50 protein-coding genes and 4 pseudogenes (1 of these 54 only partly in view) are annotated in these 57,039 nt (G+C 69.5%); 25 read left to right on the top strand and 29 right to left on the bottom strand.

Annotated features, from left to right (window positions below; all coding sequences use genetic code 11):
* The 4 genes from ACIHCM_RS33315 to ACIHCM_RS33300 form a co-directional block, all read left to right on the top strand.
* On the top strand, positions 1-807 hold the 3' portion of the coding sequence (locus tag ACIHCM_RS33315) for a Y4yA family PLP-dependent enzyme (protein ID WP_399904341.1). The gene continues 696 nt to the left of window position 1, outside the view; 807 of the gene's 1,503 nt are visible here — the last part of the coding sequence; its start codon lies off the left edge, out of view; it ends in the stop codon at positions 805-807.
* Positions 804-2,141 carry a pyridoxal-phosphate dependent enzyme gene (locus ACIHCM_RS33310; RefSeq protein ID WP_399904338.1) on the top strand — a complete coding sequence of 446 codons (1,338 nt, stop codon included), beginning with the start codon at positions 804-806 and terminating at the stop codon, positions 2,139-2,141. The genes ACIHCM_RS33315 and ACIHCM_RS33310 overlap by 4 nt, the downstream gene beginning before the upstream one ends.
* 4 nt (positions 2,142-2,145) lie before the next feature.
* Positions 2,146-3,363, top strand: coding sequence for an aminotransferase class V-fold PLP-dependent enzyme (locus ACIHCM_RS33305; RefSeq protein ID WP_399904335.1), 1,218 nt, complete (start codon positions 2,146-2,148; stop codon positions 3,361-3,363).
* Between the two features lie 90 nt (positions 3,364-3,453).
* Positions 3,454-4,221 (top strand): class I SAM-dependent methyltransferase, encoded by a 768-nt coding sequence (locus ACIHCM_RS33300; RefSeq protein ID WP_399904332.1) that lies wholly within the window; start codon positions 3,454-3,456, stop codon positions 4,219-4,221.
* A gap of 12 nt (positions 4,222-4,233) precedes the next feature.
* Here ACIHCM_RS33300 and ACIHCM_RS33295 read toward each other — a convergent pair whose 3' ends face one another.
* The 3 genes from ACIHCM_RS33295 to ACIHCM_RS33285 all read right to left on the bottom strand — a co-directional run bounded on the left by ACIHCM_RS33295 (position 4,234) and on the right by ACIHCM_RS33285 (position 6,372).
* Positions 4,234-4,791: a GNAT family N-acetyltransferase gene (locus tag ACIHCM_RS33295; RefSeq protein ID WP_399904329.1), complete on the bottom strand. Its 558-nt coding sequence runs from the start codon at positions 4,789-4,791 to the stop codon at positions 4,234-4,236.
* A gap of 265 nt (positions 4,792-5,056) precedes the next feature.
* Positions 5,057-5,719 carry a choice-of-anchor M domain-containing protein gene (locus tag ACIHCM_RS33290; RefSeq protein WP_399904326.1) on the bottom strand — a complete coding sequence of 221 codons (663 nt, stop codon included), beginning with the start codon at positions 5,717-5,719 and terminating at the stop codon, positions 5,057-5,059.
* Entirely contained in the window at positions 5,716-6,372 is a 657-nt protein-coding gene (locus tag ACIHCM_RS33285) for a choice-of-anchor M domain-containing protein (protein ID WP_399904323.1), read from the bottom strand. The genes ACIHCM_RS33290 and ACIHCM_RS33285 overlap by 4 nt, the downstream gene beginning before the upstream one ends.
* A gap of 589 nt (positions 6,373-6,961) precedes the next feature.
* Here ACIHCM_RS33285 and ACIHCM_RS33280 point away from each other — a divergent pair.
* Positions 6,962-7,273 carry a hypothetical protein gene (locus tag ACIHCM_RS33280; protein WP_399904320.1) on the top strand — a complete coding sequence of 104 codons (312 nt, stop codon included), beginning with the start codon at positions 6,962-6,964 and terminating at the stop codon, positions 7,271-7,273.
* A gap of 97 nt (positions 7,274-7,370) precedes the next feature.
* On the opposite strand, the gene rpsR is transcribed toward ACIHCM_RS33280, so the two are convergent.
* The 4 genes from rpsR to rpmG are packed head-to-tail and all read right to left on the bottom strand — an operon-like array spanning position 7,371 to position 9,264.
* Complete coding sequence (rpsR, locus tag ACIHCM_RS33275) at positions 7,371-7,607, bottom strand: 30S ribosomal protein S18 (protein ID WP_397932774.1); 237 nt, start codon at positions 7,605-7,607, stop codon at positions 7,371-7,373.
* A gap of 34 nt (positions 7,608-7,641) precedes the next feature.
* Positions 7,642-8,769, bottom strand: a complete 1,128-nt coding sequence (locus tag ACIHCM_RS33270) for a CobW family GTP-binding protein (RefSeq protein ID WP_399904431.1) — start codon at positions 8,767-8,769, stop codon at positions 7,642-7,644.
* A 29-nt stretch (positions 8,770-8,798) separates the two neighbouring features.
* Positions 8,799-9,053 (bottom strand): type B 50S ribosomal protein L31, encoded by a 255-nt coding sequence (locus tag ACIHCM_RS33265; RefSeq protein WP_161327488.1) that lies wholly within the window; start codon positions 9,051-9,053, stop codon positions 8,799-8,801.
* A 46-nt stretch (positions 9,054-9,099) separates the two neighbouring features.
* Entirely contained in the window at positions 9,100-9,264 is a 165-nt protein-coding gene (gene rpmG, locus ACIHCM_RS33260) for a 50S ribosomal protein L33 (RefSeq protein WP_399904316.1), read from the bottom strand.
* A gap of 67 nt (positions 9,265-9,331) precedes the next feature.
* Here rpmG and rpmB point away from each other — a divergent pair, with 67 nt between their 5' ends.
* Both rpmB and rpsN read left to right on the top strand, forming a co-directional pair.
* Complete coding sequence (gene rpmB, locus ACIHCM_RS33255; RefSeq protein ID WP_073731825.1) at positions 9,332-9,568, top strand: 50S ribosomal protein L28; 237 nt, start codon at positions 9,332-9,334, stop codon at positions 9,566-9,568.
* The gene (gene rpsN, locus ACIHCM_RS33250; RefSeq protein WP_399904312.1) at positions 9,568-9,873 is read left to right on the top strand and encodes a 30S ribosomal protein S14; all 306 of its coding nucleotides are present in this window, start codon (positions 9,568-9,570) and stop codon (positions 9,871-9,873) included. Before rpmB ends, rpsN begins: the two co-directional genes overlap by 1 nt.
* A gap of 66 nt (positions 9,874-9,939) precedes the next feature.
* On the opposite strand, the gene ACIHCM_RS33245 is transcribed toward rpsN, so the two are convergent.
* The 8 genes and pseudogenes from ACIHCM_RS33245 to ACIHCM_RS33210 form a co-directional block, all read right to left on the bottom strand.
* Positions 9,940-10,791 carry a class I SAM-dependent methyltransferase gene (locus tag ACIHCM_RS33245; RefSeq protein ID WP_399904310.1) on the bottom strand — a complete coding sequence of 284 codons (852 nt, stop codon included), beginning with the start codon at positions 10,789-10,791 and terminating at the stop codon, positions 9,940-9,942.
* A 75-nt stretch (positions 10,792-10,866) separates the two neighbouring features.
* Positions 10,867-12,054 (bottom strand): GTP-binding protein, encoded by a 1,188-nt coding sequence (locus ACIHCM_RS33240; protein WP_399904307.1) that lies wholly within the window; start codon positions 12,052-12,054, stop codon positions 10,867-10,869.
* A 7-nt stretch (positions 12,055-12,061) separates the two neighbouring features.
* Positions 12,062-12,232 (bottom strand): 50S ribosomal protein L32, encoded by a 171-nt coding sequence (rpmF, locus tag ACIHCM_RS33235; protein WP_007387878.1) that lies wholly within the window; start codon positions 12,230-12,232, stop codon positions 12,062-12,064.
* A gap of 115 nt (positions 12,233-12,347) precedes the next feature.
* A pseudogene (locus ACIHCM_RS33230) lies at positions 12,348-12,458 on the bottom strand (IS5/IS1182 family transposase); the annotation flags it as partial.
* 242 nt (positions 12,459-12,700) lie between these two features.
* Positions 12,701-13,588, bottom strand: coding sequence for an IS3 family transposase (locus ACIHCM_RS33225; protein WP_399904304.1), 888 nt, complete (start codon positions 13,586-13,588; stop codon positions 12,701-12,703).
* Positions 13,585-13,848, bottom strand: coding sequence for a transposase (locus tag ACIHCM_RS33220; RefSeq protein ID WP_399904301.1), 264 nt, complete (start codon positions 13,846-13,848; stop codon positions 13,585-13,587). Before ACIHCM_RS33220 ends, ACIHCM_RS33225 begins: the two co-directional genes overlap by 4 nt.
* 7 nt (positions 13,849-13,855) lie before the next feature.
* Positions 13,856-14,749 (bottom strand): IS3 family transposase, encoded by an 894-nt coding sequence (locus tag ACIHCM_RS33215; protein ID WP_399904298.1) that lies wholly within the window; start codon positions 14,747-14,749, stop codon positions 13,856-13,858.
* Positions 14,746-15,051, bottom strand: a complete 306-nt coding sequence (locus tag ACIHCM_RS33210) for a transposase (protein ID WP_399904296.1) — start codon at positions 15,049-15,051, stop codon at positions 14,746-14,748. Before ACIHCM_RS33210 ends, ACIHCM_RS33215 begins: the two co-directional genes overlap by 4 nt.
* 116 nt (positions 15,052-15,167) lie before the next feature.
* Here ACIHCM_RS33210 and ACIHCM_RS33205 point away from each other — a divergent pair.
* Positions 15,168-15,792, top strand: a pseudogene (locus ACIHCM_RS33205) (NAD(P)H-binding protein); the annotation flags it as partial.
* Positions 15,793-15,862: 70 nt separating this feature from the next.
* Here ACIHCM_RS33205 and ACIHCM_RS33200 read toward each other — a convergent pair.
* From ACIHCM_RS33200 to ACIHCM_RS33170, 7 genes are read right to left on the bottom strand one after another with little or no spacing between them, the layout of a single operon-like run.
* A complete protein-coding gene (locus ACIHCM_RS33200; protein ID WP_399904293.1) occupies positions 15,863-16,423 on the bottom strand; it encodes a YceI family protein in 561 nt (186 codons plus the stop codon).
* Between the two features lie 43 nt (positions 16,424-16,466).
* Positions 16,467-18,290, bottom strand: coding sequence for an acyl-CoA dehydrogenase (locus ACIHCM_RS33195; protein ID WP_399904290.1), 1,824 nt, complete (start codon positions 18,288-18,290; stop codon positions 16,467-16,469).
* A gap of 15 nt (positions 18,291-18,305) precedes the next feature.
* Positions 18,306-18,608, bottom strand: a complete 303-nt coding sequence (locus ACIHCM_RS33190; RefSeq protein ID WP_399904287.1) for a hypothetical protein — start codon at positions 18,606-18,608, stop codon at positions 18,306-18,308.
* A gap of 32 nt (positions 18,609-18,640) precedes the next feature.
* Positions 18,641-20,614, bottom strand: a complete 1,974-nt coding sequence (locus ACIHCM_RS33185) for an acyl-CoA synthetase (RefSeq protein WP_399904283.1) — start codon at positions 20,612-20,614, stop codon at positions 18,641-18,643.
* Positions 20,611-24,069, bottom strand: coding sequence for an indolepyruvate ferredoxin oxidoreductase family protein (locus ACIHCM_RS33180; RefSeq protein WP_399904280.1), 3,459 nt, complete (start codon positions 24,067-24,069; stop codon positions 20,611-20,613). The genes ACIHCM_RS33185 and ACIHCM_RS33180 overlap by 4 nt, the downstream gene beginning before the upstream one ends.
* Before the next feature lie 34 nt (positions 24,070-24,103).
* Entirely contained in the window at positions 24,104-25,828 is a 1,725-nt protein-coding gene (locus ACIHCM_RS33175; RefSeq protein WP_399904277.1) for an FAD-dependent monooxygenase, read from the bottom strand.
* The gene (locus ACIHCM_RS33170; protein WP_399904274.1) at positions 25,825-26,340 is read right to left on the bottom strand and encodes a VOC family protein; all 516 of its coding nucleotides are present in this window, start codon (positions 26,338-26,340) and stop codon (positions 25,825-25,827) included. The genes ACIHCM_RS33175 and ACIHCM_RS33170 overlap by 4 nt, the downstream gene beginning before the upstream one ends.
* A gap of 242 nt (positions 26,341-26,582) precedes the next feature.
* Here ACIHCM_RS33170 and hpaB point away from each other — a divergent pair, with 242 nt between their 5' ends.
* From hpaB to ACIHCM_RS33135, 7 genes are all read left to right on the top strand, one after another.
* A complete protein-coding gene (gene hpaB, locus ACIHCM_RS33165) occupies positions 26,583-28,082 on the top strand; it encodes a 4-hydroxyphenylacetate 3-monooxygenase, oxygenase component (protein ID WP_399904271.1) in 1,500 nt (499 codons plus the stop codon).
* Between the two features lie 4 nt (positions 28,083-28,086).
* The gene (locus tag ACIHCM_RS33160; protein ID WP_399904268.1) at positions 28,087-28,632 is read left to right on the top strand and encodes a flavin reductase family protein; all 546 of its coding nucleotides are present in this window, start codon (positions 28,087-28,089) and stop codon (positions 28,630-28,632) included.
* Between the two features lie 19 nt (positions 28,633-28,651).
* Positions 28,652-29,611: a 3-carboxyethylcatechol 2,3-dioxygenase gene (locus tag ACIHCM_RS33155; protein WP_399904265.1), complete on the top strand. Its 960-nt coding sequence runs from the start codon at positions 28,652-28,654 to the stop codon at positions 29,609-29,611.
* A gap of 42 nt (positions 29,612-29,653) precedes the next feature.
* Complete coding sequence (locus ACIHCM_RS33150) at positions 29,654-30,295, top strand: cysteine hydrolase family protein (protein ID WP_399904261.1); 642 nt, start codon at positions 29,654-29,656, stop codon at positions 30,293-30,295.
* The gene (locus tag ACIHCM_RS33145; protein ID WP_399904258.1) at positions 30,292-31,176 is read left to right on the top strand and encodes an alpha/beta fold hydrolase; all 885 of its coding nucleotides are present in this window, start codon (positions 30,292-30,294) and stop codon (positions 31,174-31,176) included. The genes ACIHCM_RS33150 and ACIHCM_RS33145 overlap by 4 nt, the downstream gene beginning before the upstream one ends.
* Before the next feature lie 129 nt (positions 31,177-31,305).
* Positions 31,306-31,596, top strand: coding sequence for an SDR family NAD(P)-dependent oxidoreductase (locus ACIHCM_RS33140; RefSeq protein WP_399904255.1), 291 nt, complete (start codon positions 31,306-31,308; stop codon positions 31,594-31,596).
* Positions 31,545-32,087, top strand: a complete 543-nt coding sequence (locus ACIHCM_RS33135; protein ID WP_399904252.1) for an SDR family NAD(P)-dependent oxidoreductase — start codon at positions 31,545-31,547, stop codon at positions 32,085-32,087. Before ACIHCM_RS33140 ends, ACIHCM_RS33135 begins: the two co-directional genes overlap by 52 nt.
* Positions 32,088-32,268: 181 nt before the next feature.
* On the opposite strand, the gene ACIHCM_RS33130 is transcribed toward ACIHCM_RS33135, so the two are convergent.
* Positions 32,269-34,449, bottom strand: coding sequence for an MMPL family transporter (locus tag ACIHCM_RS33130; protein ID WP_399904249.1), 2,181 nt, complete (start codon positions 34,447-34,449; stop codon positions 32,269-32,271).
* Positions 34,450-34,525: 76 nt separating this feature from the next.
* Positions 34,526-35,386 carry a fumarylacetoacetate hydrolase family protein gene (locus tag ACIHCM_RS33125; protein WP_399904246.1) on the bottom strand — a complete coding sequence of 287 codons (861 nt, stop codon included), beginning with the start codon at positions 35,384-35,386 and terminating at the stop codon, positions 34,526-34,528.
* Between the two features lie 169 nt (positions 35,387-35,555).
* Here ACIHCM_RS33125 and ACIHCM_RS33120 point away from each other — a divergent pair, with 169 nt between their 5' ends.
* Complete coding sequence (locus ACIHCM_RS33120; RefSeq protein WP_399904243.1) at positions 35,556-36,146, top strand: TetR/AcrR family transcriptional regulator; 591 nt, start codon at positions 35,556-35,558, stop codon at positions 36,144-36,146.
* A gap of 560 nt (positions 36,147-36,706) precedes the next feature.
* Here ACIHCM_RS33120 and ACIHCM_RS33115 read toward each other — a convergent pair.
* Positions 36,707-38,082: pseudogene (locus ACIHCM_RS33115) on the bottom strand (IS1380 family transposase).
* Between the two features lie 390 nt (positions 38,083-38,472).
* Here ACIHCM_RS33115 and ACIHCM_RS33110 point away from each other — a divergent pair.
* Together ACIHCM_RS33110 and ACIHCM_RS33105 are read left to right on the top strand one after the other, a co-directional pair.
* Positions 38,473-38,799, top strand: a complete 327-nt coding sequence (locus tag ACIHCM_RS33110; RefSeq protein WP_399904240.1) for a hypothetical protein — start codon at positions 38,473-38,475, stop codon at positions 38,797-38,799.
* Between the two features lie 756 nt (positions 38,800-39,555).
* Positions 39,556-40,443: a helix-turn-helix domain-containing protein gene (locus tag ACIHCM_RS33105; RefSeq protein ID WP_399904237.1), complete on the top strand. Its 888-nt coding sequence runs from the start codon at positions 39,556-39,558 to the stop codon at positions 40,441-40,443.
* A 370-nt stretch (positions 40,444-40,813) separates the two neighbouring features.
* Here the strand turns inward: ACIHCM_RS33105 and ACIHCM_RS33100 are convergent, their stop codons facing one another.
* Both ACIHCM_RS33100 and ACIHCM_RS33095 read right to left on the bottom strand, forming a co-directional pair.
* Entirely contained in the window at positions 40,814-41,443 is a 630-nt protein-coding gene (locus tag ACIHCM_RS33100) for a TetR/AcrR family transcriptional regulator (RefSeq protein WP_399904234.1), read from the bottom strand.
* 767 nt (positions 41,444-42,210) lie between these two features.
* Positions 42,211-42,981, bottom strand: a complete 771-nt coding sequence (locus tag ACIHCM_RS33095; protein WP_399904231.1) for a transposase domain-containing protein — start codon at positions 42,979-42,981, stop codon at positions 42,211-42,213.
* A 118-nt stretch (positions 42,982-43,099) separates the two neighbouring features.
* On the opposite strand from ACIHCM_RS33095, the gene ACIHCM_RS33090 reads away from it, so the two are divergent.
* On the top strand, positions 43,100-43,738 hold the full coding sequence (locus ACIHCM_RS33090; protein WP_399904228.1) for an isochorismatase family protein: 639 nt from the start codon (positions 43,100-43,102) through the stop codon (positions 43,736-43,738).
* Positions 43,739-44,532: 794 nt separating this feature from the next.
* On the opposite strand, the gene ACIHCM_RS33085 is transcribed toward ACIHCM_RS33090, so the two are convergent.
* Positions 44,533-47,310 carry an AAA family ATPase gene (locus ACIHCM_RS33085; RefSeq protein WP_399904225.1) on the bottom strand — a complete coding sequence of 926 codons (2,778 nt, stop codon included), beginning with the start codon at positions 47,308-47,310 and terminating at the stop codon, positions 44,533-44,535.
* Between the two features lie 445 nt (positions 47,311-47,755).
* On the opposite strand from ACIHCM_RS33085, the pseudogene ACIHCM_RS33080 reads away from it, so the two are divergent.
* Positions 47,756-48,588: pseudogene (locus tag ACIHCM_RS33080) on the top strand (IS5 family transposase).
* Positions 48,589-49,685: 1,097 nt separating this feature from the next.
* Here ACIHCM_RS33080 and ACIHCM_RS33075 read toward each other — a convergent pair.
* A complete protein-coding gene (locus ACIHCM_RS33075; RefSeq protein WP_399904222.1) occupies positions 49,686-51,056 on the bottom strand; it encodes a homogentisate 1,2-dioxygenase in 1,371 nt (456 codons plus the stop codon).
* A 440-nt stretch (positions 51,057-51,496) separates the two neighbouring features.
* Here ACIHCM_RS33075 and ACIHCM_RS33070 point away from each other — a divergent pair, with 440 nt between their 5' ends.
* The 5 genes from ACIHCM_RS33070 to ACIHCM_RS33050 all read left to right on the top strand — a co-directional run bounded on the left by ACIHCM_RS33070 (position 51,497) and on the right by ACIHCM_RS33050 (position 56,702).
* The gene (locus ACIHCM_RS33070; protein ID WP_399904219.1) at positions 51,497-52,441 is read left to right on the top strand and encodes a D-2-hydroxyacid dehydrogenase family protein; all 945 of its coding nucleotides are present in this window, start codon (positions 51,497-51,499) and stop codon (positions 52,439-52,441) included.
* 105 nt (positions 52,442-52,546) lie between these two features.
* Positions 52,547-53,038 (top strand): nuclear transport factor 2 family protein, encoded by a 492-nt coding sequence (locus tag ACIHCM_RS33065; protein WP_399904216.1) that lies wholly within the window; start codon positions 52,547-52,549, stop codon positions 53,036-53,038.
* Positions 53,039-53,150: 112 nt separating this feature from the next.
* Positions 53,151-53,453, top strand: a complete 303-nt coding sequence (locus tag ACIHCM_RS33060; protein WP_399904214.1) for an antibiotic biosynthesis monooxygenase family protein — start codon at positions 53,151-53,153, stop codon at positions 53,451-53,453.
* 150 nt (positions 53,454-53,603) lie between these two features.
* Positions 53,604-55,652, top strand: a complete 2,049-nt coding sequence (locus tag ACIHCM_RS33055) for a CocE/NonD family hydrolase (RefSeq protein ID WP_399904211.1) — start codon at positions 53,604-53,606, stop codon at positions 55,650-55,652.
* 102 nt (positions 55,653-55,754) lie between these two features.
* Complete coding sequence (locus tag ACIHCM_RS33050) at positions 55,755-56,702, top strand: alpha/beta fold hydrolase (RefSeq protein WP_399904207.1); 948 nt, start codon at positions 55,755-55,757, stop codon at positions 56,700-56,702.
* Positions 56,703-57,039 lie beyond the last annotated feature (337 nt).

The following is a 57,039-nucleotide window of genomic DNA, read 5'->3' as shown; positions in this document are numbered from 1 at the left end:
GTCATGGACGAGTGCCGCTCCAGGGGACTCACGCCGCGGGCGGTCGACATCGGAGGCGGGTTCGGGGTCTGCTACGTCGCGGACGCCGGCGAGTGGGAGCGGTGGACCACCGCGCTGAGTGAGGCGGTGCTCGGCGCGCGACCGCCTTTGACCTGGCGAGGCCACGGGTACGGACTGCGCAACGAGGGCGGGACGGTTCGCGGGACGGCGGCCCTGTATCCGGCCCACCGGCCCGTCGCGGGTCCCGACTACCTCGAAACCCTCCTGACCCGGCCCGCTCCCGTCCTCGGTCGTTCCCCCGCCACCCTGCTGCTCGAGCACTTGGACGACCTCCACATCGAGCCGGGGCGTGCCCTCGTCGACCAGTGCGGGCTCTCCCTGGCGAAGGTCGTGGACGTCCGCCCCACCGGCGACGACCCCCGCCGCCACCTCGTACGCCTGGCCATGAACGCCGGCGACATGAGCTTGGAAGAGCACGGAGTACTCGTCGACCCCGTCCTGTTGCCCCGCCGCGGCGACGGCGACCGGGCCGGCGGAGAGGCCGTCGGGGTGTATCTGGTCGGCAACCTCTGCCTGGAGGCCGATCTGATCACCCGTCGCTTGGTGTACCTTCCGCGCCTGCCGCGCACCGGCGACCTGCTGGCCTTCGTGAACACGGCCGGATACGCCATGGACTTTCACGCCCACCGCGCCCAGCGCCAGCCCACCGCAAGGACGGTGGCGGTCACCGCTGAGGACGGTGCCTGGCGCTGGTGCCCCGACGAGGACTACTGGCCGCTCAGCGAACCGCAGGGAGTGCCGTCTTGAGATACGACAACATCACCGACGTCATCGGTAACACCCCCCTTGTCCGTATCGACCCGGCCGTGCACGGGCTGCGCCACACGGATCTCTACGCCAAGCTGGAGATGCTCAATCCCTTCGGCTCGGTCAAGGACAGACCCGCCTGGAACATGGCCCGGCCCTTCCTGGAGGACGCGGCCGGCGGAGACGGCACGGTCGTGGAACTCTCCAGCGGCAACACCGCCAAGGCCCTTGCGCTCCTCGCCGGCATCCACGGGCTGAAGTTCAAGAGCGTCACCAACCGGATGCGCGTTCCCGAGATCAAGGAGCTGCTCCTGCTCCTCGGGGCGGAGATCGAGGAACTGCCGGGACAGAGCGAGTGTCTGGACCCGACCGACACCGACGACCCGCTGACCCGTTTCCACCAGGCGCTCATCGAGCCCGGGGGCACTTATCTCCACACCGACCAGTACTTCAATCCGAGAAATGTGGAGGCGCATGCGTCCGGGACCGGGCCGGAGATCGTCAAGGACCTGGACGGACGAGCCCCCGACTGGTTCGTCGCCTGCGTGGGCACAGCGGGTTCCTCGACCGGTGTCGCCAGGGTGCTGCGCGAGCACGACCCGCGGGTGCGCGTCCTCGGACTGGTCGCCGGCAAGGGTGATTTCATCCCCGGCATCCGCACCCTGGACGAGGTCCATCAGGTCGGCCTTTTCGACCCGGCCACGTACGACTCCCTCACGCCGGTCACCTCTCAGGAGGCCGTCGACGGCATGGTGACCCTCATTCGCCGCTGCGGACTGCTGTCGGGCCCGACCGGGGGCGCCGCGTACCAGGGTGCGATCCGGGAACTGGCTGCCGCCGACGCGTCGTTGGCGGGCACCGGAACCAGGCAGACCGCCGTCTTCATCGTCTGCGACCGTGCCGAGAGTTACCTCAGCTATGTCCGCGCACGCCGACCGGAACTGCTGGGCGTGGCCCGCCGCGGGCACTCCGTCACCACACTCACCGACAGTGAGGTGCACGCTCATGCCCGGACGGTAGGCGTCGACGAGGCCCGGCGCTGGATGGCCGAGGGTGACCCCCGACCGCTCGTAGTGGACCTGCGCGGCCCTCACGCCTACGCCTCTTCGCACATCGAGGGCTCGGTCAACATGGTCGACGAGCTCTTCGACGAACTGGTGCGCACCGGTCTGCCGTTCAGCAAGCGGACGCCCGTGCTGCTGGCCTGTCCCGTGGGGGAGAAGTCACTGCGCTACGCCGCGCTGCTGACCCGCATGGGCCACCCGGACGTCCGCAGCCTGGCGGGCGGCGTCGTCGCCTGGCGGGACGCGGACGCGCCGCTGGTCAGGGAGTGAACCCGTGAGTGCAGGAGACCACGAGCGCAACGATGCCTGGCAGCGGGCGGTACGCGCGCAGTTCCCGATCATCGCCGCCCACCCGGAACTGGCCTACCTGGACAGTGCGGCGACCTCGCAGAAGCCCCAGGCCGTCCTCGACGCGGTTCACACCTATCTCACCTCGTCCAACGCCAACGCCGGCCGGGGAACCTATCCCTGGGCCAACCGGACCACCGAGGCGGTGGAGCGGGCCCGACGCCGGGTCGCGCAGTTCCTGGGCGACCCGGCACCCGGCCACTCCACCGTCCACCTCACCAGCGGAACCACCGAGGGCCTGCGCAGCGTGGCCCGCGACTGGCTCACCGGGTACCTCACCGACGGCGACGAGATCCTCGTCCCGTACGCCGACCACCGGGCCAACCTCGCCCCATGGCTGGAGGCCCAGGATCTCCTCGCCGCGCGCGGCGTCCACGTGCGGGTGCGTCCCCTGCCGTACCAGGAGGCGTCCGGCGATTACGACCATCGCGCACTTTCCTCGGTCGTCGGTCCGCGCACCCGCTTCGTGGCCGCCACGCACGTCCACCACGTGTACGGCGGTGACATGAACGTCCATCGCCTGCGCGCCGCGGTCGGCCCCGACGTGCCGATCTGCCTGGACGCCGCCCAGAGCGTCGGCCACCTCCCGCTCCGGCTCGACGACCCGGCGCTAGACGTCGACTTCGTCGTCTTCTCCGGCCACAAGGCATTCGCGCTGCCCGGCACCGGGGCGGTGTGGGCGCGCAACACCCGGGGCCCGGCCCTGCGGGTCGGCGGCTGGCAGGGCACTCCCAACACCGTGGGCGCCGTCTCCCTGACGGCCGCCCTCGACTGGCTCGACACCCTCGGTGTGGACCGCGTCAACGCCCATGTCTCCGCTCTGACCACTCGTCTGACAGACCAACTGCGCCACCTGCCCGCCTACGACGTCCTCGGGTGCCCCGCCAGCCTTGCGTCCAGCACCGAACTGCCCACCGCGCAACGCCGCCACGGCATCGTCACCTTCCGGCACCGCGACATCCGGTCGGACGACCTGGGCTTCATCCTCTACAGCCACGGCTTCATGGTCCGCGCCGACAGCCTCTGCCAGGCGGGAGTGGACGACACCGGCGGCAAGGACGGTTCCGTCCGGGTGAGCCTCCACGTCTACAACACGGAGAACGAGATAGACCGTTTGCTGGCCGTACTCGCTTCCTTGGAGTGACGCCACCTCGTATGACAAGTGATAACCGTTTCCAGATGTAGATTGCGGGCAACGGCAATCGGTCGGAACGGGAAGAGGTGGCACGGTCGGATGGGCCTGAGCATGGCAGCTGCCAGGACGTGGGTGGAGCGCTGGGAACACCAGCAGCAGCGGTACGCGGTGGACCGCGAGGAGCGCTTCACAGTGATCTCCGACGTCGTCGAACACCTCTGTGCCGACCGTCCCCGACCTCTTCTGCTCGACCTCGGGTGCGGCCCGGGCTCCCTGTCGGCCCGCCTCGCCGGCCGTCTGCCGAACGCGGAGATCGTGGCGGTCGACATGGACCCCGTGCTGCTGGAACTGGGACGCACTCACCACGCGGACGCGGCACGCTACGTGGAGGCCGTGATCGGAGAGAAGAACTGGACCCATGCCCTCCGCCTGGACCGTGGTCTGGACGTCGCCGTCTCCACGACCGCCCTGCACTACCTCCCGGCCCCGGCCCTCCTGAGCACCTACCGCGCCCTCGCCGGGCTCCTGCGCCCCGGCGGAGCCTTGATCAACGGCGATCACTTCCCCCCGGAGGCAGGGCCCTGCTCGCACCTGACCGCCCACGTGGGGCACCGCCGCGCGCAGCGAACTGGAGGCCATTGCCACGAGGACTGGGAGTCCTGGTGGATGGCGGCGGCAGCCGATCCCGACCTGGCGGACCTCTTCGCCCAGAGGAAAGAGCGCACTCGCCGGTCCGCTGACGATGAGGCCAACCACCACCTCCCCATCCATCGCCACACCGAACTGCTGCGGGAGGCGGGTTTCCATCACGTCGCCCCGGTGTGGCAGGTGGGCGACAGCTCCGTACTCGTCGCGCTGAAGGACTGACGGCACCCGGATCTACAGGGCAAGGCTCATAAGGACCTCGTCACGGTCGTCGCCGGGCGCCAACCGCAGCGCTCCCGGCCACCGGCCGACTTCGCACCACCCGGACGCGCGATAGAAGTCCTCCAGCGCCAGGCCGGCCCGCACCGACAGCTTGAGTCGTTCCAAGCCCATCTCCTCCCGGGCGACCTGCGCGACACGGCGCATCAGCGCCGACCCTACGCCCCGGCGCCGGAGGTGGAGTTGCGTCTGTACGTGGTTGACTACGCCGCAGTGTGCCTCCAGTGGGTGTCCCTCCCGTCGGACCAGCAGCCATCCCGCGAGCCTCTCGTCCAGGGTGGCTACCAGCAGTCTGCTGTGCTCGGGTGCCAGGCGTTCCGCGATGCGGTCCACGGCGCCCGCGACATCCGCCGGTGCGATCGGCGGCAGGGGAGAGTCCGCAGGGATGACCGCTCCACCCCCGTTGACGACCGAGGCCCAGCAGACGGCGAGGCTCTGTCTGATATCGCTGGTGAGTTGGGACGGCTCGACGAACTGGGTGACCGAGGGCACGGAGACTTCGGATGACGTCACGTCCGGCAGCATGACACCCCTGGTGAAGACTCGTCAGCGGTTCGTCGCGAGGCTGAGCACGCTCACGGAACGGCTGTCCGCAGCGCTGGGGGAGTAGGGCGACGATGCGCCGCCCACTGCTCTACGGCGGGCACGGGTCCGGGGCCGCCGCGGGGCTGTCCGTGAGGACTGGACATGCAGCCCGGCAGCGCCCGGAAAGGGCGCTGCCGGGCCGTACGGCGGGGCGGGACGGCGCCGCGGGACCCGACGCGGCGCCGCCCGGGGATCAGTTGGTGACTTGGAAGGTGTAGGTCTTGGAGCCGGTGCTCACGGTCTGGCCGGTCGAGGCCAGGACGCCGCTGACGCTGAAGGTGACCTTGTAGGTCCCCGCCGCGTCGAAGCCCCAGTTGGCGTGGGTGTGGGCGCCCGTATTCACCGAGAGGGCGTCGGGGAGCCCGTTCCCGCTGTCGAAGAGGACGGTGGGGGTGCCGGCCGCTGCGGTGTAGACGCTGAAGCCGGCCGGGCCGGTGACACCGGTGAGCGTGAAGGTCACCTTGTTGTTGGTGAAGGTTCCGCTCGGGATGCCCTCGGTGCTCCAGCCGGCGTACAGCAGGCCGCTGACGTTGCTCTGTGGAAGGACCCAGGCAGTGCCCCCGGTGCCGAGGAACTGCCAGGGCGCCGTGGTCGGCACATTGGTGATCTTGGCGCCCTTGGGCACGCTCAGGGTGACCTCCGCGGGGGCGCGGTCCACGGCGGTGCCGTTGGTCTCGTCCCGCAGGTCGAGGGTGAGGGCGCCGGAGGCGTAGTCCACGTCCAGAACGTCGACGTGGCCCTTGGTGAGGGTGACGGGCGCGGCCTCGGCGGGCCCGGCGACCGTCAGCAGGAAGGCGGCGGCCCCCGCGAGGACGCCGACGGCCCGGCGGCGGAGGGAGGGAGGCACCGTGCTCACTTCTTCACCTCGAAGGTGTAGGTCGCGACGTCGGAGACGACCGGCGTTCCGTCGGCGGCGAGGTGGGCGGCGGCCTTGACCTTCACCTTGTACGTGCCGGGCTTGGTGAACGCCCAGTTGGCGTGCGTGTGCTCGCCCGCCTGCAGACCCACGGTGTCGGGCAGGCCGTCGCCGCTGTTCACGAGGATCGACTCCGGCTGGCCGAAGACGCCGTCGGTGTACACGGCGAGCTTGCCCGGGCCCTGCACCGAGAGGAAGGACACGTCGACCTCGTCGTCCTGCAGGACGCCGGACTCCAGTTCCTCGGCGCCGAAGCCGGCGAACAGCAGGTCGGGGTTCTGTACCTGCGGCAGAATCCACACGGGGCGCCCTGCGGTGCCGAGGAAGGCGTACTCGTCGCCGTCGGGGATGGTGGTCTTCGCGGCGGGCAGGACGCGCAGCAACGTGTCCTCGGGCGCGTACTCGACCTCCTCCTCGCCGGTTTCGGCGTGGACGGCTATCTCCAGTTCGCCCTCCTCGTAGGCAAGGCCCACGACGTCCACGTGACCGGTCTCCAGCGTCACGAGGCAGGCCGCCTGGGCGGGGCCGCCGGATATCAGGATGCCCGTCACGGCGGCGGCCCCCGCAAGCATGCGGAGAGAAGTGTTGCGCACAGCAACTCCCTTCAGGGGTGCCCGAGCGGGCACCATTTCTGCGAACGATAATCATGTTCATGTAAATCTGGCAAGCATCTGCCGCTCAATGGCGGTGCTGACGGCCCCGGTTGTCGACGCGTCCCTCTGGCGTGGAGCTGGTGGGGGCGGGGTGGGATGGCCGCGCTGTCGGTGGATGGGATCTGCGGCAGGACGGGTCGATGTGGTGGGTGGAAGCCCCCGCCTGCGTGGGAAGGATCACCCCGCCACCCGGGCGCAACTCGCCTGGACACAATCCGGGCACATGGGGCGGGCGGAGGTGTCGGCCCTGCCCGCGCTCGCGATTGCGAGAACATCGCGACGGCGAGGTGGACGGCGGTCGCGTCTGTCTGGCGGAGCGGCTCGGAAAGCCCCCTGTTATTCGCGGCAACTGCGAATTAGAATTTACTGGGTATTAATTTTTCGCAGTGAAAATCGTTATCGAATTCGACGGCTGTCGCTGGTTATTTTTGCTCCCGCGTGTCCTCTGTGGCAGCCTGGCAGTGGAAGTGGAAGATGAGACGTAATTGCTCGCCGCCGTCCTTTGGGGTGGTGGCCTGATCCGCTGGAGATGATTGGCGTGGCAACATCAGTGCAGCACCAGCCGCACCCCGGACACGATCACACGCACGGCGAGGGCTGCGGGCACGTGGCGGTCCCCCACGACGGTCATGTCGACTATGTGCACGACGGTCATCTGCACCGGGAGCACGACGGTCACGCGGACGAGTGCGAGGTCGGCGGGCATCAGGAGCACGCCGGTCACGACCATCAGCACGGTGCGGGCTGTGGGCACGTGGCGGTCCCGCACGGTGACCACATGGACTACGTCCACGACGGCCACCGACACGCGGCGCACAGCGGCCACTGGGACGACCACTGATCTTTCGGCGCATCTGAATCCGGGCGACGACGGAAATGCACCCCCGAGTCGGGGGTGCATTTCCGCTTTCTGTGCTCTCCTGAATCTGCTTACCTGCTCACCGGCTTGAATAAGGAAGCAGCGCCATTTCCCGGGCGTTCTTGATCGCCGTCGCGATCTGCCGCTGCTGCTGGGCGGTGACGCGGGTGACGCGGCGGCTGCGGATCTTGCCGCGGTCGGAGATGAACTTTCGCAGCAGATCGGTGTCCTTGTAGTCGATGTATGTGATGCCAGCCGCGTCGAGCGGGTTGCGACGGGGCTTCACGGGCTTGCGGGGGCCTTGGCGAGAGGGCATGTGGGCTCCTTCTGTGCGGGGTGGACGGGTCGCGTCACGCGACGGGGTCGAGGAGGGCGTCGAATGCTGCGGGGAGGTGCTTCCACGCCTCGGGTCCCGCTGCGTACTCGGCATCGGTGAGCAGGCAGGACTCGAGGACGCGCTCGAGTCCGTCGTGGTCGAGCCCGAGTGAGGTGAAGACGAGGTGCTGGACGCGGTCACCGTGCTCGGGGTGCCAGTCGAGAGCTGCCGCTGCCCGGCGGACGGGCGGCTCCATCTCCCAGGCGGCGTCGGGTAGAGAGGCGAGCCACGGTCCGGCGCTCTCGACACACAGGGCCCCGCCGGCGGCGTCCAAGGCCAGCAGGGTGTCGGGGCGGTCGGCGAGCCAGAACCGTCCGCGGCTGCGGGCGGCGGCGCAGCAGAGATCCTCCAGCGCCTGGAAGAGGCGCTCGGGGTGGAACGGCCGGTGGCGCCGCCACACGAAGGTGGTCACGCCCGCTTCCTCTGCCTCCTGAGGAAGGAGGGCGCAAGCCGGGTGCTGGGCTGCCGCGGCCGCCTCGGCGTCGAAACGTGCGAAGGCCAGCTCCGCGAGTTCCGGGGAGTCCGCATGGACCTGGTGCGCGGTGGGGTGGAGCTGGGTGAGGAGGGCACGATCCTCGTCGTCGGCTTCCGGGCTCTCCACGATGGCGAGAACCGGGGCGTACTCCAGTTGTCTGGCCCAGGTGTCACCGACGGTGCGCTGGTCGCCGGCGGCGGCCGCGAGACCCACCTCGGCCAGGTCGTCGCCGTTGCCGAGGCAGGGGAGAACGAGCGGCGGGTCCACCGCCGTGATCACGCTGGTGAGCCGGATCGCGTCGCCGCCGTGGTGGACGACGACCTCGGCCATCCCCCTGGGCTCGACGGAGTCCCACAACTCGACGACGGCCAGGCGGGTCAGACCGGCGTCGGCGAGCCGTTCCAGTTCGGGAACCAGATCCTCGCGCAGCGCGCAGCACGCGCAGTCGTTCGCCAACGGGGCCTCACCGCGGGACACCTCACCGGAGGCGTCGCGCACGTGCCGCAGAACGGTGCCGTGCTCCGCGGCCATGGACAGGTCGTGGTGCAGGGCGACGCTGCCGGGGACGGAGCGCAGAAGGTGGTCCACGACCTGTCGGCGTGCCTCCGAGTGCAGCCCGCCGACCATGACGACGGGCAGTCGGGCCTCGTCCCGCGTCACTTGGCTCCGCGTCGTCCGAAGCGGCGCTCGAAGCGCTCGACCCGCCCGGCGGTGTCCAGTACGCGGGCGGTGCCCGTGTAGAAGGGGTGGCTGACGTTCGAGATCTCGACGTCGACGACCGGGTAGGTGTTGCCGTCCTCCCAGTCGATCGTCTTCTCACTGGTCATGGTGGATCGGGTGAGGAACGCGTAGTTCGCGGCGCGGTCGCGGAAGACGACGGGGCCGTAGGAGGGGTGGATTCCGGGCTTCATGGGGGCTTCCTCGGGTCTGGTGTCGCAGTGGTGGAGGAGCGGCGGGTCAGCGTTCCTCGCGGAAGTCGACGTGCTGCCGGGCGATGGGGTCGTACTTGCGCAGGACCATGCGGTCGGGGTCGTTGCGGCGGTTCTTGCGGGTGACGTACGTGTAGCCGGTTCCGGCGGTGGAGCGGAGTTTGATGACCGGGCGTACCTCGTTGCGTGCCATGGGGGTTACTATATGGGAATGGTTTCCATTACCAAAAAGTAGCCGTCCGACGAGAGGAAGCAGCACCTTGTCCGCCCACTGCCAACTGACCGGCGCCAAGCCCGGCTTCGGCAACACCATCTCCCACTCGCACCGGCGCACCTCGCGCCGTTTCGACCCGAACATCCAGCGCAAGCGCTACTGGCTGCCCAGCGAGGGGCGGCACGTCCGGCTGACGCTGAGCGCGAAGGCGGTCAAGACCGTCGACAGCATCGGCATCGAGGCCGCCGTGGCCCGCATCCGCGCCCGAGGGGGGAAGGTCTGATGGCCAAGAAGAGCAAGATCGCCCAGAACGAGAAGCGCAAGGCGATCGTCGAGCGCTACGCGGCCCGACGTACGGAGCTGAAGGAGATCATCCGCCGGCCGTCCTCGACCGACGCCGAACGCGAGGCGGCCGTGGCCGAGCTCCGGCGCCAGCCCCGTAACGCCAGTGCGACCCGGGTGCGCAACCGGGACAGCGTGGACGGCCGGCCTCGCGGACACCTGCGGAAGTTCGGCCTGTCACGGGTCAACCTGCGCCAGCAGGCGCACGCCGGCTTCCTGCCGGGGGTCACCAAGTCCTCCTGGTGATGCCGGCGCCCACGATGCGGGCGTAATGCCGGCTGTGACTCGGCGGGGTCACAGCCGGCATCGGCGTCACGGAAGGCGCGGCGGCTCCGAGGGCAGGCGCATGAGGCTGAGCCGGTAACCCTCGGCCTGAGGGAGCTTCTGTGCCGCCAGCGCCGACACCATCTGCTGGTAGGGGAGTGGCAGCTGCGCCAGCAGAGGTGCGGGCAGGCTGGTGAGCGTGTGGGAAGCCGCCGTCTCGGTGCCGGGACGCCAGTGAGCCAGTTGTGCCCCTGCGTCGGGGCAGTACCAGCGCATGCGGGCCTCGACCCGGCTGAGCGCGTCGTGCTGCTCCTGGGTGTCGAAGAAGCCCGGACCCGCGGTGTCGAGGGCGAGCAGGGAGCCGGGGAAGCGGTCGGCGAGCAGATCGACGACCTGGTGGACGGCAGCCTCGTCCAAGTAGGGGAGTACGGCCTCGGCGAGGAACAGGTAGGGCCCGTCCGTACCCGACGTCACCTCGGCGGCCCACGCCTCGTTGGTCACGGAGGACGCGATCATGGTCCGCCGAGCGGTGTCCGAGAAGAACCTGCGACGCAGGGCGATCACGTCGGGCAGGTCGAGTTCGAACCACCTGGCGCTGCCGTTGTCGACGCGTTCGTATCGCGTGTTGAGCCCGGTGCCGATCTCGACCACGGTGCCCCGGGGGTGCGCGGACAGGAAATCCATCACCCACCGGTCGAACAGAAGCGTGCGCAGGAGCGCGCCGGTGAGGCTCGGGAGACCGTCGAAGCGTGCGAAGTCGTAGTCGATGGACGCGACGATCTCCTCGGCGCGCGGGTCCCGTAGCAGGGCCTGCTCCTTGCGGGTCTCCACGGCCCGGGCGTACAGCGGGATGAGGAGCGTCTCCTGCACCGTCCCCAGGAGCGGCTTTTTCCGGTCCATGAGCAGCCTCCCTGACACAGTTGGTGTACCGGGCCGGACGGTGCCGTGGCTGCGACCACCGTCCGGCCCGGAGTCTCAGTGCCCCGTCACGGTGGTGAGGGGGTCGTGCTCGTGCTCGCAGCTTTCGTCGAAACCGTAGGTGTCCCAGGCGGGGAAGGGATCGTCGGCGGCCGGTGCCTCACCCTCCCGCACGAGACAGCCGGCCAGGGCCGCGTGGAGGGGCTCCGCGTCCAACTGGGTTCCGATGAAGACGAGTTCCTGGGCGTGAGGGCTGTCGGTGTCCCGTGCGGAGGAGGGCTCGAAGCGCGCGACCGAGCCGGCCTGGGACCACAGTCCCGTCACGTGGGGGCGGCTCGCGAGGGTGAAGAAGCCCTTGGAACGGAGAACCTGTCCGTGGGCGCCGCTGTCCAGCGCCTCCGTCACGAAAGTCCACAGTCGTCCGGGGTGGAACGGCTTCGCGGAGCGGAAGACGGTGGAGGAGATGCCGTACTCCTCCGTCTCGGGGACGTGGTCGCCGTTGAGTTCCCTGACCCAGCCCGGTGCCTGCTGGGCCCGTTCCAGGTCGAAGCGGCTGGTGCCCAGGACTTCGCCGACCGGTACGCGGCCCCGCACGGCCGGCACGACGTGGGCGGCGGGGTTGAGGCGGGTCAGGGTGGCCCGGAGCCGGTGTGCGGATTCGGCGTCGACGAGGTCGAGCTTGTTGAGGACGATGACGTCGGCGAACTCGATCTGGTCCATCAGCAGGTCGCTGACGGTGCGTTCGTCGTTCTCGTACTGGTCCAGGCCCCGTTCGGTCAGTTCGTCGCCGCCGGCCAGTTCGGGCAGGAAACCCGCGGCGTCCACGACCGTGACCATCGTGTCGAGGCGGGCCAGGTCGCCGAGGGTGGCGCCGTCGTCGCGGGTGAAGGCGAAGGTGGCGGCCACCGGCATGGGCTCGGAGATGCCGGAGGACTCGATGAGGAGGTAGTCGAAGCGCCCCTCGCGCGCCAACCGGTCGACCTCTTCCAGAAGGTCGTCGCGCAGGGTGCAGCAGATGCACCCGTTGGTCATCTCGACCAGGCGTTCCTCGGTGCGCGACAGCGCTGCCTCGCCGCCGCGCACGAGGGCGGCGTCGATGTTGACCTCGCTCATGTCGTTGACGATGACGGCGACGCGCAGGCCCTCGCGGTTGGTGAGGACGTGGTTGAGCAGGGTGGTCTTTCCGGCACCGAGGAAGCCCGACAGGACGGTGACGGGAAGGCGCGGCGAGGGGGCGTGGACCATGCCGGGGTCAGCCTTCCGGCCGGAGCAGACCGCGCTCGTACGCCTTCGCCAGCCGCTGCGGAACGAGGTACGGCACGCCGTCCACCGTGACCGTCACCAGCTGAGGCGTCGTGGCCTTCCACTGCGCGCGGCGGTGACGGGTGTTGCTGCGCGACATCTTGCGTTTGGGCACGGCCATGAGGACCTCCGGGTGCGATCGGTGTGCGCGCCAGACGATACATGAAAATGGATGTCATTACGAACGACGGCATCGAACTGTCCCTTCGGGGTCACCGGCTCGGTCCTCTGTCGGTCAGCACTTTCCATGACTTAAGGGTGGCGACGGCCTTCTCGACGAGGGCTCGCAACTTTGTGTGGGACCGGTTCACCGCCCGCCGGCCTGCGGAGAGGGTCTCCCATCGCCCCCAGCTTGAGCAGGGACCTTCAACGCAAAGGTGGGACGAGTGCCGCGCCCGGCCGGTGTGCGCGAGACCGTCGTCGCCGCGTTCCTGCCCAGTCCCGCCTACCCGCCACCCCCGGCCGACGTCGGCACGTTGCGGACCACTGCGAGTCCTGCGCCGAAGGCGGGCAGGTGCCTTGACCGCCTGCGAGTCGCGCGCCCGCAGCCGGGACATGAAGTTTCCCCGTGATCCCGGACACGTGATTGTTATGCCGCGAGGGTGTGCTGATGCCGCTGCCGGGTCTCGGCCGGGGTGAGGTAGCCGAAGACCTTGTGTTTGCGAAGGCGGCGGCGGTTGTAGAAGGTCTCGATGAAGGAGAAGACGTCGGTTCGGGCGGTGGCCCGGTCGGGCCAGGCGCGGGTGCCGATCTCCTCCTTGAGCAGGGCCCAGAAGCTCTCCGCGGCTGCGTTGTCGAAGCATGATCCGGTGCGCCCGCAGCTCTGCCGCAGCCCCAACTCCCGTATCCGGCGCCGGTACTGGGCAGACGTGTATTCGCTTCCGCGATCGCTGTGGATTATGCAGCCGGGCTCCAGTCCGCCCCGGCCGTGGGCCATGTCGAGCGCGTCGACGACGAGCTCGGCACGGTGGTGGTCGGCCATGGCGTAGCCGACGACCTCGCGGGTGGCCAGGTCCAACCAGCAGGCGAGGTAGAGCCAGCCCTCGGCGGTGGGCAGGTAAGTGATGTCACCGACCAGTCTGGTCCCGGGCCGCTCGGCGTGGAAGTCGCGGCCGATCAGGTCCGGGGCCGGTCTCGCCTTCGCATCCGGCCGGGTCAGCGAACGTCTCTTGCGTCGGGTGACGCCGCGGATGTCGCGCTCACGCATCACGCGGGCGACGCGTTTGCGGTTGACCCGCCGGCCCAGGCGGCGCAGTTCGGCGTGTATGCGCGGGACACCGTAGGTGTGGCGGGAGGCGATGTGCAGCACGGTGATCTCGTGCGCGAGCACGTCGTCGGCGGCCTGCCGGGCACGGCGGGCGGCCTCGCCCTCGCGCCAGGCGTAGTAGGAGGAGCGGGTGACTTTCAGCACTCGGCACAGCAGGACGATCGGGTAGTTCGCCTTCTCCGCATGGATCAACCGGTAAAGCTCGCTCACCGGTCGTTCTCCTTCACGAAGAAGGCCGTCGCTTTTTTCAGGATCTCGATCGTCTGCTGCTGTTCGCGGACCTCCTTACGCAGCCGCTTGAGCTCCTCCCGCTCGGCGCTGGTCAGCTCACCGGACCCGCCTTCGCCCCGGTCTGCCTTCGCCCGGCGGTACCAGCCGCGTAGGGACTCGGAGCTGATCCCGAGTTCCCGGGCGACGGCAGTGACCGTCCTGCCCGAGGAGTCGTGAACTTTCCCCGTGATGCTGGACACTCGTTGCTTACGCTGCGAGGGCGTGTCCTTGCTCGTGTCGCTGTCGGATCTCCAGCGGGGTGAGGTACCCCCAGACCGGGTGCTTCCGCAGTCGTTTTCGGTTGTAGAAGGTCTCGATGAAGGCGAAGATTTCCGCGCGGGCGGTGGTCCGGTCGGGCCGACGGCGGGTGCCGATCTCTGCCTTGAGCAGCGCGAAGAAGCTCTCGGCGGCAGCATTGTCATAGCACGAGCCGGTTCGGCCCATGCTCTGCCGTAGCCCCAACCGGCTTATCTCACGGCGGAGTTCGTCGGAGGTGTACTCCGATCCGCGGTCCGAGTGCACGATGCAGCCGGAATCGAGCCGGTCGCGCCCGGCGGCCATCGTCAGCGCGTTGACGACCAGGGAGGCGCGGTGGTGGTCGGCCATCGAGTAGCCGACGATCTCGCGGGTGGCCAGGTCCAGCCAGGTCGCCAGATACAGCCAGCCCTCGTCGGTGGCGATGAAGGTGATGTCCCCGACGAGTTTCCGGCCCGGCGCGTCGGCCGTGAAGTCGCGGCCGATCAGGTCCGCGGCAGGCACCGCCCTCTTCGCCGGACGGGTCAGCGACTGGCGCTTGCGCCGGGTGACCCCGGTGATGCCGCGCTCACGCATGATCCGCTCCACCCGCTTGCGGTTGACCCGCCGGTCCAGCCTGCGCAGCTCGGCATGGCTGCGCGGCACTCCGTAGGTGTGCCTGGAGGCGATGTGCAAGACGGTGATCTCGTGGGCCAGGGCGTCGTCGGCGGCCCGGCGGGCGACGCGAGCCTGCTCGCCGGCCAGCCAGGAATAGAACGAGGACCGCGCGATCTTCAGCAGCCGGCACAGCAGAGCGACTCCATGGGTGGTCTTCTCCGCCTCGATGAACGCGTACACGTCGTTCATCGATCGCTCTCCTTCGCGAAGAAGACCGCCGCTTTTCGCAGCACCTCGATCGTCTCGGCCTGCTCACGGTTCTGCCGCCGCAGCCGGCGCAGTTCTTCCCGCTCCGCGCTCGTCAGCTCGCCAGGCGCCCCCTGACCGCGATCGATCGCGTCCCGCTTGACCCAGTTCCGCAGGCCCTCGGCACTGACCCCGATCTCCCGGGCCACCTCGGTGACGGTCCTGCCAGAGGACCGGACCAGCGCGACCGCGTCGCGCTTGAACTCCTCCGTATACCGCCTGCTGCGGTTGCTCTTGCTTCCCACCCGGCCACTACTTCCTCTGGAACCTCAGGTCCCAGTCTCCAGGTGTCCGCGATCAAGGGGAAGCTTCACCTGCACGGCACCACCCACCGTCCGGACACCGACCCCGAGGAGAAGCTGTGCGCGTCGTGATCGCGGGAGGCCATGGGCAGATCGCCCTCCGACCGGGCCGGCTGCTCAGCGGCCGCGGCGACACCGTCACGGGCCTGATCCGCAACCCCGCTCACACCGGCGACCTGCGGGCCGCCGGTGTGGAGTCGGTGCTCTGCGACCTCGAGGCCGCCTCGGCCGAGGCGGCCGCCGCCCACCTCCGCGGCGCCGACGCGGTTGTCTTCGCCGCGGGCGCGGGCCCGGGCAGCGGCGCCGCCCGGAAGGACACCGTCGACCGCGCCGCCGCCGTCCTGCTCGCCGACGCGGCTGTACGGGCCGGCGTCCGCCGCTACGTGATGGTCTCCACCCGCGGCGCCGGCAACCCGCCCCGGCCCCAGCTGGACGAGGTCGGCGTCGCGTACATCACGGCCAAGGCCGCCGCCGACGCCTATCTGATGGCGCAGGACCTCGACTGGACGGTGCTGCGCCCCGCTGCGCTCACCAACGGCCCCGGCGCCGGCGCCGTACGCCTCACCGGCGAACGCGGCCCGGGGGGAGGCCACCCGCGACGACACCGCGGCCGTCCCGCTGGCCCTGCTCGACACCCCGGCCACCGCGGGCCTGGTCCTGGAATTGGGCCCCGGCGACACCCCGTACACGACGCGGTCGCGGCCTGCGTGGCGGACCGTACGGGCGCCCCGCAGGGCTGACGGCCGGCGGCGACTCAGCCGGGGACGGGGTCGCGGACGAAGGTGAGGTCGACCTCCACCTCCGTGGTCGGCCGCATGAAGCCCAGCGCCCTCGGCATCCTGACCCGATGGCTGGCCGGCGTCACGGTGGCGCGCCCCGTCAGGACCACCGTGTCGGGCGCGGTCCGCCGCACCGACGCGGCCACGGGGACCGGCCGGCCGATGCCCTTCACAGACAGCGTGCCCAGGACTTCGGCCGGTCCGTCGGGCGCCGGCAGGTCCTCGCGGTGCACCGCGAAGGTGATGGCGGGGTACGCGCCGGTGTCGAGGAAGTCCGACGAGCGCAGATGCCCGTCCCGCCGCGCGTTCCCGGTGTCCAGCGACGCGGCCACGATGGAGATGAGCCCTGTCACCGAGCCGTCGGAGCGGATCTCGCCCGCTCCCGACACCTCGTGGAAGACGCCCTCGACCGGCACCAGCCCCCATACGATCCGGTGCCGGAAGGCGATACGTGACGCGGCCGGGTGGAGATCCCAGGTCCCAGGTGCGAGACGGGCGGAGGGCGTTGCGGCGGCCGGATGGTGATGTTCTGTCATGGCGATTGTCCTCGTGCGGGCGAAGGGGTGCGGGGGAGCGGCATCAGAACGCCGCTTCGGGCAGGTCCATCAACGTGTTGTCGACGGATTCGGCGAGGCCGCGCTGGGCGGCGATCGGAGGCAGCACCGTGCGGGCGAAGAACCGCGCCGCGGCCACCTTGCCCTGGTAGAACGCCGTGTCCTTCGGCGATGCGGCCGGCAGTTTCGCGAGCGCCACCGCGGCTTGGCGCAGCAGCAGATAGCCGACGGTCACGTCACCGGCGACCATCAGCAGACGGGTGGTGTTCTGGCCGACCAAGTAGATGCTCCGCTCGTCCTCTTCGGCTGCCGACAGCTGGGCGAGCATGGTGTCGACCACGGCTTCGAGGTCGACGGCCGCCCGGGCGAGCAGGTCGCGCTCGGCCGAAAGACCCTCGCCGCCGGGACTCCCGGACAGGAACTTCCCGATCTCCTCCAGCAGCGCCGTCATCGCCCGGCCCCGGTCGCGCACGACCTTCCGGAAGAAGAGGTCCTGGCCCTGGATGCCGGTGGTGCCCTCGTACAGCGTGTCGATCTTGGCGTCGCGGAGGTACTGCTCGACCGGGTAGTCCTGGAGGTACCCCGAGCCGCCGAGGATCTGCAGCGACTGGGCCAGCAGCTCGTAGGACTTCTCCGAGCCGTAGCCCTTGACCAGCGGCAGCAGCAGGTCGTTGAGACCCCGGGCCGCCGCCGCGTCCTCGCCGGCGGCCTCCAGGACCCGGATCTCGTCCTGCACCGCGGCGGTGCGGAGGACCAGGGCGCGCAGACCCTCCGCGTACGCCTTCTGCGTCATCAGAGAACGGCGCACGTCCGGGTGGTGGGTGATGCTCACCCGCGGCGCGTCCTTGTCCGTGAGGCGGGCGAGATCGGGGCCCTGCAGCCGCTCCTTGGCGTACTCCAGCGCGTTGAGGTAGCCGGTGGAGAGGGTGGCGATGGCCTTGGTGCCGACCATCATGCGGGCGTGCTCGATCCACCGGAACATCTGGCGTATGCCGTCGTGCCGTTCGCCGAGCAGCAGGCCCTTGGCCGGGTGGCGGGCGCCGAAGGTCATCTCGCAGGTGTTGGACACCTTCAGGCCCATCTTGTGCTCGACGTTGGTGGCGTAGACGCCGTTGCGCTCGCCTGGTTCACCGCTGTCGGGGTCGAACGCGTACTTGGGCACGATGAACAGTGAGAGACCCTTGGTGCCGGGGCCGTGGCCCTCGGGGCGGGCGAGCACGAAGTGCACGATGTTATCCGCCACATCGTGCTCGCCCGCGGTGATGAACCGCTTCACGCCCTCGATGTGCCACGAGCCGTCCTGCTGCCGGACCGCCCGGGTACGGCCCGCTCCGACGTCCGAGCCCGCGTCCGGCTCGGTGAGCATCATCGTGGCGCCCCAGCCCCGCTCCACCATCAGGCCGGCGATCCGGCGCTGCTCCTCCGTGCCCAGCTCGTGGAGGATGCCGGCGAACGCCGAGCCGCAGTACATCCAGACGGCGGGGTTGGAGCCGAGGACCAGCTCGGCGCAGGACCAGGTGAGCGACGGGGGAGCGGGGGTGCCGCCGATCTCCTCCGGAAGGCCGAGGCGCCACCACTCGGCGTCCATGAAGGCCCGGTAGGACGCCTTGAAGGAGGTGGGCAGCGGGGCCGTACCCGTCACCGGGTCGAAGACCGGCGGATGGCGGTCGGCGTCGGCGTAGGAGGAGGCCAGTTCGTTCTCGGCGAGCCGGGCGATCTCGGAGAGCACACTCCGCGCGGTCGCGGTGTCCATCTCCGCGAAGGGGCCGGTGCCGTAGACCCCGTCCTGGTCCAGCACCTCGAACAGCGCGAATTCCATGTCGCGGAGGTTCGACTTGTAGTGAGACATCACGGTGGCCGTTTCCTAGGCGGAGATGCGACGGCCGGTGATCTTCGCCGTGGGCAGGGCGCTGGCCTTGGACGTGCCCGTCATCTCGTCGCCGTCCACCAGGACGTCGAAGTGGAGGGTGAGCCGCATCGGTTTGGTGATCTTCTGTGCCCACGTCAGCCGGTTCCCGTCCTGGACGATGTCCTCGAGGACCACGTCCTCGGTCTGCCCCTTGGCGTGCCCCTGCAGCACACCGTCCTCGGACGTCAGCTCCAGAACGGCCTGCTGCTTGCCCATCGGGGTGGCGATGGAGATCTCCCAGGTGCCTTCGACGGTCATGTGCCTCTTCTCTCTGTGTGTGTGAAGTGGGGTCAGGACGGTTCGGACGGGGCCGGTTCGGGCGGGGCGGGTTCGGAGGGCGACGGTTCCGGGGGTGGGCGGCTGGCGTTGTGTCCGGCGGCCAGTTCGTGGGCGAAGGCGTACCGGGACAGCGCATCGGTCAGCTGCCGGACCGCCGAGTCGGCCACATGCGGCTCGGCGGGGCCGAGGACGATCCGCACCAGCGTCCGTCCGTCCCGTTCGGTGACCTCGATGTCCCCGGACACGGCCGCCCGCTCGAGCTCGGCGGCCACCACCCGGCGTACTGCGTCCTGCCGCAGGGCCTGTTTCGAGACCTTGCCGATCACCGTGGCGGGCAGCGACTCCAGGACGTGGACGGCCTTGGGCGCGGCCGCCCGCTCCGGTGCCCGCTCCGCCGCCCAGGCCAGCAGCCTCTCCGTGTCCGCCGGTGTCCCCGCGCGCAACGTGACGTAGGCGACCGGCACTTCGCCCGCGTACGCGTCCGGGCGGGCGACCACCGCGGCCGCGGTCACATCGGGGGGCTCCAGCAGCCCGTCCTCGACGGGTGCGGGGTCGATGTTGTGTCCGCCTCTGATGATCAGGTCCTTGGCCCGCCCGGTGAGGTAGGCGTAGCCGTCGGCGTCCACGTGCCCGACGTCCCCGGTGACCAGCCAGCCGTCGAAGACCGTGCCAGCGGGGTCGGGAGCGGGCCCGTCCGGTCCCTTCCTGAGGTAGCCGGGGAAGACGGCGGGGCCCTTGACGGCCAGGATGCCGCGTTCGCCCGGCGGGCAGACGGCGGTCGGCCGCTCCTCCTCGTCCAGGTGCACGGCACGGACCTGCTGGTAGGGGAGCCGCAGTCCGACCGAGCCGGCGCGGACGTCCCCGGGCGGCATGAAGGTGGTGATGCACGTGGCCTCCGTGAGGCCGTAGCCCTGCATCAGACGGATCCCCGTACGGCGTCCGAACGCGGCCTCGACCGCCGCCGGAAGCGGGCCGCCGCCCACCGCGCCCCTGCGCAGGCTCGAGATGTCGAGGCCGGGCGGTATGTCGGGCAGCGCGGCGTAGACGGTGGGGACCGCGGACATGCCCGAGACGTGGTATCCGGCGACGATCCGCCAGAAGTCGGCCATCAGTCCCTTGTCGCGGTAGCCCAGCGGGCCGAGGCTCACCACGCAGGCGCCGTGCAGGAACGGGCCGAGGCCGGTCGCGTGCACCCCGTTGACGTGGAACAGCGGCAGTCCGCCGAGCATCACCGACGGCTCGGCGTAGAGACCGGTCAGCCCCAGAGCCCAAGCGGCGTAGACCTCGGCCGCGTGGGTGTGCGGGGCGACCTTGGGCGTGCCCGTGGTACCGCCGGTGTGGAAGAAGGCCGCCAGGTCGTCGGAGCGGCGCGGCCGGACACCGGCCGGGGGGCCGTCCGGCTGGGCCGCGGCCAGGGCGGCGAAGTCCCCCACGGCGACGCCGGGAGGGAAGTCCCCGGGCGGTACGGCGCCTCCGGCACCCACCGCCAGCAGGGTGCGCAGCCGGGGCAGCCTGCCCGCGACGGACACCGCCTTCCGCCATGTCCCGGGGGCCAGTTCCGGTCCGGCCGCGACCAGGATCCGGGCGTCGGTGAGCGTCAGGATCTCCGCGATGTCGTCCTCGGCGAGGGCCGGGTTGACGGGGCCCGCGACCCCGACCGCCTGCGCGCCGAGGAACGCAGCGTAGGTGTGGCCGGTGTTGGGGAGCAGGATGCCCACCGTCCCGCCGTCCGGCAGACCGAGCGCGCGGTAGAGGTTCGCCGCGCGGTGGACCTGGGCCAGCAGTTCCGCGTAGGTCCAGCTGTCCGCCTCGTGCCAGGGGGCGCCCCGGCCGCGCAGCATGTGGAGTGCGGGCGCGTCGGGATGGCGGGCGGCCGCGCCGGCCAGGAGCTCGTACGTGCTGGAGGGCAGGCCGCGTTCGGCGAGCGGTACCGCTTCGATTGCGGGCAGGTCGGCGGCCGAGGCGACCCGGGGCGGGGGTGTCATGCGGCCGTCTCCCGCAGGGCGTCCCGGAGTTCGGCGGCCCGGCCGCGGAAGCGGTCGACGCCGGCGAGCTTGATGTGCTCGTAGCCGCGTACGAGATCGGGGGTTTCGCAGAGTTCGACCACGGTCGCGAGGTTCTCGGGGCCGAGCACCGTCAGCGCGGCGCCCACATGTTCCAGGTACTCCTCGGGCAGGGCCCGTTCGGTGCGGCGCACCACGGTGTACCCGAACGGGTCGAACCGTGTGCCGCGCAGCCGGCGGCCGCCGCGCAGCAGGTGCAGCACCGGCGTGAACCAGCCACCGAGCCTGATCTTCCGCTTCATCCCCAGGGCGCGCAGCACCGGCGGCTGCAGATGGATCGCGGCCCGGGTGCCGCGCGGCAGTGAGGCCAGCGTCTCCAGCTGCAGCCGCGCGACCTCGTACTCGTCTTTGTAGGCCATCAGCTTGTAGAGGTAGGTGGCGACGGCCTCAGTGACCTTCGTCGAGCCGGGGATGCGCTCCGACTCGGCGCTCAGCACGGCGGCGATGGCCTCGGTGTAGCGCCGGGCCCGGCCGAGGTTCTGGTACGCCACCAGGTCGGGCACCCGGATCTCCAGCAGGCGGCGCAGCTCGCCCTCGTCTGCCGTCACGCCGTCGATCAGCTCCCGCTCGCGGGGGCCGGGCCGGCGCGGGGCGGACCGCGCCGCCCGCCGGAGTCGGTCCTCCACCTGATCCGGTGCCGCGACACAGGCCCGTCCCCAGGCGAACGCGGCCAGGTTCTGCTCGACCGCCACCGCGTTGAGTTCGAACGCTTCGCGCAGGGCGTCCAGGGACACCGGGATCGCCCCGCGCTGCCAGGCCGCGCCCAGCATGATGACGTTGGCCGGCATGTGGTCCCCGAACAGGGCCTCGGCGAGCGCCCGCGCGCGGCAGTGGACGTTCAGCTTCCGGCGGGTGGCCGAGTCGACCGCGGCCAGCGCCGCCCCGGCGTCCGGTGCGGCGGTGGACACGTCCGTGGCCATCCGCCCGGTCGGGGTGATGTCGGAGCAGACGACGGCGACGGTGCGGTCGGGGTCGGCGACCGCCAGGTTGTGCGCCGCGGCGGCGCCGAGCAGGTCGAATCCGAGCAGCACGTGCGCGCTGGTCTGCGGAGCGGTGACGCCGCCCTCGAGGGGCCGGGTGGAGATCCGTACGTCGGAGACGACGGGTCCGCCCTTCTGCGCCAGGCCCGTCTGGTCGAGGCCGCTGGTGTGGCGGCCGTCGATCATCGCGGCCACCGCCAGGACCTGATTGACCGTCACCACGCCCGTACCGCCGACCCCGACCATGCGGATGCGGACGTCGTCGGCGGGCACGCAGGGGGTGGGGTCCGGCAGGTCGGTGTCGGGCAGCTCCGGCGCTCCGGGACGGGCCTCCGCGGCGGACGGGGGCGGGACCACCGTGAGGAAGGGCGGGCAGTCGCCCTCGAGGCAGGTGAAGTCCTTGTTGCAGGAGCCCTGGTGGATCCGGGTCTTGCGGCCGAACTCGGTCGGCACGGGCTCGACCGACAGGCAGTTGGACTTCTCCCCGCAGTCGCCGCAGCCCTCGCAGACGCGTTCACTGATGAGCACGCGCTGCGGCGGGTCGGGCAGGGTGCCGCGCTTGCGGGCGCGGCGCTTCTCGATGGCGCACAGCTGGTCGTGGATCAGCACCGTCACGCCCGGAATCTCGGCCAGTTCGGCCTGGGTCCGCTCCAGTTCGAGCCGCGGCCGGACCTCGGCGATCCGCGCCAGCCGGACGCCGCGGTAGCGGCGGGGGTCCTCGGCGGTGATGACGATCTTCCGGACGCCCTCCGCCTCGAGCATCCGGGTGAGCTCGGGCACCGAGAGCCGGCCCTCGATCTGCTGACCGCCCGTCATGGCTACGGCGTCGTTGTAGAGCAGCTTGTACGTGATGTTCACCCCGGCGGCGACCGCGGCTCGGATCGCCATGGAGCCGGAGTGGTGGAAGGTGCCGTCCCCGATGTTCTGCAGGAAGTGGCGGTTCTCCAGGAACGGTTCGATACCGATCCACTGCGCGCCCTCGCCGCCCATCTGGGTCGCACCGGTGATGTTCCCCCGGCCCTCGGGGTTGGCTAGCACCATCACATGGCAGCCGATGCCGGCCCCGACGAGGGTGTCGTCGGGCGCCCGGGTGGAGAGGTTGTGCGGGCAGCCGGAGCAGAAGTGCGGGGTGCGCTGCATGATCAGCGGCAGGCTCCGCCCCGCCACCCGGTCGAGCCGGCCCAGCCGGTCCCGGACCCCGCCGTGGTCGTGGTGGGCCAGCACGCGGGCGCCGAGCCCCCGGGTGATCGACTCGACCTCCAGCGCCCCGCTGGCGGGCAGCAGTTCGGCTCCGGTGGCGTCGCGCTTGCCGGTGACGACCGGGGGTGCGGAGATGCCGTAGAGCGCGTCCTTGACCAGCCGCTCCAGGAACGGCCCCTTGTCCTCGAGCACCAGGACCTCGTCCAGTCCCTTCGCGAACTCCCGGACGGTGTCCTGCTCGAGCGGGTAGAGCATGCCGATCTTGAGGATGCGCAGCGGGAGTTCGGTGATGCCGAGATCGCCGATGGCCTGCCGCAGGTCGTGGTACGCGGTGCCGCCCGCGATCACGCCGAGTTTCGCGCCTGGCGGGTTCTGGGTGATGGTGTTGAGCCGGTTCAGCCGGGCGTAGTCCCGGGCGAGCTCCAGACGCAGATCGAGGGTGCGCTCCTGCGCGAGACCGGCGAAGTAGGAGGTGGGGACATGGCGGTACGCCGTGCCCTCCCACTCCCGGGTGGGGATCCTCGGTTCGGCCCAGTCGAGGCCCACGTCGGCGGTGCCGTTGGAGTCCGCGACCTTGGTGACCACCTTCAGCGCCGCCCACAGGCCCGAGGCCCGCGAGCAGGCGACGGCGTGCCGGCCGAGGTCCAGGATCTCCTGGACGTTGCCGGGGTAGAGCACCGGAACCTGCAGGGCGGCCAGCAGCGACTCGGACGCCCCGGGGATGCTGGACGACTTGCACGTCGGATCGTCCCCGGTCAGCGCCAGCACCCCGCCGGTGGGGCTGGTACCGATGTGGTTGCCGTGCCGGATGGCGTCCGAGGCCCGGTCGACGCCCGGTGACTTCCCGTACCAGACGCCCAGCACCCCGTCGTAGCGGCTGCCGGGGAGGCGGTCGGTGAGCTGGGAGCCCCAGACGGCCGTTGCGGCCAGCTCCTCGTTGACGCCCGGGCGCAGCACGATGCCGTGCCGGTCGGCCAGCGCCCGCTGCCGTGCGAACTCGGTGTCGAAGGTGCCCAGTGGGGATCCCTGGTAGCCGGACACGAGCGCGGCCGTCCGCAGACCGTTGCGCTCGTCGGCGGTCCGCTGGTCGAGGATCAGCCGCACCAGCGCCTGCACGCCGGAGAGGTGGACGCGGCCTTCGGGCCGGGTGAAGCGGTCCTGCAACGACACGTTCCGCGACGGGATGGTGCTCGTCATCGTCGTCCAATCGGGGTCGGGTGAGGCTCGGTTCCTAGAGGCCGACGGTCTGCGCGGGGCCTTGGGGCGGGGTGTGTCCGGTGGCGACTGCCAGGGCCGCGACGAGGTCGGTCACGGTCGAGTCGTCGAGGCCCGCCGCGCGCCATGCGACATGGCCGTCGGGGCGGACCAGGACCGCGCCGTCGGAGCCGATGCCGAACAGCGGAAGGCACGCCCCCGTGGGGTCGGCGATGTCGTCGCCGATGACCAGGGCGCGGGCGGGTACGGCACTGCGGCACTTCTCCAGTACGCGCACCCAGGGGTCCCCGTCGGGACCGGTCAGCAGGGTGAAGCCCGGGCCGAGGAGGTCCAGCGTCGAAGCCGGCGTTCCGCGGTGCTCGATCCAGGCGTGCGCCAGCCGGGAGCCGGGCCGGGCCGAGGGCGTGTAATCGCGGGCGGGGTCGGCGCCCCGGGGCGCGGGCGTGCCGTCACCGGTGACCAGGGGGCTGTGCTCGTAGCTGTAGCCGATCTCCTGGTTCAGGGCGTCGAAGTGGCGGCGCTGCGCGGGGATGGCCGAGCCCAGCCGCTCGCGCTCGGCCGCGCGGGTGGGTGCGTGGTCGCTCTCCAGCCGGGCGACGACCTCGGCGCCGGCCGGGCCGAGACCGGTCTCCGCGAGGCGGAGGGCGTTGCTCACGCTGTGCTCGGCGTTGCTGAGGGCCACCGGCCTGCGCTCGGTCTCGTAGGTGTCCAGCAGCCGTACCGGCGCCCATCCGTTGATCACCGCGGCCAGCTTCCAGCCCAGGTTGTCCGCGTCGGCCAGGCCGGTGTTCATGCCGAATCCGCCGGTCGGGGGGAAGCAGTGGGCGGCGTCGCCGACGAGCATGATCCTTCCGTTCCGGTAGCGGTCGGCGGCCTGGGTGGAGAGCACCCAGGGCCCCACTGCGCGCACTTCGGGTTCCAGGTCGGCGATGCCCGAGGCGGCGCGCAGCAGGTCGGCGCACCGCTGCGGCGAGTAGTCGGCGAGGGATTCCACCGCGAGGTCGACGTTCCGGTTGAACGTCCACCGGCGCTCGCCGTCCATGGAGATGAAGACGCCGCCGGCCTTGCTGTTGACCGTCCAGACGATGGCGGCCGGAGACTCCTCGGTCCAGGGGGAGAGGTCGGCGTGGAAGTAGATGTTGATCTGCTGGCTGATCGTGCGCCCGCCGGTCCACCGCACCCCGGCCTGTTCGCGGGTACGGCTGTGGGCGCCGTCCGCGGCGACCAGGTACTGCGCGTGCATGCCGCGCCGCCCCGCGGCGTCCTCCACGGTGACCCGGACGCCGTCGGTGTGCTGCTCGACCTCCGTGGCCCGGGTCGCGAAGCGCACATCGGTGAGCCCCTGCGCCATGACGGCGTCCAGCAGGTGCTGCTGTACGCGGTCCTGCGCGCAGGACGCGGCCATGACCGGTGACGCCGCCAGGCGGTGCAGGATCTCCTCCTCCGCCGCGTCGGTCAGGCTGACCCGGCCGAACTCCTCGCCGGCCAGGGTGTCCTTCCAGAGGATGTTGAGCATCCGCTGGGGATCGACGGCGTCGTCCTGGACCGCCTCGCTGATGCCCCACTGCCGCAGCAGTTCCATCGAGCGGGTGTTGACGACGTGGGCGCGGGGGTGCGGGTTGATGCCCTCGTGCTGTTCCACGACGACGCTGGCCACCCCGTGGCGGCCGAGGACCAGCGCGGTGGCGAGCCCGACGGGCCCCGCGCCGATGATGACGACGGGCGCGGTGTACGGGCTCACGAGGGCCTCACCAGGGCGCGCGCCTCCTCGCCGGCGTCCAGCCGGGCGAGCAGTTCCTCGGGGTCGAAGTTGGTGCCGATCGGGTTCTCCTCGAACACGCCGGACGTCAGGAAGGCGTCCACCTCGGCGACGGTGTCGAAGTTGTCGATCTGCAGCTCGACCGAGTTCCCGTCGGGGTCGGCGTAGTACATCGATGTCGTGCCGCCGTGGTTCACGCACCAGAACGGCTCGACGCCGAGGACGGCGAGACGCCGGTAGTTGTCGAGCAGGTTGCGCAGCGACGCGTAGGTGAACGCGATGTGGTGCAGGCCGGTGTGGCGGTCGTCGGGCCGTTCGGAGGCGCCGGTCTCCACGAAGGCGAGGCGGTGGTGCTCGTCGTCGTAGGTCATGAACGCCATCGACTCGTTGGCGAACGCGACCCGGCCCTCCAGGGCCTCGATGTACCAGTCGCACATCTCCTTGGGCCGGCTGGTCCTCAGCACGACATGCGCGAGCTTGACCGGGGATGCCATGGCGACCTCCTCCACTCTCTTGTCTATCGGTCAAGAGAACTCTAGGCAGGCTCTTAACTTGCAGTCAAGAGGAGTCGGGGCAGATCTCTTGACTGCTATTTAAGAGCGCACCTAGAGTTCTCTTGGCTGACAGATAAGAGAGAAGCTGCCGGTGACATTCAGTGCAGGGGCGCCGCACTCTTCGCACCCCGGCGCGGTCACCGGCAGGAGAACCCGCACCCACGTCTCCCCCGAGGAACCGCATGACTGTACGGACCGGGGCGCAGTACATCGAGCGCCTGCAGAAGACCCCCCGCGAGGTGTGGATTCGCGGAGAACGCGTCGCCGACGTCACCCGCCATCCCGCACTGCGCCGCCCCATCGAGCAGATCGCGCGCCTCTACGACATGCAGCACGACCCCGCGTACGCCGGCACACTCACCCGGCCCGGGCCCCGGGGGCCGGTGGGGATCTCCTTCGTGCCCCCGAGGTCGTACGAGGACCTGGTCGCCCGCCGCCGCGCCTTCCACCTCTGGTCGGAGGCCACGCTCGGGCTGCTCGGCCGCTCCCCGGACTTCCTCAACACCACCGTCATGGCCTTCGCCGACGAACCCGGCGTCTTCGCGCGGCTCGGCGACCGCTACGCCGACAACGTGCAGCGGTATCTGGAGTACGTCCGCGACAACGACCTCTTCCTGACACACGCGCTGGTCACACCGCAGAACGACCGCAGCAGGCCGTCCGGTGAACAGGGCGACGCGTACCTGCACATGGGCGTCGTCGAGGAGACCGCGGACGGGCTCGTCCTCCGCGGGGCGCGGATGCTCGCGACCCTGGCGCCGATGGCCGACGAACTGCTGATCTACAGCCTGCCCGGCCTGAAGCCGGGCCAGGAGCGCCACGCGGCCGTCTTCGCGCTCCCCATCGACACCCCCGGGCTGCGGCTGATCAGCCGCCAGCCTTTCGACGACGGCACCCGCAACACCTTCGACCACCCCCTCTCCGCGCACTTCGAGGAGGCCGACTGCCTGGTGGTCTTCGACGATGCGCTGGTGCCCTGGGACCGGGTCTTCCTGCACGGCGACGTGGAACTGGCCAACGCCCTCTACGCCGAGACGAACGTGCGCCAGCACACCGCCCACCAGACCGGTGTCCGCGGCCTGGTGAAGATGCGGTTCATCACCGGCCTCATGATGCGCCTGGCCCAGGCGGTCGGGATCGACGGCTTCCTGCACGTCCAACAGAAGCTCGGCGAGGCCGTCGCGGCCACCGAGATCTGCCGGTCGCTGATCGTCGCGGCCGAGAGCGAGTACGAGCGCTCCGGCACCGGAGCCGTACGCCCCCGCTTCGCACCCATGCAGACGCTGCGCATGCATCTGTCCACCGCCTACCCGGCACTGGTGCAGACCCTGCAGACCCTGGGCGCCGGCGGCCTGCTGATGATGCCGTCGGCCGAGGACTTCACCGGCCCCGTCGGCCCGGACATCGAGCGCTATTACCAGGGCGCGGACGGCCTGCGGTCGGTCGACCGGATACGGCTCTACAAACTTGCCTGGGACCTGTGCGGCGACGCCTTCGGCCAGCGCGCGCTGCAGTACGAGCGCTACTACGCCGGCGATCCGGTGCGCCTGTTCGCCGGCAACTACCTGACCCACGACAAGGATGCCGCCTTCCGCCTCGTCGACCGGGCCCTGGAGCTGGCGGGCGACCCCGCGGCGGCCGTCGCCGCGGTCCGGGGGCCAGCCGGCCCGGACGGGGAGTGAGCACGTGGAGTCCACGGCGGTCGCCCCGGGCCTCATGCGCTACGCCATGGGGCACTTCGCCACCGGTGTCACGGTCATCACCACGCTCGGGCCCGCGGGGGAACCGGCCGGCTGCACCGTCAGCGCGTTCTGCTCGCTCTCCCTCGACCCGCCGCTGGTGCTGGTGTGCGTCGGCACCGGACGCCCCGTGCAGCGGGCCCTGGAGCGGGCTCCCGGCTTCACCGTCAACGTGCTGGCCGCTCACCAGCGTGATGTGGCCGCGGTGTTCGCCCGCCCGGGGGCGGACCGGTTCGCCGGCCTCCCCACCTCACCGGGCCGGCACGGCATCCCGCGAATCACGGGTGCCCTCGCCCGTATCGAATGCGACCTGGACGTCACGCATGCCGGAGGCGACCACTCCATCGTCGTCGGCCGGGTGCGGGACCTGGCCACCGGGGACGGCGAGCCGCTGCTGTACGCGCGCGGCGCCTTCGCCGCCCTCGCGCGGGACGAGGCACCGCCCGGAACGGCCGATCTCCCGTACGACTGGCTGCTGTCGGCGCGCTGGTAGCCGCCGGAAAAGGAACCCCATGCCCCTCGCGCTGATCGCGATGTCGCACTCACCGCTGCTCACCAGCCACCGGCCGGCCGAGCACATCGTGGAGGAGGTGGGGTGGGCCTTCGACGGCGCGCGCCGTTTCGCCGCCGGATTCGCCCCCGACCTCGTGATCGTCTTCTCGCCCGACCACTACAACGGCATGTTCTACCGCCTGATGCCGCCGTTCTGCATCGGCGCCGCCGCCCGCTCCATCGGCGACTACGACACCCCGGCGGGACCGCTGTCGGTCGACCGCGAGGCCGCCCGCGCCCTCACCGAACGGGTGCTGGCGGACGGGGTCGACATCGCGCTGTCCGAGCGCATGGACGTCGACCACGGCTTCACCCAGCCCCTGCAGATCCTCTTCGGATCGATCGACTCCATCCCCGTCGTACCGGTATTCATCAACGCGATCGCCACCCCCCTCTGCCCGCTGTCCCGGATCCGCCGGCTCGGCGAGGCACTGGGCGGCGCGGCGGAGGCGACCGGTCGCCGCGTCCTGCTCGTCGCGTCGGGCGGGCTGTCGCACGACCCGCCCATGCCCCGGCTCGACGGCGCGGACGAGCAGGTGGCCGAACGCATCGTCGCCGGCGGCGACCTCCCCGCCGACCAGCGCGCCGACCGCGAGCGCAAGGCGCGGCTCGCCGCGCGGGAGTTCGCCGCCGGCCGGCCCGTGATGCGTCCGCTGAACCCCCAGTGGGACCGCGCCCTGCTCTCCGTGCTGACCTCCGGCGACCTGCGGCGGCTCGACGCCTGGAGCAACGACCGGATGACGGAACAGGCGGGCAGTTCCGCGCACGAGGTCCGCACCTGGATCGCCGCCTACGCCGCACTGTCCGCCCAGGGCCCCTACGCGGTGACCGCCAGCTACTACCGCCCCATCCCGGAGTGGATCGCGGGCTTCGCCGTCACCACGGCGCTCCCTCGGCATGCGGCGACCGCCGTGCGCTGAGCCCTCCCTGTCCGACGACACCGGTCACAGAAGGAACGCACCATGCACCTCCATCCCCGTCGCACCGCCCTGGTCGCGGTGCACATGCAGCGCGACATCGTCAGCGAAGGCGGAGCCTTCTCCTCCCTCTTCGCCGAGCAGGCGGCCGTACGCGACGTCGTCGGGCACATCGCCGCCCTCGCCGACGCCGCACGCTCGAGCGGCGCCCTCGTCGTCCACACCCGCATCGCCTGGCGGCCCGGCTACACCGACATGGTGGCCAACGCCCCGCTCCTGGATCTGGTCCAGCGCAACAAGCGGCTGACCGATGGGAGCCCGGAGGCCGCGATCGTGCCCGAACTCGCCCCCCGGGAAGAGGATCCGGTCATCACCCACCAGCGGGTCTCCGGCTTCGTCGCGACCCCGCTGGACGCCGTACTGCGGGGCCGCGGGATCACCACCGTGGTCCTCGCCGGCGTCGCGACCAACGGATCGGTGGAGAGCAACGCGCGCTCCGCCTGCGACCTCGGCTACCGCACCGTCGTGGTGAGCGACGCCTGCTCCACCACCGACGAAGCCGCCCACGAGGCGTCCATCGCCTCCCTCAGGCTCTTCGGCGAGATCGCCACGACCCACGAGGTCACGCACGCGCTCGAGACGGCGGCCGCGACGGCGGCGACGGCCCCGGCCCCGGTGGTCGCGTGACCGGCCGGCCGTCCATCGCCGCGTCCCTCACCGGCCTGACGAGCCGCCGCGTCCCCGTCGGGTCCTGGCACACCCGGGTCCTGGAGGCCGGGGAGGGCGAACCGCTCGTGCTGCTGCACGGCACCGGCGGGCACCTCGAGGCGTACGCCCGGAACATCCGCGAACTGGCCCGGCACCACCGGGTCGTCGCGTACGACCTGCCCGGCCACGGCTACACCAGCCACGCCCTCACGGACCTGGAGACCGACGCCTACGTCGGGCATCTGCGCGAACTGCTGGACGTCCTCGGCATCGGCCGCGCCCATCTCAGCGGGGAGTCGCTGGGCGGCTGGATCGCCGTCAAGTTCGCCGCCTCGCACCCGGACCGCACGGGGACGCTTGTCCTCAACACTCCCGGCGGCACGATGGCCGATCCGGAGGTGATGCGGACGATCCGCGCGTTGTCCTTCCTCGCCGTCGACCGGCCGACCCCCGAACTCATCCGCTCCCGGCTCGCCTGGCTCATGGCGGACCCCGCGTCCGTGACGGACGAACTCGTCGAAGTGCGGCGGGCCTTGTACGCCCGGCCGGGCTTCGCCGCGTCGATGCGCCACATCATGTGCCTGCAGGACCCGGCGGTACGGCTGCGGAACCTCATCACGGACGCCGAACTCGCCGCAGTGCCCCGGGGCGCCCTGGTGATCTGGACCTCCGACGATCCGTCGGGCCCCGCTTCGGCGGGACGGGAGATGGCCGCGAAGATCCCCGGCGGCCGGTTCGAGCTGATCTCCGGCGCCGGCCACTGGCCGCAGTGGGAGCAGCCGGAGGCGTTTCACCGGTCCGCGCTCGCCCACCTGGCCGCCCGGCCACTCAACGCCCCAGCGGCGGACGGCGCGACGTGAGGGGCGGTGGAGGAGATGGCCGGTGCGGGCGCGCCCGTACCGAGCCGCTGGGCGCCGGGGGGATCCGACCGCGGAAATGCGGCGCCCTATCCGCGGACCGCGGCGATCGCCTAGCCGAAGGCCCGCTCCATGTCGACCGCACCCCCGCTGCGGACCCAGCTCTCCGTGGCGACTTCGGTGCAGGCCAGGGCGCAGGCGACGAGCGCCCTGGCCCGTAGCTGGGACATGGCGGGGATCGGCGCGGAGTTCGCCCGCCGGATCGCCCAGCGCGGCTCGGATGTCGTCCTCGTCGCCCGCCGCCGGGAACGGCTCGAGAAGCTGGCCGCCGAAGTCGCCGCCGCCCACGGCGTCCGGGGGACAGCCCTCCCGTGCCCGCCCCGGGGCGTGCCCTCGCCGAAGAGGTGGCCCGGCGCGGCCTGAGCGTGACGAGCGACGTGAACAACGCCGGCTTCGGCACCTTCGGCCCGTTCCACACGGAGGACCCGGACCGGCTGCGGGAGGAGATCCGCGTCGACGTCGCGAGCGTGGTCGACATCACCCGGGCGTTCATCGGGCCGCTGCGGACCGCCGGCCATGGGGTGGTGGTCAATGTCGCGAGCATGGCCGCGTATCTCCCCGTCGCCAACATGGCCGTCCACGGGGCTGCCAAGGCGTTCGTGCTGAGCTTCACCGAGGCCCTGTGGTACGAATCCCGCGGCACCGGTCTGCGCGTACTCGCGCTGTCTCCCGGTGCGACCGACACCGAGTTCTTCGACGTCGTCGGCACCGATGCCGCGGACGGCGGATCCAAACGCCAGTCCACGCAGCAGGTCGTCGCGACGGTGCTCCGGGCGCTGGACCGCCGTACACCGCCGCCGAGCGTTGTAGTAGGCCGCCGCAACCGCCTGATGGCAATCCTGGGCGGGGGTTGAGCAGGCGACGCGCGGTCCTGCTCATGGGGTCCATGACCACCGCCCGGCAGGGTCGGTGACCTCCGAACCCGATGCGGACGAACGATGGCGAGCACCGTCACCGTCCACGCCGTGACCGTCCGTCACCGACGAGGCCGGGTCCGGTGCTCACCATCGCGAGCCCGTCGCGCCGTCCGAGCGTCTAGGGGACCGGCTCGGCCGTGCGGGCCGGCGTACGGTCCAGCGACTCGCCCTCCACATCGAGCCGCGGCAGCACCCGGTCCAGCGCGCGCGGCAGCCACCAGGCGGCCCGCCCGAGCAGCGCCATCACGGCGGGCACGACGGTCATCCGCACGACAAACGCGTCGATCAGCACCCCGAAGGCCAGGCAGAACCCCAGGGACTTGATGGTGTTGTCGTGGGAGAAGACGAAGCCGGCGAACACGGCGATCATGATGATCGCGGCGGCGGTCACCACCCGGGCGCTGTAGGCGAATCCGTTCACCACCGCCTCCTTGGGCGGGCGCCCGTGGACGTGCTCCTCGCGCATCCGGGACACCAGGAACACCTCGTAGTCCATGGCGAGACCGAACAGGACGCCGATCAGCAGGATGGGGAGGATGCTGAACAGCGGCGCGGTCTGCTCGATGCCGAACACCTCGGAGAGCCATCCCCATTGGAAGACGGCCACCGTGGCGCCGAAGGTGGCGGCGACGCTGAGCAGGAAGCCGAATGCGGCCTTGAGCGCGACGGTGACCGACCGGAACACCATGACCAGCAGGATCAGCGAAAGCCCCATGATGAGAAGCAGATACGGCGGCAGCGCGGCGCCGAGCTTGTCGTCGGTGTCGAGCGACAGCGCCGTCACCCCGGTGACCTTCACCTCGGCTCCGCTCTTCCCCGTCCAGCCCTCGGACCGGTCGCGGATGTCCTGCACCAGATCCTGGGTGGCGGCGCTGGTGGGCCCGGTCCCGGGAACGACCGTCAGCAGGGCCACATCGCCGGCCCGGTTGGCCACCGGCTCGGTGACAGCCGCGACGGACGTCAGCCCGGCCGCCTCCTTCGCGACCGCACGGGCCGCGGCACCGGCCCCGTCGCCCTGGACGGCGACGACGAGTTGACCGTTCAGACCCGGACCGAAGTGGTCGCTGATCAGGTCGTAGGAGTCGCGGAGTTCGGTGCCGACGGGCCGGGTGCCGTCGCTGGGCAGCGCGGTGTCGAAATCCTTGACCGGGACGGCGAGGACGCCGATCACCGCGAGCGCCACGAGGATGAACGTCCTGGGCCGGCGGGTGACCAGCCGGGCCCAGACCCGGCCCATGGACCGCTCGCCGCCCTCCTCCGCGCCGTCCGGGCGGCGCTGCACCGCCCGCGCCGTGACACGGTTCCCCACGACCCCGAGCAGGGCGGGCACCAGGGTGAGGGAGACGAGGACGGCGATCGCGACGGCGCCGGCGGCGCAAAGACCCATGGCGATCAGCATGGGCATGCCGGTGACGGCCAGCCCGCACAGCGCGATGATCACGGTAGCACCGGCGAAGACGACCGCGCTGCCGGCCGTACCGACCGCCCGTGCGGCGGCCTCCTGGACCGTCCGGCCGTCCGCCAGCTCGTGGCGGTGCCGGGACACGATGAAGAGGGTGTAGTCGATGCTGACGGCGAGGCCCAGCATCAGGGCCAGGATCGGAGCGGTGAAGGTGAGTTCGACACTGCCGGTGAGGGCGAGGATCGCGGTGTAGCTGATCCCCACCGAGATCAGGGCTATGAGGAGGTTCATGCCCGCGGCGACGAGGGAGGTGAAGGTGATGATCAGCACGATCAGGGCCACGACGACACCGATGACCTCGGTGCTGCCGACCTCGGGCGGCGCGGACATCGCGTCGCCTCCGGCCTTGACGGTGAGCCCGGCCCGCTCGGCGATCCCGGCGGCGTCGTGCACCGCCTCCCGGTCCGGCTCCTCGAGCTCGGCCGACGCCACCTCGTACTGAACCTGGGAGAGGGCCACCAGGCCGTTCTTCGACACGCCCGGGGCGGCGCGGTCGAAGGGGTCGGTGGCGGCGGCCACGTCGTGGCCCCTGCCGAGTTCGTCGACCGCCTCGCGGATGGCCTGGGCGTACGGGCGCTCGGTCACCCGGTGCCCTTCGGGCGCCTGGAAGACCACGCGCGCCTGGGCGGAACCCACATGGCTCTCGGGGAAGTCCTGCTGCAGTTCGTCGATGGCTTCCTGGGACTGCGTCCCGGGCACGGTGATCGAGTTGGTCGTCGAGCCGCCGAAGGAGACGGCCGACGCTACGACGGCGGCGAGGACCGCCATCCAGAGGGCGATGACGAGGCGGCGATGCGCCAGTGAGAAACGGCCGATGCGGTGGAGCGCTGTTGCCACGAGCTTGGTCTTCCGGTAAGTAGCGGGTCGTTATGAGTAGCGGGTCGTGGGGCCTGGGTGGGGTGGCGGTGCTACGTCAGCCCTGCACGGTGTTGCGCAGGCTGCCGATCCGCTCGACGGTGATCTCGACGGTGTCGCCGGGGGCGAGGAACTGTCCGGAGAAGGCCCCGGCGCCCCGGGGGGAGCCCAGGCAGAGCACATCGCCGGGTTCGAGGGTCATCCAGTGCGAGACGCGGGAGACCAGCTCGGAGACGGGGTGCAGAAAGCCGGTCGTACGGTCGTCCTGGCGGAGGTCCCCGTTGACCCGGGTCCGGATGCCCAGGTCGAGCGGCTCGCTGAACTCGTCGGCCGTCACCAGGCACGGTCCCAGCGGCTTGAAGGTGTCCAGGCTCTTGGAGAGCCCCACGGAGGCGGCCGGATCGGCGCCGCCCATGGACCGCATCTGGATGTCCCGGGCCGACACGTCGTTGACGACGGTCAGGCCCGCGAGGTGGCGCCAGGCGTTCGCCGGGGCGACGTCCGTGGCCCGGGTGCCGATCACGGCGGCGACCTCGCCCTCGTAGTCGACCTGCTCGGGCGCGGCCGCGGGCAGCACGATCGGCTGCCCGGGGCCGATGACGGACGAGCCGGCGGCGAGGTGGAACGGCGCGGTTGTGGGCAGCTTGAGTTCGCGGCCCATGGCCTTGAGGGCCTCGCGGGTCTCGTCGGCGTGGCTGGCGAAGTTGAGGCCGACGACGATCACCTTGCCGGGCCGGGCCACCGGGGCGCGGACGGCGACGTCCGCCAGCGCCTTGCGCCCGGTCGCCGGGGCCGTGCGGACGCTCTCGAGGTCACCTTCGGAGCGCAGCAGCTCGCCAAGGTCGGGGAAGGGCAGATCGAGAAATGCGAGCTCCCCGGGCTCGTCCTCGCGGGCGATGCCCTGGTCAGTGCTGTACAAGCGCATTCCGCACCTCCGTGTGTGCGCCGCTGGGGCGCGGGCCGGCCGGTCGGCCGGTGTCGGGGGAACGGGCCGCTGACGCCCGCTCCGGATCTCTTGGTCGATAGTTAAGAGATCTCTTGGTCTATAGTCAAGAGGGACGCCCGATGACCCGTAGAATTGCCGGACCATGCCGAAGAATCGCCAGAACATCCCCAAGGAAGAGCGCCAGGCCGAGATCGTGGCCAAGGCCCTCGAGCTGTTCCTCGACCGCGGCTACCGCGGAACGAGCGTCGCCCAGATCGCCCGCGGCGTCGGGGTCGTGCCGGCCGCGGTGCACTGGTACTTCCCGACCAAGGACGACCTGTTCGCGGCCGCCCTGAAGTCCCTCGTCGAGGGGGAGATGGCCCGTATCGAGAGCGATCCGGTGGTGGCCGGGGACTCGCGCAAGGTGCTGGTGAAGTTCCTGGCGGACATGGAGCCCCACCGGGCCCTGCACCGCGAGGGCTACGAGCGCCTCGCCGCGTCGCCGGCCCTGGCGGAGTTCTACGAGCAGTCGCAGAAGATGCTGGACGCCCATCTGCTGGCGCTCGTCGAGGACACATTGCCCGAGGGAACGGATGCCGGCCCGATCGTCGAGACGATGCACGTGCTCTTCGAGGGGCTGCTGGTCAGCGCGCGACGCCGGGACCAGTCGTTCGAGAGCGTCATCGACCTGATGGTGGAGGCGCTGGTGGCCCTCGCTGTCCAGCGGTCGCAGGGGGCCCAGGGGGCCCGGTGACGGAGGCGTTCCGCAGTCCGGACGCCTGTCATTGCCTGGCCTCGTAGGAATCAGCCAGTGCAGCGGTTACGGCTGCGAGTTCTGGATCGTGGCGTGTGATGGGCAGCCCGCAGGGCTGTCGCCGCGGCTGTCCACTCGCCCAGTGCCGCATACGTGCGGGCCTGGAGGTCGCATACCTCGTACAGCCGCAAGGAGTGACGGGCTGGGAGCACCTTCGCCGCCAGCGGGATGGGGTGCCGGATCCGACTACGAAGCCCTGCCTCAGAGATCCCGGACGATGATCCACTGGGCGATGGCTAAGAAAATGTCGCGCGAACTGACGGGAGAATCCGTGCCAACCTGGCGAATCGCAACGAACATGACCGCTACAACGGCCTGAACATTGATCAGATGCTCTCTAACCTCGATCTTTCGTGATGGGCCGCCGACGGAGTCGGTGGACCCTTTTGCCGTCCGGTGTTGATGCCGGGCAGGCCGGTGGCCCGGCTGTCGCGTCGGGTGGGCGCCGGGTTCCACTGCCCGGGGCGGGTGATGCTGTCGCAGGGACGGTGGGTTGCTGGTCAGCCGGGGTTGGGCAGGAGCGCGAGCCGTTCAAGGGCAGCGGTGATCTCGCCGGTCCAGGGCCAGTGCCGGGCGAGGCGGAGAATCCTGCGCCGACCGGTGGTGACGAGCTGGCCGGCTGCGGAGAACAGGCGGAACCGCAAGCGACGCGGTTCCCAGAGCCTCGCCCGGCCGGTCAGGGCGAGCATGGGCATCCAGGCCAGCAGGTCGAGCGCGATCTGGACGATCTCCATCCAGACCCGGTTCTGGGCGGTGTCGTGCAGGGGCAGGTTGCGCAGGCCGGTGGCCCGGGCGGCCCGGATCCGGTCCTCGGCCCGTGCCCGGAGCCGGTGACGCAGCTCGAGCTCGGCGATCGGCCGGCCGGTGGTGTTGGTCGCGAAGCACGTGATCCGCATGCCGTCCGCGTCCGTGATCCTCAACTGGGCGCCGGGATGGGGCCGTTCCTTGCGGACGATGAGCCGCATGCCCTTGGGCCAGCCGCTAAGGAGCGTGCCGGCGAGCTCGGCGGCCCAGGCCCCGTCCCGGGCCTCCCCGTCGGCCTCGACGGCCGGGGTCCAGCCGAGGCGGGGACCTTCAGCACATGTTCGTGGATCGCTTCGGTGACCGTCATGCCGACCGAGTAGGACAGCCATCGGCCCCGCTTCGCGAGCCAGGACACGAAGTCGTGGGTGCCGCCGGCGGAGTCCGTGCGGATCAGTGTCTGCCGTCCTCGCCGGTAGCGCTTGGGCAGTTGGGCCAGGGCGAGTTGGGTGGTGGTGATGTGGTCGGCGGCGGTGTTGGAGCCCGCGTTTCCTGGTCTGAGGAGGGTGGCGACGGGCTCTCCGGTTCCGCCTGGTCCGTGGTCGACGAAGGCCGTCAGCGGGTGATGGCCGTAGGTCCTCTTCCAGGTCGCGGCCGCGTCCTGCTTGTCGGAGTGGGCGAGCACGAGGACGCCGTCGAGGTCGACGGTGACCTGACCGCCGGTGTCCGGAGCGTTCTCGCCGACCAACGACCAGGCACGATGACGGACTTCGGAGCGTGCGGACCGGATGGCCTGCAGGGCTTTCTCGCCGGATGCGGCGAGGGCGTCGATCAGGCGGGAGACGGTCGGGGCGGAGGCGACCGCGCCGAAGACGGCCGGCTCACACCGCAGCATGGCGACGTCCGCGAGGCAGTCCCCGCCCAGTGCGACCGCCATGGCGACGTCCAGAAGGATCTTGCCGGGATCGTGGACGGCCCGCGGTTTGCGCCAAGGCGTCAGAGCTGCGGAAATCGCCTGGTCAAGGCTCGTCTTGCGGACCGTCTCCAGCAGCAGGACCGCACCGGCCTGCGAGACCACCTGCCGACCGTCTCCCTGGACACGGACACGTGGGTACGACGAGATAGGCTCTCTCACCTGGAAAGTGCTCTTTTCCTTGCAGCCAACAGGACCCTCAGCAAGTCCTATCGTTGCAGGTCAAGGGCACTTTCCGTGTTTCTGATCAACTCTTGGACAGCCCACCTCGTAAAAGCGCGAGGCTAGGTAGAGCGGTGACGTTCGTCGTCTTTACGGCCGCCACCACCCGCGGCGTATTCACTCGTTGGAGTTGGTGGTGCGAGCCCGTTACACGGTGACCTCTTACCAATCCCGAGCCTTGAGCTCTGGACAAGACCGAGGCCCGTGGGACGCGCTGGTGCCGCGAACGGCTGTGAGATGTCGGACCGAAGAGTCCTGGAATTAGGGAGCCGCGTGGCCCGCATGCGCTCGTGACCAGCGCAGATGCCAGCGCCGAAGGGGAGGAGCAACTTGATCTACTGCGGGATCGACTGGCTGAGAAGCCTCCTGGGTGTGCTCCAGGAAGGACTTCGGATCGAAGACGCCGGCAGCGTCGACGAGGAGGGTCGCGTCGGCGTGCTCCTCGGTCAGGGTGTTGCGCAGGCGGTCCACGGCGGCGCGGTCGAACGGGTCGGCGGCCAGGCCGACGGCGGTGCCGAATCCGGCCAGCTCGGACACGGCCTTGGCGGCGCTGATCTCGCTCCGGCCGGTGACGACGGCGCTGCCGCCACCCTCGAGGACACGGCGCGCGGAGGCCAGCCGATACCGCTGGTACAGCCGATGACGATGACCTTCTGACCGGTGAAGTCGAGAGTGTTGCTGGACATAGTTCTCTCTCCCGAGTGGTGGCTCTACGAGTTGGTGGCCAGCGTGGATACGGCGGTCGGCGCGGTGACGCAAGGGGTGTCCGCAGATCCACGGGTCCACAGGTCCATTCGAAGGCCGCGGCGGGCCTCGGTGCGTTAGGGCAGGGGCGGGGCGCAGGAGCCGCGGAAGCGGTTGCATACGTTCACACCTCTTACGGTGCGGCGAGCAAAGCGAAAATTTCACTTAATAGTTTTGGTTGATTCTTGAAGGATGGCTGAATGGTTCGGTATGTCGGCATGGTCGGTATCCCAGGGAACTGCCTCTGATCGCAAGATCGCCGCATCCGCGACGTCTGATTTGCAAAACTAAAGTGTGCCTGTCAAAGTTGACGCATCGCATGCGAGGCGAGTGGCAAGAGCCGGCCCAGGTGGGTTGGCGAAGATCGGCCTCGACTGCTGGATCGGCAGGCCGGCTCGCCGACCGTCCCGGGACGAGACGGGACCGAGAGGTCGTCACGTGGACCGGGACGCCGAGGGTGAAACGTCCATCTGGCGGCTGCGGTCACGGGTGTCCGCTCTGACCGGGGTGCGACGTGTGGGCAGCTCGATTTTTGCATTGGTTGTCGCTGCGTTGGGTGTCGCCGGAAACCCTGACCGGGGGCATCCCTGCAGTAATTTGACGCCCCGTTGGAAAGAGTGAGGTGGACATGCGGTTCGGAATCTTCGGTGTGGGAGAGTGCGCTCGCCGATGACTGAGTTTGCAGAGGCGATCAGGGTGGGCGAGATGCTGTTCCTGCGCTCGCGCCGGGAGCAACTGAGACCCGAGCAAGTGGGTTTGCCCTCCTTTGGCCGGCGGCGGACCCCTGGGTTGCGGCGGGAGGAGCTCGCAGCGCTCGCCGGTCTGAGTGTCGAGTACCTGGAACGGCTGGAACGGGGCCGGGATACCAATCCCTCACATGCGGTGCTCGCCGCGCTTGCCGAGGCGCTGCAGCTCTCCGACAGCGAGAAGCAGCACCTTGCGACGTTGGCCATGAAACGTCACAGCGCTGCGCTCTTGCCGCCTCCCCGTCAGGTCAGCGATGACACACGGCCCACGGTGCGTACGCTGCTGGACAACCTCGATCCCACGCCGGCGAGCGTGTTCGGGCCGACCTGCAACGTTGTGGCATGGAACAGCGCATGGGAAGCCGTGGTCAGGCCGCTGGGATTGCTGGATGAGGAGTCGCCCAATTTGATTCGCTACCACTTCCAGAACCCTATGGCGCGCGGGATATTCACCCAGAGCGACTGGGCCGCCAAGGCGGACGAGCTGGTCGGCTGGCTGCGGGCTGCCCAACCGGACTGGGGTAGCGCTGATGAGTTCCGCGCCCTAGTCGACGACTTGAACGTGGTCTCCGAGTTTACGTCGCGATGGGCTGCCCACCCGGTTGCTGTATGCACGCGGCCTTCCGGCACAAGTTTCTCTCACCCCGATGCTGGAATCCTGGGCATCACTACCGAGGTGCTTCTCGTCGGGGAGGCGGGTCAATGGCTCCAGATGTGGATCCCGGCCGATGAGAGGACCGCGTCCGCCATCAAAGCCTTTGCACGCGCCACCCCTCCGCATGCTCCAATCGGCGGTAGCGCTCACGGGTGACGGCGAGCCGTGAGTGGGCCCTCAGCGGAACCGCCTCGCCAACCCGAAGCAGGTCAACCCTGGCGTACAGGCCCCCTGTCCCCGCCGCTGGTAACGTGAGCCGGAGATCGGGCGGCAGAACTTGGCGACTTTGTCGAGGATCTCGGCGGCGGTCTTCGTGCAGATGAACGGCCGCAGGGCGGTGTTCAGGTCTGCGGGCCAGGCTCGCCGGACCGGGAGTCACACGTTCGCAAAGTGGCTGGTCAGCGCAAGGTCCGCAACGCGGGATCCCTGGCCGAGGCTGTGGTCGAGGCCGCCGAATGCCAGCACACCGCCGTCCCCGGGAGAAGACCACCGCAAAGCTGGGCCACACCCTGGCTTACGCAACTCCTCATGCATGCTTAAACGGATCGATAATGGGTTCAGCCGGTGGAAGGGGCTCCATGGGGGTGAGGGTCAGCGCTTCCATGACGAGTTCTAGGTAGCGGTTCCATCCTCCGCTTTGGTGGCTGAACGTGGGCAGTACGCTCAGGAGCATGAGAAGGAGACGCAACGTATCCTTCTCCGGATCAAGGTCGGGTCGCAGGAGACCCTGCTCCTGGCCGCGCTGGATCAATCGGCTTGTGGGGCCGAGAAACGACTGTGCTATTTCCAGTGTCATCCCTACTGGAAAATCAATGCGCTCATGAGCAGACGTCCTCATGACCGCCTGAAACGCAATGCGTAGACCTGTGCGCGGGTCCCTTTCGCCCTCCGCCCTTGCCAGAGCCGGAGCGACATCCGTCGCGAAAATATCCCAGATAACGCCTCGCACGAGGTCATCCCGAGTCGGGAATCGGCGATAAAGAGTGGCGATTCCGAGCCCTGCCGCTTTGGCGATATCTTCTGCAGAAGCGTGCGGATTCTCCCTGAGTGCCTCGCGACCCGCATCAAGGATGCGCCGGGCATTCCGGGACGCGTCACGGCGCAGCGTCGGCCGCTTTACGCCATAGATGCTTGGCGAATCACTTAGCCCAGACATGACTGACAGATTAGCAGAGTGCCATACCGACGCGGCGGCCTCGACGCCGCCGCTCCCCTGACTGGGAATGGGGCAGGGAGGAATGCGCCGGGGCGCCGCTTGAGGCACCGTGATGAGGACAACGTCGTTCGGTGAAGGAAACGCAGCGAGGGATCAGTCCAGGACGACCGCCTCGTGCGACCCCGATCCAGGCCGTGGCCTGATCGAGCATCGCCTGTCAGAAGTCAGGTCTGCGCAATGGCCCGCGGCCACCGCACGATCTCCAAGGATCAACATGCCCTTTGACCTTTTCGCAGTGCTCCGCACTCATTAGCCCCAATACCAGCGACTTAGGGGCTTTTGTCCGCTTAATTCGTTTGGGTTTGGTGGCATTGACGATGGTGATGACCGAGGCGCGTGGGTGGTCTGCAACGTGCTGGGCTGCGCGTCTGAGGGGCCAGCCGGCGACTTTGCGTTTGATGACGCGAGGGTGGCACGGCGGCGTCGCGGTGGCAGGAGACGTTCGAGGAGCTCAGCGTGGGTTGCTTTACCGCGCGGGCGAGTCTGCTGGGGGAAAACGCCGCCTGGTCGGTGACCTGGCGGCGCACGACGCGCAGTGAGCGGGTGAAGGCGATCTGGTCGGGATCGTGATCGGCTTGCAGTGCGGCCCGTGCATCAGGTGCCGGATGGCGTGGTGGACGAGCAGGAAGCCGTAGAGTTCCTACTGGGCGCCGTCGGGGTGCTGGGAGCGCAGCACCAGGTGGGAACCGCCGAGGTGGCTCTTGAACTCACCGAGGGTGGATTCGAACTCCCCACGCTGGGCGTAGAGTTCGGCCAGTTCCGCGGCTGGGGGGCCTTGTCCGGGTCGAGATCGTGGTGCTGAGCCGGTAGACGCCCTCGCGGCCGGTGATGGAGTACTCCACCGCGCGAACCGGAACCCCGCGACGGGTGTGTTGGATGTCGCTGCGGTCGAAGATCTCCGTGAGGTAGGAGCCGTCCAGGAGTTGCTCGACCGCAGGCGGTACCAGATCTTTACGGACTCTCCTCAGCAGGTCAGCCCCGGTCACCGCGGCTTTGCACCACGAGTCCACACTGTAGAAGCCACGGTCGGCCAGCAGCATCCCCGTCCGCAGGGACGGGACCGTCCGAGCCAGAGTCTGCTCGCCGGTGCGCAGAGCGCCGATCGCAGCGTCGAATACGGCGTGGGTGCCGCACTCCACCAGGCCGACCATGCGGATCTGCGGGTAGCCGACATTCTGTTCACCCCGCCCGGAGCGCGTCGGACGGCCGAACGCCTTCACGTTCGCCTTCGTGTCGGGCAGGTCGAACAAGGTTCCGTCGATCGCGGTCAGGCGCCAGCGACGGTAGAAGGCGCCATGCGTGCCCGGTGCGGCAACCGGCCGGCACACCCGCTCGAACACCTGCCGCAGTGGCGCCACTCCCAACCGTGACCTGGCTTTCCAGATCGCTGCCGTACTCGGCACCCCCCACGACGCACGCCAGCGTGGCGCACCCTGCAGGCCCGCGGTCAGCAGTCGGGCGACCACTTCGCTCGTCACCGCCGTCGAATGACTGTGCCGGACTCGTGTGGCGAACGGCAGTCGCGCGACGGATGTGGCGCACATGCTGCCTCACCGAGACTCGTTGTCGAGAGCAGGCCACGTGAAAGGAAAAGTGATGGCTGAGAAGAACACGCCCATGTGGGATGCGTCGGAGTGCGCGCTGGTGCTGATCGACTATCAGGACGGCGTGCTCGATTTGATCTTCGAGCAGGACCGAAGGGTCATCGAGCTCAACGCCCGGTACCTGGCGAAGTTTGCAAAGGCCATCGGTATCCCGGTGGTACTCAGCACGGTCGGCGTCGAGATGGGCGTCAACACGCCCACCATCTCGACGCTCCGGGCGGAGCTGCCGGATGTCGAGGAGATCGACCGATCCCAGATGAATGCCTGGGAGGATGCCGCCTTCGTGGAGGCGGTCAAGGCGACCGGCCGCAAGAAGCTGGTGATGGGGGGCCTCGTCACGTCGGTGTGCCTGGCCTACCCGGCGGTCCACGCGATGGCCGATGGCTACGAGGTCGCGGTGGTCGCTGACGCGGTGGGCGACGCGACCAAGGAGATTCACGACACCGCGATGCTCAGGCTTGTCCAGGCGGGCGCTGTGCCGATGACGACGACGGCCATGATGGCCGAGTTTTTCCGGGACTGGAAGTCGCCCCTTTCCGACGCCGCCCGCGAACTGTTCGTGCCCTACAAGGAGGAGTGGGCGGCACTGAAGCGCGAGCCGAAGTTCGTGGAGTTCAAGGGGCTGGTGTGACGGCAGGGCGATCACCCGCCCTGCCGGGCTTGGCGTTGATGCCATGACGGCGGACTCGACGGCCTGTCGACGCCGTGGGGATGGATGTCAGGACCGGGACCCTCCGGGCCCGTACCGTCCCCGCGGCAAGGCACCAGGACACCGTGCTGCACGTCCCCGGCATCGAGCACCGGGCCGGCCGATGCCGACCTCGCGGCCTTTCCGCACAGTCGACTGCACGCCGACACGCAGCCGTCCAGCGACTCGAACACCCCGCGGGACCTGGGTCGGCCCAGTTCGTTCCCGCACGCGTGACGCGTCCCGCGCTGCTCAGGAGGGGGAAGGACCCCATGTTCCAGAGCATTGTCGTCGCCGTCGACCCGAGCCCGGCTCGCCACTCAGCAGTGCGCACCCGCTAGGGCGGGTTTCGGAAGTCCCATCTGCCCCGCGACGCCCGGCACGCACTCTCGCCGCGCCGGACGAAAGGCCGAATACGCCCCAGTACGAGGCATTCCGTCCGGCGCGCCGAGAGCACGCACCGGACGCTGCGGGGCCGCCCTTCGGGCGACGAAGGGTCTTCCGTACCACGCCGCAGGCCGCCGAGGAGACCGGTGTGGATCTCGTCGTGCTCGGCCCGTATCACCGGGGAGCGTGTGGCGCCTTCTTCAGCTCGCGCGTCAGCGATGCCGTCCGCCACACAAGCCGGATCGTCGTGCTCCTCACGTCAAGGCTGGCCTCGGACAAAGGACTTCGGCGACGCCGGTGAGCTCGGCAGGACCTGAGGCACACACACCGCACGTACCCGACGCACCGGCTCACGCCGCGCCGCCCAGAGCGGTCAGCGCGTCGCGCATGGCAGCCCTCGTGGTGATCCCGAGTTTCGGATACATCTTGTACAGGTGAGCGCCGACGGTCCGGTGTGAGAGATAGAGCCGCTCCCCGATCTGCTTGTTGCTCAGGCCGGACGCCGCCAGGTGCGCGATCTCCAGCTCCTGGGGCGTCAGCAGGGACGGCGTGGTCTGGGGCCGGGTCGCCTGACCGGTCGCGCGCAGCTCCTTACGGGCCCGCTCCGCCCACGGTGCGGCCCCCAGCCGGGAGAACGCGTCCAAGGCAGCCGTCAGCGACTCGCGGGCCGGGCCCTTGGCGCCGGTACGCCGCAGCCGCTCACCGAGGGCCAGACGGATCCGCGCCGCCTCGAAGACCCAGCGGTCCGCGCCCCGCACCGACAGCGCGTGCTCGAAGTGCGCGACCGCCTCCTCGTCCGGAGCGCACAGGCCGGCTGCGCCCGAGACGAGCATCGCGAACCGTTCGGACAGCCGGGCGATCCCCAGCTCGCGCAGGGCCTGGACGTGCGCGGCGGCCTCCGTGTCGCGGCCGGTGCGCACGGCCGCCTCAACCAGGTCGTAGGCGCCCCACAGCGCGTGCGCCACGTACGGGGCCATACTCCCGGCCGGGGTGAGGGCGGTCGCGTGGCGGTAGGCGGCCTCGTAGTCGCCGCCGCCGAGGCAGACCAGGGTCCGTGCCTGGTGGGCGAAGGCCGCAGCGGTGCCGACGCCGCGGCGCGTCCCCCAGCGCACCATCCGTTCGGCCAGGGCGTCCCCCGCCTCCGTTTCCCCACGTGCCCCGTGCAGCAGCACCTGGTTGTACTGGAAGTACCAAGCGAAGAAGGGATACCCGGCGTCGCACAACGCCGCTCCCTCGTCGGTCAGTTGCTGTGCTTCCTCCCAGTCGCCGGTCAGGAAGTCTTCCATGCACAGGTGCATCAGAGCCCCGAGATGCCGGCGGACCTGTCCGCTGCCGTCACGGCCCAGGCGGACCAACTCCCATAGTTTTCCGCGCAGTTCACCGACCCGGTCGAGATAGGCCGTCGCGATCGCGCCGCGGACCAGCACCGTCGGATCAGGTGTCCGACGCAGCACCTCACGGACCTCGTCGAGGCGGGGCAGGGCTGTGACACCAGTGCGCGCCGGGTCGGGGAACGTCCGTGCGGCCAGTGCCAGCACCGGCGGCGGGGCCGGTTTCAGCCGGCCCACCGTCTCGACGAACGGCGCCCACAGCTCCTCGCGACCGCTCCACCAACAGACCAACTGCAAGGTGTGCAGTGCCTCGACAAGAGCTCGGTCACTGACGTGGTAAACCGGTCCGGCCGCTTCGATCGCGCCGACCAGTAGCTGGTGCGCGGTGCCGAGGTCCGCTTCGGTGTTGATCAGGACGTACACCGCGGCGGCTGCCGCGTACAAGGCGGCGCCTCCGGCGGGATCGGCCTGCTGCGCCCGCCGCAGCAGTTCCGACGCGCCCGCGATGTCCCCGGTCGCCTCCGCGCCGAGGTAGGCCGCCTCGGCCAGCCGCCGGCTCCGGTCGCCGCCCGAAGGACTCAGATCGGCGGCCCGGGTCAACGCGGTCACCGCGCCGGCCGCGTCACCGCGCCGCAGCGCCGAGTGCCCGGCGTCCTGGAGTAGCTGGGCCACCCGTTCATCCGGCTTGATCACTGCCTCGGCCAGGTGCCAGGCCTGGAGCTCCGGCCGCTCGGCGAGTGCCTCGGCCAGCGCCAGGTGCGCGGCACGCCGCTCGGCCAGGGTGGAGGCCGCCACGACCGCCGATCGGATCAGCGGGTGACGGAACGTCAGGCGCCGGGCGGCGGTGTCCATCCGGACCAGGCGCTCACGCTCGACGGTGGCGAGGTCGGTCAGGATGGCGGTGTCCTGCCCGGCGGCGTGGTGCAGGACTCCGAGATCGCCGGTGCCATCCAGCGCGGCCAGCAACAGCAGTCGGCGTGCGGCCTCGGTGAGGACGGTGACGCGTGTGACGAACAGGGCACGCAGGCGTTCGCCCAGCGGCAGCACCGCCGGCAGTTCCTCCTGCGCGCTCCGCTGTGGTCCGGTGAGTTCTGCCGGCAGTTCCATCAGGGCCAGCGGATTACCGCGGGCCTCGGCGACCACCCGTGCCCGGACCGGGGCGGCCAGCCCCGGGTAGCGGGTCGCGAGCAGCAGGTGCGCCGAGTCGTCGTCGAGCGGCGCCAGGCCGATCTCGTACAGGCCGCCGCGGTCGAACATGTTCTCTTCGCCGGTCCGGGAGGCAGCCAGGAAGCCGATCTGGCTGCCGGACAGACGGCGGGCGACGAGTCCGAGGAGTACGGCGCTGGCCCGGTCCAGCCACGGCAGGTCGTCGACGATCAGGAGCAGCGGAGCCTCGGCCGCTGTCTGCCGAAGCAGGGACAGGGTGGCATTGACCAGGGTAAGCTGGTCCGGAGCAGGGCCGGTGCCGAAGCCGAGTGCGACCAGCAGTGCTTGGTGATACTCGGACGGTAGGTGCTCTACGGCGTCCAGCACCGGCATCAGGATCTGATGCAGCCCGGCGAACGGGATGTCCGCCTCGAACTCGACGCCGTCGGCGCGCAGTACCCGGGTGCCGGTCGTCCTCACAGCCTCGGTGACCGCGTCGAGCAGTGTGGTCTTGCCGACGCCGGCCTCTCCGACCACGTGCAGGCCGCGGCCCCGGCTGGACTCATCCTCGAAGAACTCGCACACCCACTGCACGTCCTGGGTGCGGCCGACGATCTGCGACAGTCGGCTCCACGATTCGCTTCCACTCATCTCTCTCGCCTCACCTCCGTTGTTCGGCCCATCCACGACCGTCCGACCTCCACTTCATGAGCAGCGAAGAACCCACCCGAGGACGGCCATCCCGTTGCCCGGCAGGGCATTTCCTGTGAATTCGTGATTCATGTACGGGCCCTTGATCGGAGTCCGCTTGGCCTCGCCGTACGCCACGACGACCGTGTGCAAAACGGTCGTTGAGTTGCTGGCTCACGTTCGACGAGGGCGACGCCGGCCGGTGGGCCCGGGGGCCGGAGGCGCGGCCGATACGGTCAGGGCAGGACAGGACGCGCCGCGCCTCCGGGGTCTTCTCGGACCTCGGATGAGGCCCGGTGGGGCAGAGGGCTGACGGTGCCTCGTCGGTATTGCTTGGGACGGGCTCACATGGCCAGGCTTTGGTCGTGTCTTCAATTGATCTTGAGTGGTGGATCATGGTCGGGTGATACGTCGCCATGAACTGTCTGATGAGGAGTGGGAGTTCCTCCGTCCACTGCTGCCCGAGTCCTTGCGTGGGCGGAAGCGGTTGGACGATCGAACCGTGCTCAACGGGATCGTGTGGAAGTTCCGGACGGGCACGGCTTGGCGGGACCTGCCCGAGCGGTACGGCCCCTGGCACACGCTGCACATCCGCTTTCGTCCGGTGGGCCCTGGACGGCACCTTCGAGCGGATGCTCCAGGCCGCACAGGCCCGGGCGGACGCGGTGCGGGAGAGGTCGACTGGCTGGTGTCGGTCGACTCCATCGTCGTACGCGCCCACCAGCATGCCGCCGGGGCCCGAAAAGGGGGCTCCGCAGCCCCGCACTCGGACGCTCCCGGGGTGGCCTGACCAGCAAGATTCACCCGGCCTGCGATGCCTTCGGGTGTCCGCTCGCCTTCGTGCTCACGGGCGGCAACACCAACCACTGCACCCAGTTCACCACCGTGATGGAGGCGATCCGGGTGCCGCGCATCGGGCCGGGCCGTCCCCGGGCGCGGCCCACACACGTGCTGGGCGACAAGGGCTACAGCTCCCGTGCGATACGGACCTGGCTGCGACGCCGCGGCATCAGCCACACCATCCCCGAGCGGGCCGACCAGATCCGCAACCGGCTCCGGCGTGGCAGCCGCGGGGGGCGCCCCCCGGCCTTTGACAAGCAGCGCTACAAGCGGCGCAACGTCATGGAACGGTGCTTCAACCGCCTCAAGCAGTGGCGCGGCATCGCGACCCGCTACGACAAGTCCGCCGAGTCCTACCAGGCAGCTGTCACCCTCGCATCGCTCTTGATGTTGGCGTGACATTTGAAGACAACTCCTAGGCTACGGCGGTGGCAGCGGGGAACAGGGTGAGCATGATGGGGGCGATGGCTTTCTTCCGGGTGTTGGGCGTGGCGTAGTCGCCGCCCTGGGCGTGGAAGCACACGGTTCCGATCATCGTGAGTGCGAAGCCGATGGCGGCGGCGATGCCCAGGGGCTGCCAGAAGTGGCCCCATGGTCAGAAGAGTGAGGAGGGATGTCCGCTGATTTCGTCAGCGCCCGTGGGTGTGGATCCGTCCACGGGCCGGCTTGATCGCACTGGAATGTCTCCTCGCCCTCGGTTCGACTGCTTGCCCTATGACGGTGCAGGCCACGTGTCGGCGGTGGAACGCCGGGACAATCCCCGTCCCCGCAGGGCGGGGGAGTCTTTCGTGGGCTGCGGCATCGAGCGGACGACCTTCTCGGCCTCATGGACATTGGCCAACTTGCCTGCGGCCCCCTGCCTTCCCTGCCGACGTCACGTTCGTCGCCTCACTCGCTCACGCGCGAAGTTCTCAAGCAAGCGGATCAAGGAGTTTGCGTCTGGGTGACACGAAGTGGCGCCCATGGAGCGGCAGCACGCTGGTCAGCTGAGGGATCCTGAGTCGGAATATGTTTCCGGGATCGTTTCCTACCGTGGTGGGGATGCGTGGACGTGGAATCCAGCGCGCAGGACTGCCCCTGGTGGTTGGTGCCGGTGGGTGGGTGTGCTCATCGTGTGCACGCGCTGGTGCCCGGTCGGTGACGTCGGCGACTGCCTGGGAGGTGGGGCCGCCCGCGGCTTCGATCGGTCGGACGCTTTGCTCACGGTCTCGGCTGTGCGGCCGCCGACCGTCACCAGGGCTCCCTCAGTGGCCGGAGGGAGGGCGGACGCCCCGCCCGGTGCTGTTGCCCCCTCCGGTGACGAAAGCTGTCCTGCCTGCGTACCGCTGGGTCATTTCCTTGTGCCTTCTTTCTGCTTTGTCGTGAGCGGTGGGGGTGGGGCGGTGCGGCCAGGCGTCATTGGGCGCGGTTGGCGGGCGGTCGTCGCCGGCGCCCGCGGGCGTTTGTCGCTGGAGGTGGCATTGTGGCCCGCGGGCAGCATTGGTGCTGAAGCAGTGTCAGTACCGGAAGTTGTTCGGCAGGTTGGCCTCGCTGCGCAGCACCTCGCCGTCGGGGGATCCGACCGCTCGAGCTGCCTGCGGCGTGAGCACAATCGGCCACTGCGTCTCCACCATGACCATCATCCCCTCGGACTTCTCCGGCACGAGGTCGGCCTGGGTGGCGGCCTCCCAGACGGGCTCTCCCATCCCGTGCGCGGTCATCATGTTGGTCAGCGTGCTGATGCCCTGCCGGTAGCCGCCCGGATGCGGCGCCTCCTCGATCACACCGACCCACTCGGTGCTCACGTTGCGGTGGTACCACGGGGGCCGGAAGGTGTTCTCGGCAACCGACCACATGGAAGGCACGATGAGGAAGTCGATGTTGGGCAGGCCCGGCGTGCTGGTCACCGAAGTGAGCGCCGTCAGCAGCGAAGGATCCGGGTGGTCGTAGCTGACCGTGCCCAGGGCCTGGAAGTCGTAGAGGTTGTAGACGAAGGGGACGCTGTTCCCGTGCCATGCCACGACGTCCAGCGGAGAGTGGTCGTAGGTGGCGCCCCAGAGATTTCCGGCGACCTTGTGGATCACCTCGAAAGGCCGCTCCTCATCGTCATAGGCGGCGACAGGGGCACGGAAGTCGCGGGCGTTCGCCAGTCCCGTGGCGCCGATCAGGCCGAGTTCCGGGAGGGCGAAAGGCGTGCCGAAGTTCTCGCACACGTAGCCGCGGACGAACGACGGGGCCGCTTCCTGACCGGCGGCACCCAGGATCTCGACGCGGAACTTGATGCCACGGGGTATCAGGGCGACCGAGCCGGGCTCCACGCTCAGCAGACCGAGTTCGGTGTGGATGAGCAGACCGCCCAGCTCGGGCATGATCATCATTTCGCCGTCGGCATTGCTGAACACGCGGTCCGTCATGGACGTGTCGGCCGTGTAGTAGTGGAGCGCCATGCCGTTGCGCAGGGCGGGGTCGCCGTTGCCGCCCACGGTCCACAGGCCCGAGACGAAGTCGGTTCCCGGCGCAGGCGCTGGCCTCGGTGCCCAGAACAGCAGCCTCGGCTCCACGGGAACCTCCGTGAACGGCGGCGTGAGCAGGGTCGGGTGATCGATGCGATTGAAAGGCGGGTGCACGATCGACGGACGGATGCGGTAGAGCCAGGTCCGGCGGGTGATCGACCGCAGTTCGGTGAACGCCGTGCCGGAAAGCAGCTCCGTGTACAAGCCGTGTGCAGGGCGCTGAGGATTGTTGCGTCCCTTCGGCAGCGTCCCCGCCAGCGCCTCACTGCTGTGCTCGTTGCCGAAGCCAGTGGAGTAGCTCAGCGATGCCGCCCTCTTGCGGGCCTGCTCCCGCACCTGGGCCTCTGTCCTGATGCCCTCAGGGGTGATCGTCATTTCCGGATCCTTCCGCGTTGAACTTTGCCCGATATGTCCCGCCGTGCGGGCGTTGCGATGTTCGTGGCACGCGCAGTCGTAGATCAAGCTGCCGTCTCGCCGTCACGGCGGGCGCCCCGACCACAAACTGATATTGGTTTATCACTTGCCCCACTGGAGCGCAACTGATATACCTCTATCAGTTGTGGAGGTCCGGGGCTTTGTCTGGTCATCTGAGGAGACCACTCGGCCTTCCGAAACAGGAGCCGCTGTGCGGGATCGACGCACGGGGGGACCTCGACTGGCTATGAACCGCCTCAAGTGGCTCTTCACCCCAGGTCATTGGATTGTCCTGAACCGATCGCACGCGTGAGGCGACAGGTCGGCAGGGGAAACGTTCCATCCTGCTGGCTGCTTCAGGATCCTGGAATTCGACGGAGGCATTGGACGGAATGGATAAGATGCGCATCGCGGTGCTTGACGATTACCAGCGCGTGGCGAGGAAGTATGCTGACTGGGATTCCCTGGAGGCCCACGTGGAGGTATTCCACGGGCCCCTTTCTGGCGCGGACAAAGTTGTGGCGCAGCTAGCCGATTTCGACGTGGTGGTGGCGATGCGGGAGCGGACGCCGTTCCCGGCCGGCGTACTGCAGCGACTCAGCCGGTTGAAGCTGCTCATCACCACCGGCATGGGCAACGCCGCCATCGATATCCCGGCCGCCAGTGCACAGGGCATCGTGGTGTGCGGTACGGACTACCCCCGTTTCTCGGCCGCGCCTGAGCTCACCTGGGCCCTGATCCTCGCTGCGGCCAAGAACATTCCCGGCGAGACGCAGCTGGTACGCGAAGGCGGGTGGCAACTGGGCGTCGGCTCCGACCTGGAGGGCAAGACGCTCGGACTGCTGGGACTCGGCAGGATCGGATCCAGGGTGGCCCGGGTGGGCCAGGCGTTCGGCATGAAGACCATCGCCTGGAGCCAGAACCTCACCGCCGAAAAGGCCGCGGAACACGGTGTGACCGCCGTGTCCAAGAAGGAGCTGTTCACCAGCTCCGATGTGCTGTCGGTCCACATGATCCTCAGCGACCGCACCCGCGGCCTCGTCGGAGCGACCGAAATGTCCTCGATGAAGCCGACGGCTCTGCTGGTCAACACCTCGCGAGGCCCCATCGTGGACGAAGACGCACTGGTCGACGCCTTGCAGGCGCGACGGATCGGCGGCGCAGCGCTCGACGTGTTCGACATCGAGCCCCTGCCGGCAGACCACGCACTGCGAAGCCTGAACAACGCCGTCGTCACCCCGCACATCGGCTACGTGACGGAAGGCAACTACGAAACCTTCTACAAAGAAGCCGTCGAGGACATCGCAGCGTTTGCCGCCGGCACGCCGATCCGCGTCCTCAAGTGAACGGCCGGGATGCCGTCCGACCTGGTCGGCGGAGAACACGGCGCTCCCCTCTCTTTCAGACGACGGAAACACCCACCGAGCTCGACCCCTCAGAAAGGTCCTTCCATGAGTGACAGGCATGAGATCACCGAACTTCTCGCACGGTACGGGCAGGCGCTCGAAGAACGTGACGGGGAGGCCCTCGCGGAACTGTTCGCCCCGGACGGGGAGTTCCAGATATTCAGCCGGTACGGCCGAGACGACTACGTCGCACACGGTGCTGACGTGATCGGCCGCGCCAGTATCCGCGCCATGATGCAGAACAGCTCCCTGCCTGCCGGGCGCGGCATGCATTACCTGACCACCGACCACATCGTGGAGATCACCGGGAACACGGCGCGAATGCGCGCCCAGTTCGTGGTGGTGGAGTCCAATGCCGACGCTCGGCCGGAGCCCGACAACGGCTGGCCCTTCGGATTCAACATGGTGCACGGGGGGCTGGCAGTCACCATGATCGGCCGCTATGACTCCCGCCTGCTCAGGACCGAGGACGGCTGGGTGCTCACGCTCCATCAGGTGAAGCACAACCTCCCGATGACGCTGCCGCCGAAGAAGTAGCTCTCGCAGCGAGTCCCATCCGAACACATCAACTCCATGACATGGCAGAACTCATGGCTTTTCGCGGGCCGCGTGCGGCCCGCGAAGAAGACTGACCACAGGGCGGAGAAACATGACTGTCTGGGAAGTTGTCCAGCTCACGGTCACGCAGGGCAGTGAAGACGATTTCGAGTCCGTTTTCCGATCGCAGTTGCCAATCCTCCAAGAAGCCGACGGCTGCTTGGACCTACACCTGCTCCGCGCCGTTGACCTGGAAGGCGTGTTCCTGCTCCTTGTCCTGTGGCAGTCGCTGGAGCACCACACCGATGTGTTCGTGAAGACCGAGGAGTTCACCAAGTTCTCCACCGCAGTGGCGCCCCTCTTCACCGCACCGACCACCCCATTCCACGCGAGCACCGTGATCGATGGTCTCTGAACAGCCGCCGTCCCACCCGATCAGCCAAGTAATGCGCGGGGAGAAATAATGTGTCCATCGCAGTCAACACCTTCTGATGAGTTGCTGACCGGCGACTTCCGTGACGGGCCGTTCGTGGGCCTGGGCTATCGGACGTCTAACCAAGAGGGCGTGACCGACGAGGCGGGGAGGTTCTTCTATCAGGCCGGCGACACGGTGACCTTTTTCATCGGCAGCCTGGTCATCGGCACCGCGGCTGCGGCTGCGCATTTGACGCTGGCGAGTCTGCGTGACAGCGCCGTGGCGGGGGAGCCGGATCCCACGCTCCCGGGGACGGTCAATCGTGCGCGCTTCGTGCAGAGCCTGGGGCAGGAGGCAGACCTACTCAGCGGCGTGACGATCGACAAGACCATCCGCGACGTGGTCAGCCTCCATGCCCAAGACATTTCGTTCGAGCGCGACGCGGAGTCCTTCGCGACGTCGGACGCCGTCCGCGCCGTATTCAGCGAGCTCGGGCTCCGTTTCCGAGGATCTGCTGAGGCACGCAACCACCTGCGGCGGGCTCTTGCGGGCATCAAGCTCCTCCGGGACGTCAAGATCCCCACCCGCGACGGGAGCTATCTCCTGGCAGACGTCTTCCACCCCCTGGAGGCCGGTCCCCACCCGGTCCTCATGCGGCTGGGGATCTACGGCAGGGCGTTCGAGACGGGGTCGGTCTTCACCGAGGCAGACCACGCTGCGAGTGAGGAGAAGGAAGCCGACTGGTTCGAGAAGAGTACCGACGGCATCCCCTCATATTTCAGGTACTCGGAAAACGCGGTCAGCCCGAACGCCAGCACGTGGGTACCGCGTGGGTACGTCGTCGTCCGAGTGGACGGCCGCGGAGTAGGCGACACGCCGGGAACGCTGAATCCGTTCTCGAAACAGGAAGCACTCGACTACTACGACGCCATCCAATGGGCTGCCGAACAGTCCTGGAGCAACGGCAACGTCGGACTCTACGGCGGCTCGTACAACGCAACCATCCAGTGGAACGTCGCTGCCCTGCAGCCGCCCGCCCTCAAAGCGATCGCTCCCCTTTCATCGGACTCGGACGCCTACCGCGACCTGGCGTACCCGGGAGGCATCCTCCTCAAGAACTACCGCAGCTGGTGGTGGGAGGGCATGGTGGGCAAGGCCAAGAACCCGAATGCCGACGCCGTAGACTTCATCGGCGGCCTGGCCGGCCACCCGTGGGACGACGGTTTCTACGCGGGAGAGGGGCTCCTGTCGGCTGATTTCGCCGGCATTGACATCCCCGTCCTCACCGCGGTGAGCCAGACCTTGATGATTCACTCGCGCGCCGGTTTCGAAGCGTTCTCACAGCTGTCGTCGCCTTACAAACAACTGCTGGTCCTGGACGCCGCTTACAGCTCATACATGTATGAGGACTGCCGGCCCGAACTGGAAGCGTTCTTCGACCGGTTCCTCAAGGGAGAGGAGCCGGCCCGGGAGCCGTCGCCGGTCCGCATGATCATGCGGACCGGCGACGGAAGCTTCGAATGGCGTGACGCAGCCACCTGGCCGGTTCCCGGCACGGAATACCGCAAACTCTACCTCGACAGCAGTAACGGATACGGGCACGGAACCGCTACTCCGCAGCTGCCCGAGCGCATGGGAACCGCCGAGTATTCCGCCGATGTGCGGGCTGCGGCCGCCGGGCTGCCGATGGCGGTGTTCGAATCAGCTCCCTTCGACGAGGACATCGAGTTGGCGGGTCATTTCCGGGCCACCTTGTGGGTCGCGTCCACGTCGACCGACGCCGACTTCTTCGTCACGCTACGCGTTATGGACGGTGAGCGAGAAGTCACCTACCAGACGCGCGACCCTGAATCGGTTGCCCCGTTCACCTGGGGATGCCTCAAGGCCTCGCATCGGGTTCTTGATTCCGAACGTTCCACCACCGAGCGCCCCTGGCACACGCACCGGCGCGAAGACGCCCTGCCTCTACGGCCCGGTGAAGTCGTCAAGCTGGACGTCGAGATGATGGCGGCCACCGGACGCATCGCGGCAGGACATCACCTGCGCATCGAGATCTCACCCGCTGAGGTCGGGGCCAACCCGGACTGGGAACGTGACTACGACGATTCCTACCACCAGGGGGCCGTCAACCGCGTTTTCACGGGCCGCCTGCTCCCCAGCTCGATCACCCTCCCCGTGGTCCCCCGCCAGGCCCCTTAAGGCCTGCAGCGGTCCATCACCTCACGCTGTGCAGTCCTGCTCCTCGATGTAGATGCCCGGGGGCAACTCCCGCGGAAGCAGCGTACCGAACCACCCCACGGCGTGCTTTCGTCGTCCACCGGCCGACGGGCGGCGGCCGCCGGTGGACGAGCGGCGGCGCAGCACAGCACGCGACACCCTCCCGAACCCCAAATTCTGTCGAAGGAATGCCACACCATGACGGTCTTTTCCTCTCCCGCCAGCGCGTCCCGGACGTTTGAGCTGCGTGATGGGCTGAGCATCACTGTGGACGAGCGAGGTGATGCCGCTGCCGCAGGCGGCAGCGCCATCCTGCTGCTGCACGGCGGCGGTGGAATGCAGTCTGTCGCGGGACTGGCAGCCGCGCTGTCGGAAAACTCTTACGTGATCACCCCCACGCATCCCGGCTTCGATGGCCGGACCCGGCCGCACTGGTTCGACGGCGTCACCGACCTCGCCCTGGCATATCTCGATCTCCTCGACGTGCTCGAACTGCGCGAGGTCCTGGTCATCGGCAACTCGCTCGGCGGCTGGATCGCCTCGGACATGGCCCTGTACGACGTCTCCGGACGGCTCAGCGCGTTGGTCGTGATGAACGCGGTCGGCATTAGCACCGACGGTCCCGCGAAAATCACCGACGTCAGGACGCTTCCCCCGACCGAGGTCGGCCGCCTGGCCTTCCACAACCCGAACCTGCTCCCCGACCCCGCCACGCTGAGCGACGCACAAAAGGCGACGGCGGCCGCTAACCAGAGCGCCCTGGAACTCTATGCAGGCGAGCCGTACATGCACGATCCGAAGTTGCGGCGCCGGTTGCACCGCGTCACCCTGCCCGTCCTCGTCCTGTGGGGTGAGCAGGACGGCGTCGTACCGGCGGAGTACGGACGCGTGTACGCGGACTCGTTCGCCAACGCCTACTTCCAGCCCATCATCAACGCCGGGCACATGCCCCACGTGGAGCAGCCCCACCTGACCCTTGACGCCGTCGAGGCGTTCATCGCCGACAAGCTGGCAGAGGTCACCACGGGGTGACCTCACGGCCCCACCTACCACGATGATGACGCATACCGGACAGGGGCTGCGGGGGGCTGGCCGCCTTCACCTGGCTCACACCAAGTGGTGGTGGCAACTGCGGGGTCATCTCAAGCCGGATTCCCCATCGGGGCAGGCCGCCGCCGCCGTTCTACTCGCCCGGGCCCGGCCCGCAGCGCCAGCCAACCGGGCCGGACAGCGGCGAGTCGGGGCTCAGTGGTCACCCTCAAACCATGAACATCTAAGAAGTCATCTCAATTGGCCGGTTCGGTAGGCTGCGGGCGTGGGGATCGTTGAGCGGCTGGTGCCGGATGAGTTGTGGGCTTTGTTCCAGCGG

The organism is Streptomyces sp. NPDC052023 (assembly GCF_044548465.1).
In the GTDB taxonomy this organism is placed as follows: domain Bacteria; phylum Actinomycetota; class Actinomycetes; order Streptomycetales; family Streptomycetaceae; genus Streptomyces.
This window is presented reverse-complemented; position numbering and strand designations above follow the sequence as displayed.

Coding starts and splice junctions, on each gene's coding strand:
- ACIHCM_RS33065 (WP_399904216.1), top strand. CDS start 52,547: ATGAGTGACAGGCATGAGATCACCGAACTTCTCGCACGGTACGGGCAG.
- ACIHCM_RS33265 (WP_161327488.1), bottom strand. CDS start 9,053: ATGAAGCCCGGAATCCACCCCTCCTACGGCCCCGTCGTCTTCCGCGAC.
- ACIHCM_RS33075 (WP_399904222.1), bottom strand. CDS start 51,056: ATGACGATCACCCCTGAGGGCATCAGGACAGAGGCCCAGGTGCGGGAG.
- ACIHCM_RS33180 (WP_399904280.1), bottom strand. CDS start 24,069: ATGACGAGCACCATCCCGTCGCGGAACGTGTCGTTGCAGGACCGCTTC.
- ACIHCM_RS33090 (WP_399904228.1), top strand. CDS start 43,100: ATGGCTGAGAAGAACACGCCCATGTGGGATGCGTCGGAGTGCGCGCTG.
- ACIHCM_RS33100 (WP_399904234.1), bottom strand. CDS start 41,443: ATGTCTGGGCTAAGTGATTCGCCAAGCATCTATGGCGTAAAGCGGCCG.
- ACIHCM_RS33150 (WP_399904261.1), top strand. CDS start 29,654: ATGCACCTCCATCCCCGTCGCACCGCCCTGGTCGCGGTGCACATGCAG.
- rpsN (WP_399904312.1), top strand. CDS start 9,568: ATGGCCAAGAAGAGCAAGATCGCCCAGAACGAGAAGCGCAAGGCGATC.
- ACIHCM_RS33185 (WP_399904283.1), bottom strand. CDS start 20,614: ATGACACCCCCGCCCCGGGTCGCCTCGGCCGCCGACCTGCCCGCAATC.
- ACIHCM_RS33200 (WP_399904293.1), bottom strand. CDS start 16,423: ATGACAGAACATCACCATCCGGCCGCCGCAACGCCCTCCGCCCGTCTC.
- rpsR (WP_397932774.1), bottom strand. CDS start 7,607: ATGCCCTCTCGCCAAGGCCCCCGCAAGCCCGTGAAGCCCCGTCGCAAC.
- rpmF (WP_007387878.1), bottom strand. CDS start 12,232: ATGGCCGTGCCCAAACGCAAGATGTCGCGCAGCAACACCCGTCACCGC.
- ACIHCM_RS33245 (WP_399904310.1), bottom strand. CDS start 10,791: ATGGACCGGAAAAAGCCGCTCCTGGGGACGGTGCAGGAGACGCTCCTC.
- ACIHCM_RS33155 (WP_399904265.1), top strand. CDS start 28,652: ATGCCCCTCGCGCTGATCGCGATGTCGCACTCACCGCTGCTCACCAGC.
- ACIHCM_RS33240 (WP_399904307.1), bottom strand. CDS start 12,054: ATGGTCCACGCCCCCTCGCCGCGCCTTCCCGTCACCGTCCTGTCGGGC.
- ACIHCM_RS33140 (WP_399904255.1), top strand. CDS start 31,306: ATGTCGACCGCACCCCCGCTGCGGACCCAGCTCTCCGTGGCGACTTCG.
- ACIHCM_RS33105 (WP_399904237.1), top strand. CDS start 39,556: ATGACTGAGTTTGCAGAGGCGATCAGGGTGGGCGAGATGCTGTTCCTG.
- ACIHCM_RS33190 (WP_399904287.1), bottom strand. CDS start 18,608: ATGACCGTCGAAGGCACCTGGGAGATCTCCATCGCCACCCCGATGGGC.
- ACIHCM_RS33085 (WP_399904225.1), bottom strand. CDS start 47,310: ATGAGTGGAAGCGAATCGTGGAGCCGACTGTCGCAGATCGTCGGCCGC.
- hpaB (WP_399904271.1), top strand. CDS start 26,583: ATGACTGTACGGACCGGGGCGCAGTACATCGAGCGCCTGCAGAAGACC.
- ACIHCM_RS33070 (WP_399904219.1), top strand. CDS start 51,497: ATGCGCATCGCGGTGCTTGACGATTACCAGCGCGTGGCGAGGAAGTAT.
- ACIHCM_RS33215 (WP_399904298.1), bottom strand. CDS start 14,749: ATGAACGACGTGTACGCGTTCATCGAGGCGGAGAAGACCACCCATGGA.
- ACIHCM_RS33170 (WP_399904274.1), bottom strand. CDS start 26,340: ATGGCATCCCCGGTCAAGCTCGCGCATGTCGTGCTGAGGACCAGCCGG.
- ACIHCM_RS33060 (WP_399904214.1), top strand. CDS start 53,151: ATGACTGTCTGGGAAGTTGTCCAGCTCACGGTCACGCAGGGCAGTGAA.
- ACIHCM_RS33120 (WP_399904243.1), top strand. CDS start 35,556: ATGCCGAAGAATCGCCAGAACATCCCCAAGGAAGAGCGCCAGGCCGAG.
- rpmG (WP_399904316.1), bottom strand. CDS start 9,264: ATGGCACGCAACGAGGTACGCCCGGTCATCAAACTCCGCTCCACCGCC.
- ACIHCM_RS33270 (WP_399904431.1), bottom strand. CDS start 8,769: ATGGTCGGCGGGCTGCACTCGGAGGCACGCCGACAGGTCGTGGACCAC.
- ACIHCM_RS33300 (WP_399904332.1), top strand. CDS start 3,454: ATGGGCCTGAGCATGGCAGCTGCCAGGACGTGGGTGGAGCGCTGGGAA.
- ACIHCM_RS33195 (WP_399904290.1), bottom strand. CDS start 18,290: ATGTCTCACTACAAGTCGAACCTCCGCGACATGGAATTCGCGCTGTTC.
- ACIHCM_RS33280 (WP_399904320.1), top strand. CDS start 6,962: ATGATTGGCGTGGCAACATCAGTGCAGCACCAGCCGCACCCCGGACAC.